The 49276-nt window shown below is 45.1% G+C and carries 38 protein-coding genes; 23 read left to right on the forward strand and 15 right to left on the reverse strand.

Going from position 1 to position 49276, the window contains the following annotated elements; genetic code table 11:
* From folP to Q0P34_RS04015, 4 genes are all read left to right on the forward strand, one after another.
* Positions 1-764: dihydropteroate synthase (folP, locus tag Q0P34_RS04000; RefSeq protein WP_294953220.1), on the forward strand; the 764-nt coding region annotated here is incomplete at its 5' end.
* A 3-nt stretch (positions 765-767) separates the two neighbouring features.
* Positions 768-1127, forward strand: a complete 360-nt coding sequence (gene folB, locus Q0P34_RS04005) for a dihydroneopterin aldolase (protein WP_294953223.1) — start codon at positions 768-770, stop codon at positions 1125-1127.
* The gene (gene folK, locus Q0P34_RS04010) at positions 1127-1618 is read left to right on the forward strand and encodes a 2-amino-4-hydroxy-6-hydroxymethyldihydropteridine diphosphokinase (protein ID WP_294953225.1); all 492 of its coding nucleotides are present in this window, start codon (positions 1127-1129) and stop codon (positions 1616-1618) included. Before folB ends, folK begins: the two co-directional genes overlap by 1 nt.
* Before the next feature lie 103 nt (positions 1619-1721).
* Positions 1722-1904, forward strand: a complete 183-nt coding sequence (locus tag Q0P34_RS04015) for a hypothetical protein (protein WP_294953228.1) — start codon at positions 1722-1724, stop codon at positions 1902-1904.
* A gap of 110 nt (positions 1905-2014) precedes the next feature.
* Here Q0P34_RS04015 and fba read toward each other — a convergent pair whose 3' ends face one another.
* From fba to Q0P34_RS04045, 6 genes are all read right to left on the reverse strand, one after another.
* Entirely contained in the window at positions 2015-2878 is an 864-nt protein-coding gene (gene fba, locus Q0P34_RS04020) for a class II fructose-1,6-bisphosphate aldolase (protein WP_294953231.1), read from the reverse strand.
* Between the two features lie 90 nt (positions 2879-2968).
* The gene (locus tag Q0P34_RS04025) at positions 2969-5389 is read right to left on the reverse strand and encodes a glycoside hydrolase family 3 C-terminal domain-containing protein (RefSeq protein WP_294953234.1); all 2421 of its coding nucleotides are present in this window, start codon (positions 5387-5389) and stop codon (positions 2969-2971) included.
* A gap of 17 nt (positions 5390-5406) precedes the next feature.
* A complete protein-coding gene (locus tag Q0P34_RS04030) occupies positions 5407-6987 on the reverse strand; it encodes a ClC family H(+)/Cl(-) exchange transporter (protein ID WP_294953236.1) in 1581 nt (526 codons plus the stop codon).
* A 292-nt stretch (positions 6988-7279) separates the two neighbouring features.
* Positions 7280-8554 carry an adenylosuccinate synthase gene (locus Q0P34_RS04035; protein WP_294953239.1) on the reverse strand — a complete coding sequence of 425 codons (1275 nt, stop codon included), beginning with the start codon at positions 8552-8554 and terminating at the stop codon, positions 7280-7282.
* A 47-nt stretch (positions 8555-8601) separates the two neighbouring features.
* Positions 8602-10197, reverse strand: a complete 1596-nt coding sequence (locus Q0P34_RS04040) for a right-handed parallel beta-helix repeat-containing protein (protein ID WP_294953241.1) — start codon at positions 10195-10197, stop codon at positions 8602-8604.
* A 34-nt stretch (positions 10198-10231) separates the two neighbouring features.
* Entirely contained in the window at positions 10232-11407 is a 1176-nt protein-coding gene (locus Q0P34_RS04045; protein WP_294953244.1) for a phosphoribosylaminoimidazolecarboxamide formyltransferase, read from the reverse strand.
* Between the two features lie 116 nt (positions 11408-11523).
* Between Q0P34_RS04045 and Q0P34_RS04050 the strand changes: the two genes are divergently transcribed.
* Together Q0P34_RS04050 and Q0P34_RS04055 are read left to right on the forward strand one after the other, a co-directional pair.
* Complete coding sequence (locus Q0P34_RS04050; protein ID WP_294953247.1) at positions 11524-12336, forward strand: RimK family alpha-L-glutamate ligase; 813 nt, start codon at positions 11524-11526, stop codon at positions 12334-12336.
* A complete protein-coding gene (locus Q0P34_RS04055; RefSeq protein ID WP_294953250.1) occupies positions 12333-13070 on the forward strand; it encodes an ATP-grasp domain-containing protein in 738 nt (245 codons plus the stop codon). Before Q0P34_RS04050 ends, Q0P34_RS04055 begins: the two co-directional genes overlap by 4 nt.
* A 92-nt stretch (positions 13071-13162) precedes the next feature.
* On the opposite strand, the gene Q0P34_RS04060 is transcribed toward Q0P34_RS04055, so the two are convergent.
* From Q0P34_RS04060 to Q0P34_RS04070, 3 genes are read right to left on the reverse strand one after another with little or no spacing between them, the layout of a single operon-like run.
* Positions 13163-13504: a hypothetical protein gene (locus Q0P34_RS04060; RefSeq protein ID WP_294953253.1), complete on the reverse strand. Its 342-nt coding sequence runs from the start codon at positions 13502-13504 to the stop codon at positions 13163-13165.
* 9 nt (positions 13505-13513) lie between these two features.
* Positions 13514-13810, reverse strand: a complete 297-nt coding sequence (locus tag Q0P34_RS04065) for a metal-sensing transcriptional repressor (protein ID WP_294953256.1) — start codon at positions 13808-13810, stop codon at positions 13514-13516.
* Positions 13811-13824: 14 nt separating this feature from the next.
* Positions 13825-17580 (reverse strand): phosphoribosylformylglycinamidine synthase, encoded by a 3756-nt coding sequence (locus tag Q0P34_RS04070; RefSeq protein ID WP_294953259.1) that lies wholly within the window; start codon positions 17578-17580, stop codon positions 13825-13827.
* A gap of 163 nt (positions 17581-17743) precedes the next feature.
* Here Q0P34_RS04070 and Q0P34_RS04075 point away from each other — a divergent pair, with 163 nt between their 5' ends.
* From Q0P34_RS04075 to Q0P34_RS04085, 3 genes are all read left to right on the forward strand, one after another.
* Positions 17744-18952, forward strand: a complete 1209-nt coding sequence (locus tag Q0P34_RS04075) for a PAS domain-containing protein (protein WP_294953262.1) — start codon at positions 17744-17746, stop codon at positions 18950-18952.
* Between the two features lie 240 nt (positions 18953-19192).
* The gene (locus Q0P34_RS04080) at positions 19193-25744 is read left to right on the forward strand and encodes an Ig-like domain-containing protein (RefSeq protein WP_294953265.1); all 6552 of its coding nucleotides are present in this window, start codon (positions 19193-19195) and stop codon (positions 25742-25744) included.
* A gap of 20 nt (positions 25745-25764) precedes the next feature.
* Positions 25765-27165, forward strand: a complete 1401-nt coding sequence (locus Q0P34_RS04085) for a hypothetical protein (RefSeq protein WP_294953268.1) — start codon at positions 25765-25767, stop codon at positions 27163-27165.
* A 209-nt stretch (positions 27166-27374) separates the two neighbouring features.
* On the opposite strand, the gene Q0P34_RS04090 is transcribed toward Q0P34_RS04085, so the two are convergent.
* The 4 genes from Q0P34_RS04090 to Q0P34_RS04105 form a co-directional block, all read right to left on the reverse strand.
* Positions 27375-28271, reverse strand: coding sequence for a PHP domain-containing protein (locus Q0P34_RS04090; protein WP_294953271.1), 897 nt, complete (start codon positions 28269-28271; stop codon positions 27375-27377).
* Between the two features lie 110 nt (positions 28272-28381).
* Complete coding sequence (locus Q0P34_RS04095; RefSeq protein ID WP_294953274.1) at positions 28382-28927, reverse strand: Maf family protein; 546 nt, start codon at positions 28925-28927, stop codon at positions 28382-28384.
* A 1-nt stretch (position 28928) separates the two neighbouring features.
* Positions 28929-30926, reverse strand: coding sequence for a U32 family peptidase (locus Q0P34_RS04100; RefSeq protein WP_294953276.1), 1998 nt, complete (start codon positions 30924-30926; stop codon positions 28929-28931).
* Between the two features lie 50 nt (positions 30927-30976).
* A complete protein-coding gene (locus tag Q0P34_RS04105) occupies positions 30977-31327 on the reverse strand; it encodes a cell division protein ZapA (protein ID WP_178668133.1) in 351 nt (116 codons plus the stop codon).
* Positions 31328-31640: 313 nt separating this feature from the next.
* Between Q0P34_RS04105 and Q0P34_RS04110 the strand changes: the two genes are divergently transcribed.
* From Q0P34_RS04110 to Q0P34_RS04170, 13 genes are all read left to right on the forward strand, one after another.
* Entirely contained in the window at positions 31641-32681 is a 1041-nt protein-coding gene (locus Q0P34_RS04110) for a 3-deoxy-7-phosphoheptulonate synthase (RefSeq protein ID WP_294953280.1), read from the forward strand.
* A gap of 233 nt (positions 32682-32914) precedes the next feature.
* On the forward strand, positions 32915-33868 hold the full coding sequence (locus Q0P34_RS04115) for an L-lactate dehydrogenase (protein ID WP_294953283.1): 954 nt from the start codon (positions 32915-32917) through the stop codon (positions 33866-33868).
* A 249-nt stretch (positions 33869-34117) separates the two neighbouring features.
* On the forward strand, positions 34118-35494 hold the full coding sequence (gene fumC, locus Q0P34_RS04120; RefSeq protein WP_294953286.1) for a class II fumarate hydratase: 1377 nt from the start codon (positions 34118-34120) through the stop codon (positions 35492-35494).
* Positions 35495-35525: 31 nt separating this feature from the next.
* Positions 35526-36314 carry a CoB--CoM heterodisulfide reductase iron-sulfur subunit B family protein gene (locus Q0P34_RS04125; protein ID WP_366783618.1) on the forward strand — a complete coding sequence of 263 codons (789 nt, stop codon included), beginning with the start codon at positions 35526-35528 and terminating at the stop codon, positions 36312-36314.
* A 13-nt stretch (positions 36315-36327) separates the two neighbouring features.
* A complete protein-coding gene (locus Q0P34_RS04130) occupies positions 36328-36714 on the forward strand; it encodes a 4Fe-4S dicluster domain-containing protein (protein WP_294953289.1) in 387 nt (128 codons plus the stop codon).
* A gap of 15 nt (positions 36715-36729) precedes the next feature.
* Positions 36730-38724, forward strand: a complete 1995-nt coding sequence (locus Q0P34_RS04135; protein WP_294953291.1) for a CoB--CoM heterodisulfide reductase iron-sulfur subunit A family protein — start codon at positions 36730-36732, stop codon at positions 38722-38724.
* Positions 38715-39158, forward strand: a complete 444-nt coding sequence (locus tag Q0P34_RS04140; protein ID WP_294953294.1) for a hydrogenase iron-sulfur subunit — start codon at positions 38715-38717, stop codon at positions 39156-39158. The genes Q0P34_RS04135 and Q0P34_RS04140 overlap by 10 nt, the downstream gene beginning before the upstream one ends.
* On the forward strand, positions 39143-40123 hold the full coding sequence (locus Q0P34_RS04145; protein ID WP_294953297.1) for a 4Fe-4S dicluster domain-containing protein: 981 nt from the start codon (positions 39143-39145) through the stop codon (positions 40121-40123). The genes Q0P34_RS04140 and Q0P34_RS04145 overlap by 16 nt, the downstream gene beginning before the upstream one ends.
* Entirely contained in the window at positions 40123-41142 is a 1020-nt protein-coding gene (locus Q0P34_RS04150; protein ID WP_294953300.1) for a 4Fe-4S dicluster domain-containing protein, read from the forward strand. Before Q0P34_RS04145 ends, Q0P34_RS04150 begins: the two co-directional genes overlap by 1 nt.
* Positions 41142-41969, forward strand: a complete 828-nt coding sequence (locus tag Q0P34_RS04155; RefSeq protein ID WP_294953303.1) for an FAD/NAD(P)-binding protein — start codon at positions 41142-41144, stop codon at positions 41967-41969. The genes Q0P34_RS04150 and Q0P34_RS04155 overlap by 1 nt, the downstream gene beginning before the upstream one ends.
* A 21-nt stretch (positions 41970-41990) precedes the next feature.
* A complete protein-coding gene (locus Q0P34_RS04160; protein WP_294953305.1) occupies positions 41991-42668 on the forward strand; it encodes a 4Fe-4S dicluster domain-containing protein in 678 nt (225 codons plus the stop codon).
* Positions 42669-42681: 13 nt separating this feature from the next.
* Positions 42682-44286 (forward strand): FAD-dependent oxidoreductase, encoded by a 1605-nt coding sequence (locus Q0P34_RS04165; protein WP_294953308.1) that lies wholly within the window; start codon positions 42682-42684, stop codon positions 44284-44286.
* A gap of 12 nt (positions 44287-44298) precedes the next feature.
* Positions 44299-45522 (forward strand): permease, encoded by a 1224-nt coding sequence (locus tag Q0P34_RS04170; protein ID WP_294953311.1) that lies wholly within the window; start codon positions 44299-44301, stop codon positions 45520-45522.
* Positions 45523-45617: 95 nt separating this feature from the next.
* Here the strand turns inward: Q0P34_RS04170 and Q0P34_RS04175 are convergent, their stop codons facing one another.
* Positions 45618-46535: a VanW family protein gene (locus tag Q0P34_RS04175; RefSeq protein WP_294953314.1), complete on the reverse strand. Its 918-nt coding sequence runs from the start codon at positions 46533-46535 to the stop codon at positions 45618-45620.
* Positions 46536-47924 (reverse strand): bifunctional UDP-N-acetylglucosamine diphosphorylase/glucosamine-1-phosphate N-acetyltransferase GlmU, encoded by a 1389-nt coding sequence (gene glmU, locus Q0P34_RS04180; RefSeq protein ID WP_294953317.1) that lies wholly within the window; start codon positions 47922-47924, stop codon positions 46536-46538.
* Positions 47925-48162: 238 nt separating this feature from the next.
* On the opposite strand from glmU, the gene Q0P34_RS04185 reads away from it, so the two are divergent.
* Positions 48163-49276 (forward strand): PEP/pyruvate-binding domain-containing protein (locus Q0P34_RS04185; protein ID WP_294953319.1); only part of this gene is annotated, 1114 nt, incomplete at its 3' end.

The following is a 49276-nucleotide window of genomic DNA, read 5'->3' on the forward strand; positions in this document are numbered from 1 at the left end:
AAAAACCGCTTATTATGGGAATAGTAAACGTAACACCCGACAGCTTTTCGGACGGAGGCGAGCATTTTGATCCGCAAGATGCGGTTGATTATGCGTTACAGCTTGTAAGCGACGGGGCGGATATTCTTGACTTTGGTGCGCAAAGCACTCGACCGGGCTACACACAGATTTCGCCTATCGAGGAAATGGATAGGCTTGAGCCTGTTATTTCAAGGGTTAGAGCGTTGACTGATGTTCCCATCAGCATCGACACGTTTTATCCCGTTGTAGCACTTAATACTATCGAATGGGGCGCAAACATCATCAACGATGTAAGCGGTGTTGTCAGTGAAAAAATGGCAAATGTTGTCAGGGATAACGGTGCCGGCTGGATAATAATGCACAATGGCACAGGCGGTGTAAATGAGGTGCGAGATTTCTTCATATCGTCTGCAAAAAGGTGCGAGGAGCTTGGGATAGATAAATCACAGCTTTGCTTTGATATGGGAATAGGCTTCGGCAAGGACAGAAAGCAGGATTTGTCGCTTATTTCGTCCGTAGGCGATTATAAGCTGCAGGGTTATCCGTTATTACTCGGAACAAGCAGAAAACGCGTTATAGGCGAATACGGCGGTGAAAGCGAGCCGAAAAACAGAGATTACGGCAATGTATCAGCCGATACGGTGGCTGTTTTGGGCGGAGCCGATATAATTCGTATGCACAACGTAAAAGCAGAAAAGCAGGGTGTATATTTTGCATATGCCGTAAAAAACGCAAGGGAATAGATTATGGATAAAATTTCAATTAAAGGATTAAGGCTTTTTGCATACCACGGTGTTAACCCCGAGGAAAAGGAAAACGGTCAAACCTTTGTTATAGATATGGATTATTATGTAAACATAGCAAGGGCATGCCAAATGGATAGTATTGACGATACCGTAAGCTATGCAAGGGTTGTAAAGGCAATACGCAATGCATTTTGCGAAAATAAATATGATTTGATAGAAAAGGCCGCACAGGTTGTTGCCGATGCCGTGCTTGAGGAGTTCCCTGATATTTTTAAGGTGGATATTACCCTCAAAAAGCCCGAGGCACCCATAAAGGCAGATTTTGATTACGTTGCAGTTACTATATCGAGGGAAAGATAATGGATTACATACTATCACTTGGCACTAATATCGGCGACAGAAAAAATAATATCGAAAAAGCGATTGAGGCAATAAATTCCATTCCGTATACGGATGTGAAGAAAATGTCGTCCGTATACGAAACAGAGCCTGTCGGATACGCAAAGCAGGATGATTTTTACAACTGCGTTGCCTATGTTTCAAGCAGGCTTGAGCCAAACGAAATGCTTGGCGTCTGCCTTGGTATCGAAGCAGGCTTCGGCCGTGAAAGAGGCATTAAAAACGGACCGAGGATTTTGGATATAGACCTGATTTTTGCAGAGGATTTGACTATTAATTCGCTAAACCTCATCTGTCCTCATCCGCGGTACAGCGAGCGCAGATTTGTTCTTGAGCCCTTGCTTGAGCTGTTGCCGAGCGGAGAATTTTACGGAATAAAATTTGCCGATTACATTAATGATATTGAAGGTCAGGCAGTGCGAATTGCACATACATCAATAAACATTAAATAAAAAATTTCATAAAAATAAAAAATTACCTGCGTTATTATCACCTGTTTTTCAAACAATAATATTGCTGAAAAGCATGATTTGTGATATTACGGAGGTATTTTTTATGAGTTCAAAATCTGCAAAGATAGTTATGAAATGTGTCGGCGCAACACTTGCACTTTGCTCTGCAATGGCAATAGCAGGCGGATGCACCGCATCGTCAGGCTCGGCATCAACCAAAAAATTTATAAAGAAAACGGTCAACAAAATGTCCGATATAGTTGATGCAGTCGCAACGTTTATGTAAATCCCTAAATTTCGGCTCTCCTTGTTGCAGGTGACAGAGGGGATAAACAACAAACAAAGCGGATTGAACCCGATGTTCAACCCGCTTTTGCGTTTTTAATATTTATGCTATTAAGCCTTGTTTACAGAACCGAAAAGCTCCATCTTTTCCTTAACGGTGTCGCAAATTGCCTTTGCACCGTCTGCAAGAAGCTTACGTGGGTCAAAGCCCTTGCCCTCAAGGTCCTTGCCTGCCTCGATGTACTTACGTGTTGCCTCCTGGAAAGCAAGCTGACATTCTGTGTTTACGTTAATCTTTGATACGCCGAGGTCGATTGCTTTTTTGATCATATCCTCAGGGATACCTGTACCGCCGTGAAGAACAAGCGGCATAGCGCCTGTCTTTTGCTGAACAGCGTCAAGTGTTTCAAATGAAAGGCCTGCCCAGTTTGCAGGATATTTGCCGTGGATGTTGCCGATACCTGCGGCAAGCATATCAACACCAAGGTCTGCAATCATCTTGCACTCGTTAGGGTCTGCACATTCGCCTGCACCTATAACGCCGTCTTCCTCGCCGCCGATTGAGCCAACCTCTGCCTCGATTGAAAGGCCGAGTGCGTGAGCAACGTTTACAAGCTCTGTTGTCTTTGCAACGTTCTCTTCAATAGGATAATGAGAGCCGTCAAACATAATTGATGTAAAGCCTGCCTTGATGCACTTGTAGCAGCCCTCGTATGTGCCGTGGTCAAGGTGAAGAGCAACAGGAACGGTAATGCCAAGCTCCTCGTCCATTGCCTTTACCATTTGTGCAACTGTTTTGAAGCCTGTCATATATTTGCCTGCACCCTCTGATACACCCAAAATAACAGGACTGTTAAGCTCTTGAGCTGTAAGAAGAATAGACTTTGTCCACTCAAGGTTATTGATATTGAATTGTCCTACTGCGTAGTGACCTTCCTTTGCTTTTTTAAGCATTTCTGTTGCGGAAACTAACATAATTTTACTCTCCTATATATTTGTTATTTTTGAGCTTTTGTGCTCGTTACAATATAGTATAATACAATTATACCTAAATATCAACTAAAATTATTCAATATCCATTACGGATTTGAGAATATATTTTGCACTCTGTTGGATTTCGCCGAGGGTTATGCCGTCGGGCTTGCCGAGTGTTGCAAGCAATGTTCCGTCAGGCTTGCCGTTTGTAACACGGTCTCCGCCCGGCATAAGCAGATTTACGCCCGACCTTATGCGGTAAGCCTGGTCACGCAAATTCGGGAACTCAATGCTCTTTGACGGCTTCATCCACCAGTCAGTCATTACGTTGCCCTCGTAGCCCCACTCGTTTCGCAGTACGGTTACGCAGGTGTCGTAGTTGTAATGGCACCATACATTGTTAATTTTGTTGTACGATGTCATAATGTTTTTGGGCTGACTGTCCTTTATGCAGATTTCAAATGCCTTTAGGTAAATTTCTCTTAATGCTCTTTCGCTTATCTGCGAATCGTTTGTGTTGCGGCAAAGCTCCTGATTGTTGCACGCAAAATGCTTTGGACACGCAGAGCCTCCCTGCGACTGAATACCCTTTACACAGGCGGCACCCATTTTACCGCTGACATACGGATCCTCTGAAAAATATTCAAAGTTTCTGCCGCACAGAGGATTGCGGTGAATGTTCATACCCGGTGCAAGCAATACATCGGTGCCTTTTTCTTTCATTTCCTTGGCGACTATTGTATAAAGCTGTTCAACAAGCCTTGTGTTGAACGAGCAAGCCAAAAGTGTGCCAATCGGCAAAAGCGAGCAGCAGGAAATAAGCCTGATTCCCGACGGCCCGTCGGTTGTGATTATAGGACGAATACCTTTGTTGCGCAGGCTTTCAAGCACACCGCCGTAAGCACCTGCGTTACCTTTCGGGCCCAAAGGACTGTCCATTTTGTAGTCGCCCCTTGTGATTGCCTCAAGCTCGGTGTTGTCAAGCTGTGCCACAAATTCGTCAAGGGTTGCCTTGCCGTTTTTAACGTCTGCAAGCTTTATACCCTTGTCACCTGTTTGCTCAATGGCTGCGGGCAGGTTGTTGAGTATTCTTGTTGCAAGGTCGTATTTTTCCTTGGCAACATGCTTTGAGCCGAGATATATCTTTCCCGATTTTTCCTCTGCTCTCCAAACGATAAAGTCATTTTTAGGTGAGCAAACCTGCTTTAGCTGTTGCCAAAGTTCTGTGCCCTCCTGAAAATATGTAAACACCTTTTCTGCCTGACGCACATTATTGCCGGCATAAAAGCTGTATTCGCCTTTTTCGATAACATATGACGACGCGTTGTTTGTTGAGCCGCAGTCGTCAAACGATGTCAGCTGATACATATCAACAAAAAGCGTAATGCTTTGGCTCTGCTTCGGCTCAAGAAGCTCTGTCTTTTCAAATGCCGCCAAGGCTCTGCTTGGATTGCCCAGCCTTCCGCAGGGCTTGCCGAGATAAAGCTGTACGGTTTCTTTGCCTGCGACGTCGCCTGTGTTGGTAACGGTAAAATTAAACTCAAAGCCGTTGTCATTTGCTTTTACATCGTTACACTTAATTTCAAAGCTTGTGTAGCTCAAGCCGTATCCAAACGGATAAAGCACCTTGTCCTGTGCAAAGCTTTCAAAGTAACGGTAGCCTACAAAAATATCCTCTGTGTATTCGTTTGCCTTTTTGTTGCCGAAGCTTGCTGATGACGGATAATCGTAATAGTTTCTTGCTATTGTGTCGGTCAGTCTGCCGCTTGGGTTTACCTTACCGCAAAGGAGGTCTGCAACGGCATTTCCGCTTTCCATACCTCCCTGCCAAACATACATAACGGCACCGATTTTATCTCCGTAATGCTTTACCCAGCTCATATCAATGATGTTGCCGACGTTCAGCAAAACAACAACCTTGTCAAAGTGAGCCGTTACGGTGTCGAGCATTTCAATTTCCTCATCGTGCAGGAAGTAGCTTCCGTTGTCCAAATCACAATCTCTGTCCTCGCCCGATGACCTGCCGATTGTTACAACAGCCACGTCGCTGTCTGCCTTTGCCTGTGCCACGATTTCGTCGGTCAGGGGCATTTCCCAATAACGCAGGGGCCAGTGTGCCCAATATCCGTGCGATACAGGATTTTTCTCTATCCACTCAAGGTAAATGCTGTGCAGGGTGGTGTTGAGCTTTAGCCTGTCGCAGTTTTCTATACCCTCGGCAATGTCTATGTTGTACGGCCTGATAACATCACCGCCGCTGCCGTAGCCTACAAAAAAGTAATCCTTGTATGTTCTGCCGAACAGCGACACGGTTGTGCCCGCGGCAAGAGGAAGCAAGCCCTTGTTTTCAAGCAATACAGCACCCTCGGCAGCCGCCTGCCTTGCAAGCTCCGGCATACCGTCCGATATTACGGTTTCTGTTTGTAATTTGCTGTTCTCCTCCTGTGACAGAGAATTAAAGCGCGATACAATATTACCTATTTTGTCATTGATTTTTTCTTTGATTGTCATATTGCTTCTCCCGAAAATTATGTTGTTGGCTTGTATTGCTCTTTGAACAATTCCTCAAGATGCTCGCTTGTTTTTGCAAGCCGTCTTTGCGATACAAAAAATACTATCTCGTCACCCACCTTGAGTTCAACATCTCCGTTTGGAGTAATGCTGTCCTCGCCTCGCTCTACGGTGATAATCAGTGCGTGCCTGCCCCAATCAACATCCTTGATTTTTTTGTTTGCAAGGTCGCTGCCGGTAGGTATTACAAATGATTTGATAATTTTTTCCATTCTCGGTGCGGTGTATCCGTCCGTGTCGGTAGAAATTCTTGCAAGCAAGGCTTCGTATATCGGCTCACTGCCGAGAAGGTTTGACACGGCATAGCTTGTAAGCGCAACCGTAACAAGAGGCAAAAAGTTGTTCATATTGCCTGTAAGCTCAAAGACCAGCACAACGCCGGTGATAGGGCTTTTGATTGTGGCAGAGAAAAATCCTGCCATACCGATAACTGCAAATTCCTCCCACAAGCCGTAGGGTAAGCCTGTAAAATGCAGAACAACCGTGCCTAATGATGCACCCAAATATGTACCCAAAATGCAAAGAGGATACAGCGTACCGCCCGGCGCACCGCAGGCAAAGCAAATTGCACCGAACAAGAACTTTGCAACGAGCAGACCGAACATTACGGGAAGAGCAGGCTTTTCGTTCATAAGGTATTCTACCATGGAATGACCGCCGCAAAGCACCTGCGGAACAAGCAAGCCTACAATTCCGCTGAACACAAACACGGCGGGAAGAACGAGCCTGTTCGGAATATTTTTCAGTTTTTTGAAGCTGTCAAGCGTTTTGAGCATAATTTTTGTGTAGCCCACGCCCGACAGACCGATAATGATACCGAGCAAAACAAGTATCCAATAATATTGAAGCGGAAAGTTAACCGTGTCGTAATTGAATATTGTGCTTTGGCCGAAAAACAGCTTGGAAACATAGTCGGCAACAACGGTTGCAACAATGCCCATACACAGAATGTTTTTGTCAAACGAATGATGAATTTCCTCAAGCACAAACATAATGCCTGCAAGCGGTGCGTTGAATGCCGCCGCCATACCCGCGCCTGCACCGCAGGAAATCATACGAAGCTCGGTGGTTTTGTCCGCCTTGGTGATTTTTGCAACACCCTTTGCCGCCATACCGCCGAGCTGAACGCTCGGACCCTCTCTGCCGAGCGACAAGCCTGCAAAAACCGATGCCGTTCCGCCGATAAGCTTGGCAAGGATAACCCTCCACCATATCGGAGCCTTGCGTCCTTTAATTTCGCCCGTAACCTGCGGAATACCCGAGCCCGCACAGTCCGGCTCCCACTTGACAATGTAGGACACAAACAGACCGATTACAGCAAGCGCCGCAAGCCAAAGAGCAATTTTCCACCAATTACCGCTGATGCCTGTTAAAACCTTGTTGAGTCCGTCCTCCGCAAATGACAGCATATATCGGTACAGCACGGCGATAAGTCCGGCGGCAACTCCAACCTCCAGACCTCTTATTACAAGAAAAAACGCCTCGCTTCTTTTTGATTGAATTTTTCTGATTGTGTTTATTTTCTTTGGTTCTTCCATACCTATATTATATATACAGTCACATAATTTTTCAAGACAATTATTACCAAATCAGGCTGTCGATAAATGGTCTGAACCACGCCAAAAGAAAATATATTTGGCGCCCCTTTTATGCAATAAAGGGGAGCTGTCACCGCAGGGGACTGAGGGGATAAAAAACAGATTGAACATCGAGTTCAATCTGCTTTTGGCGTTTTTCGCCTTTTGCTCGGTCGAGGTACCCTCGTACATCTTCCCTTGCAAAATGCAAAATTCAGTTCCATTTCTCAACAGTCTGCCAGCGTGATTTATATTAATCTCTGAAAATGATTGCTTCTCTTTCAGGGCCGTTTGATACCATATTTATTCTGTGGCCGAGCTCGTTTTCAATGAACTTAACATAATCCTGTGCCTCCTTTGGAAGCTTGTCAAATTCCTTAATGCCTCTGATGTCGCAATGCCAGCCCTTGAGGGTTTTGAGTACAGGCTTTGCTTTTTTGAGAAGTGAGGTTGTAGGGAAGTCCTTCGTGATTTCACCGTCGATTTCATAGCCAACGCAAACCTTAATTTCCTCAAGATATGAAAGGCAGTCGAGCGCAGTCATAACAACCTGTGTTGCACCCTGACATTCAATGCCGTAGCGAGATGCCACGCAGTCAAACCAGCCGACCCTTCTCGGTCTGCCTGTTGTTGCGCCGAATTCGCCCTTGTCGCCGCCGTGAATACGCAGGTCCTGAGCCTCGTCGCCGAAGATTTCGGATACAAATTCGCCTGCACCTACTGCCGATGAATAAGCCTTTGTTACAACAACGATGTCCTCTACCATATGCGGAGGAATGCCTGCTCCTACACAGCCGTAGCCTGCAAGAGTTGATGATGATGTAACCATTGGATAAATACCGAAGTCAGGGTCCTTAAGTGTACCGAGCTGACCTTCAAGCAAAATGTTTTTGCCGTCCTTTATGGCGTCTGCAATGTACTTGTGGGTGTCGCAAACATAAGGTGCAATCTTTTCTCTGTACTCAACGCAGGTTGCGTAAAGGTCGTCCTCGTTGAGCAGAGGCTTGTGGTATACGTGCTCAAGAGTAAGGTTCTTAAGAGTGCAGATGTTTTTAAGCTTTGCCTTTAATGTTTCGTCATCAAACAGCTCGTTAACCTGAATACCGATTTTTGAATACTTGTCGGAGAAGAAAGGAGCAATACCGCTTTTTGTTGAGCCAAATGCGTTTTTGCCGAGCCTTTCCTCCTCATAAGTATCAAGCAAAATATGATACGGCATAAGGATTTGCGCTCTGTCGCTTACGAGAAGCTTTGGATTAAGTCCTGCCTTTTTAACATCCTCAAGCTCGTTGATGAATTTGTTGATGTCAAGTGCAACACCGTTGCCGATGATACAGGTTGTGTGGTCGTAGCACACACCTGACGGCATAAGGTGAAGTGCAAATCTGCCATGCTCGTTTATGATGGTGTGGCCTGCGTTTGCGCCACCTTGAAAGCGGATGACAATGTCGCTTTTTTCAGCGAACATATCAGTGATTTTTCCCTTGCCCTCGTCGCCCCAATTGGCGCCTACTATTGCTCTTACCATAACAGAAAATCTCCTTTAGACTGTGTTATATTTATTTGATTGACGGTTTACTTCTTTTTGATGTTGCCGCCCTTGTTTCCTTTGCATTTTACGCTTTTGATTGTTACCTTTTTGGCTGTTTTGTGAACATAGATACCCTTTTTCTTGTTCGAGCTGATTTTTCCGCCGGAAATCTTGGCAGATGAAGAATTGCGAACAACAATTCCGTTTTCCTTACAGCTTGAAACGGTGTTGGATTTCAGCGTTGCACTTGATTTTGTATCAACACAAATTCCGTTTTTGCTGAACTTTGAAATCTTGTTTGATGAAGCGGTAATGCTCTTTGATTTTACAAGGTACAGTCCGTTACCCGAATATTTAACCGAGTTGCCGTAAAGCTTGTTGCTTTTTATGCTTGCCGTGTTGCAGCTTTCAAGCTTAACACCCTGGCTTTGATTAGACGATGTTCCGCCCTTTTTAACGGATACCGTGTTGCTTGTAATTTGAGATTTGCACGCACCTGTCAGCCAAATGCCGTAGCCGTAGCTGTTCATTGTGATTTTGTTGCCTGTAATCTTTAGGTTGTACACCTGATAATCTCCGGCAGGGATGCCTTTGTTTGATGAGCCGGTCTTTATGCCGTATGCCTTTATGCCGTATGGCACAACCTTAAACTGATTGTCGCTCGGTTTGTTCAGCGAGATTGTGTTGTTGCTGATGGTTGAGCCCGTGTCCTTAACGGTTTGTTTTGCCTTGTAATATGTGTTTGCAAAGCCTTGGTTAACCGTCCTGAACAAAATGCCCGCACCGCTGTTGCTTATCACGTTGTTGCTGATTGTAGCCCCGATGAAGTTTGCACAGGTGATTGCGTATCCGCCTATGCCCGTAAAGGTGTTGTTGAGGATTTTTACATTGCGCATATATGTGCCTGTTTGCACACTGTGTGCGCCAACACCACGGTTAACGTTGCTGAATTTGCAGTTTCTAACGGTAACGTTTTCAACACCGAGTCCGTCGTAGCTTACATCGTATGCTCTGCCGGTGTAGTGATTTTTAACCAAAACGTCAAATTGGATAGCCTCCATGTTAACGTTTTTGTTTTCCGTTCTGTAAAAACCTGAAAATGTGCAGTTATTTACGGTAACGTTTTTGCAGCCTGCAACGGTAAGGTGGTGGCTGTCGCGGCAGTTCTTAAAGGTTACGTTGTTAAACACAAGGTTGGTTGTGTGGTCAAAGTTTGCAATACCGCCCTTTTTTGATACGGTTGTTGCGTTTGCATCAAATGTACCGCCGGTAACAGATATGTTTTGATAATAGCCATAGCCTTTTGCGGGGTCTGTATTTCTGCCCACTCTGAGCATAGAGCCTGCGTAATCTCCCTTGATAAAGGTAACACCGTTAAGATTTAAGTGCTCGTTTGAATAAATGGTGATGTTATTCGTAAGGGTGTATGTGCCTGCAGGCACAACAAACTCGTACTGGTTTTCGGGAGTGGCAACGGTTTCGTAATCTGCAAGAGCTTTCCTTATTGATTGTGTAACGTCGCCCGAAACATTAATTCTAACTATCTGTCGTTCGGCAGCCTGCACACTGACAGGAGCCGAAGCAGCCACACCGGCTATCATCAGCATTGCCATAGCAAGTGATAACATTTTCTTTTTCATATTTCACAACTCCTTTGATGGTTGATAGTTGATATTAATGGTGGAAAAGCCTTATGCCTGTCATTGCCATTGCAATACCGTGGCTGTCGCAGCACTCGATAACATTTTCGTCTCTTACCGAGCCGCCGGGCTGTGCAATGTACTTAACACCGGATTTAACCGCTCTTTCTATGTTGTCTTCAAACGGGAAGAATGCGTCGGAGCCGAGAGCCACATTGTCCATTTTTTCGTGCCAAGCAGCCTTCTCCTCTGCGGTAAACGGCTGTGGTTTTTCGGTAAAGTATCTTTGCCATACGCCGTCCTTTAGCAATTCCTCGTAATCGTCCGAAATATAAAGGTCAATGGCATTGTCGGCATCACACTTTCTTATGCCGTCGATAAACGGAAGATTGAGCACCCTTTCGTTTCTTCTAAGCCACAGCATATCCGCCTTTGAGCCTGCCATTCTTGTGCAGAGAATTCTGCTTTGCTGGCCTGCGCCTACACCGAGGGTTTGTCCTCCCTTTGCGTATACAACCGAATTTGACTGTGTATACTTAAGTGTAATCATAGAAATCAACAGGTCGATTTTTGCAATCTCGGGAATGTCCTTAACCTTTGTAGGCATATCGTTAAAGAGGTCCATGGTGATTTTTGCATCGTTGCGCTTTTGCTCAAATTTGATGCCGAAAACCTGCTTTGTTTCCATAGGCTCCGGAGTGTAATCCTTATCAATTTGAATGATGAGGAAGTTGCCTCGTCTTTTGGATTTAAGAAGCTCAAGTGCCTTTTCGCTGTATGACGGAGCGATAATGCCGTCGGAAACCTCTTTCATAAGGAACTGTGCAACCGATTCATCACATTCGTCCGAAAGGGCAACAAAATCGCCGAATGATGACTGTCTGTCACAGCTTCTTGCTCTGACGTAAGCCTGTGCGATAGGAGAAAGCTCAAGTCCCTCAGGCACCATACAAACCTTTCTGTCGGTTTCGTCAAGCGGTTGTGCAACTGCCGCGCCGGCGGGAGAAACGTGCTTAAAGCTTGCCGCACTTGCAAGACCTGTTGCCTCCTTAAGCTCCTTAACAAGCTGCCAGGAATTAAACGCGTCAAGAAGATTGATGTAGCCTGCCGCACCGTTAAGCACGGTAAACGGAAGCTCCTTGCCGTCCATATGAATCCTTGCCGGATTTTGATTTGGGTTGCATCCGTATTTCAATTTGTACTCTGTCATATTCAAGCTCCTATATATACTCATTATATTACATTCTACATTGTACAATATTTTGTTGCAGTTTGCAAGTGAGTTTGGTACAATATTTAAGGTAATTTGTAAAAAGGGGCGGGGTAATGTACGGCTTTTTGGTAGTTAATCACTATTTACACGGAAAAAAATATGACGACCTGCACGGTCATCTGCTTTGCTGTGCAAAAAATATGGGCATTGATTTGCGTCTTGTGACAAATCAGGACGCTGTATTTGTTGACGAAAACCCCGATTTTGTGCTGTTTTGGGACAAGGATATTTTGCTTGCCGAAGCACTTGAAAAAAAGGGAATTCCCGTTTTCAACAGTGCAAGGGCAATAGAGCTTTGCGACAATAAGGCAAAAACGTTTGTTGCACTTGACGGCATTGTGCGTCAGCCTAAAACCGTGTTTGCACCTCTATCGTTTTTTGATGCGGATTATACCGAATTTGTGCAAAGGGCAGTAGGCGTGCTGGGCTTGCCTGTTGTTTTTAAGGAATGCTTCGGCTCGTTCGGTGAACAGGTGTTTTTGTGCAACAGCGTTGAGGATGTACTCTCTCACGTTAGCTCAAAGCCGTTTTTGCTTCAGGAATACATCGAGTGCGGCGGCACGGATGTAAGGCTTGAGGTTGTCGGGGGCAGGGTTGTTACAGCTATGCGCAGAAGCAATAAAAATGATTTTCGCTCAAACATAACAAACGGCGGTGTTGCCGAGGCATATACCCCTACCGAGCAGGAGGCAGGGCTTGCCGTTGATGCCTGCAAGGCTCTCGGCTTAACCTTTGGCGGAGTTGATATTATGCAGGGCAATACGGTGTGCGAGGTTAATTCAAACGCACATATTATCAACATTATGCAAACAACAGGTGTGGATGTTGCACCGCTGATTTTTGAGGAAATATTGGGAAGAATATGAAAATAATTTTGGTTTATTCGCCCGATGAGGCAAGGCGTAATTCCTATGTAGTCAGCCGATTTGAAAACGAACTCGGTGCCGTGCTTGTTGCACCCGATTACAGAGGAGATGCCGATGTTGTAATCAACAGAAGCAACAATTATGCCATTGCGAATTATTACGAAAGCAAGGGCGCAAGAGTGTTCAACGGTGCCGAATTTACTCGTTTGGCTAACGACAAACAGCTTTGCTACGATTTTATGCAGGAGCACGGCGTGGAGATTATGCCCACCCGATACAGCACACCGCCCTTTGTAAAAAAGCCTCGCGATTCTCACGGAGGCAATGGGGTTGTGATGTGCAGTGATTCTGCCGAATATGACGAAGGCTTTGTCTGCCAGAAGCCTGCCTCGGATTTGGGCAGGGATGTCAGGGTTTGGGTGCTCGGCGGAAAAATCGTTGCGTCGATTTTGCGTGTATCAACAACGGATTTTCGCTCCAATTACTGCCTCGGGGGCAGTGCACAGATGTACAGCCTGTCTGCCGAGGAGCAGGGCAGGGTGCAGAAAATAATCGATTTGGTAACGCCCCTCGGTGCCGATTATTACGGTGTGGACTTTGTTTTTGATAACGGCAGGGCAATTTTCAACGAGCTGGAGGACGCCGTAGGCGCCAGAATGATTTATGACCTCACGGATACAGATATAATTGAAATGTATATACAATATATAAAAGCCACAATCGGCTCCCCTTAATGTAAGGGGAGCTGTCGTCATTTATGACGACTGAGGGGATAAAAAAATACGGATTAAACTCAAGGGTTTAATCCGTATTTTGCTTTATTGTTTTATCCAAGCAGGAAGTAGCCCAATACTCCGTACACCGTGGACATCATTACAAATATGTTGGCAATTATGCTTGTTTTGCCCTTGCCGATTCTTATCACTATACCCACGGCAGAAACAATCAAACCGCACCAGGCGATAATTGCCTCTCGCATATAACCGTCGGGCAGTGATGTTGCGCTGATAAATGTTACAAGTACATTTAGTGCAACGGCAAGCCAAAAGAAGATTATATGCACGGTTTCGTTGCCCTTTGGCTTGAACATAAATATTGATGTGATTACAAACGAAAATGCGATTACTATCCCTAATAACAGCATAGGGCTCAAGGCTAATGTAGGCATAATTTCTCCTTATTTCATAAACTTGTCGATAGCTGTGTTCAGCTCGTCAATCATCTGTGTGTCGCCGTCCTCAACTGCGTGAACAATGCAATGCTCCATATGGTCCTTGAGTATTACCTTGCCCGTGTTGTTTATGGCGGATTTAACGGCCGCAAGCTGCACCAAAACATCGCTGCAGTCCTCGTCGTTTTCCACCATTTGCTTAACCTTTTGCAAATGCCCGATAGCACGGGCAAGACGGTTTGAAACCTCGCGCCTGTGCTCGTCGGAATGATGATGGCGGTGTGTATGTTCGGTATTGCTCATATTCCACCTGCCGATTACTTAAAGTAGCTTACACCGCTTTCAAATATCTTCATATCCTTTTCAAACGGTACGTTCTTGTATAGCTCGTCACCCTTACGCTCGCAGTGTCCCATCTTGCCGAGAACTCTGCCGTCAGGTGATGTGATACCCTCAACTGCACATACAGAGCCGTTAGGGTTAAACGGCATATCGTCACAAACCTCGCCGTCAAGGTTAACATACTGTGTTGCAACCTGACCGTTTGCGATAAGCTTTTTCATAACATCCTCGTTTGCAACAAATCTGCCTTCACCGTGGCTGATAGGCACAGCGAACACGTCGCCTGCGTTTACACTTGAGAACCAAGGCGATTTAACGCTTGTAACCCTTGTGTACGCCATTGACGAAATGTGTCTGCCGATTGTGTTGAAGGTAAGTGTTGGATCGTTTTCGTTGATGTCCTTAATCTCGCCGTACGGTACAAGGCCAAGCTTGATAAGAGCCTGGAAGCCGTTGCATATACCGAGCATCAAGCCGTCACGGCAGTTAAGAAGCTTTTGTACAGCCTCGCTGATTTTCGGGTTGCGGAATGTTGTGGCAATAAACTTGCCTGAGCCTTCAGGCTCGTCACCGCCGGAGAATCCGCCCGGAAGCATAATGATTTGGCTTGATTCAATTTCTTTAACCATTTTGTCAATTGTTTCGTTAATTGCAGACGGTGAAAGGTTGTTAACCACAAGAATTGAAGGCTCTGCACCTGCCTTTTCAAATGCACGTGCAGTATCAATTTCGCAGTTTGTACCCGGGAATGCAGGAATGAATACCTTTGGTCTTGCAACCTTGTTTTTTGCAACAAAGATAGAGCGCTCCTTGTACAAAGGTACATCTGCATACATTTTTGCCTTTTTGCCGGAGTCTGTCGGGAACACTCTTTCAAGCTTGCCTGTCCAAGCGTCAATAAGCTCGTCACAGGTGTAAACCGTACCGTCAATGATAAATACGGCATTGTCGTTTGTTGTACCCAAAACGGTACCGCCAAAGTCGTCGTTGCCGTCTGTTTCAATTACAAAGCTTGCCTGAAGCGGAGCAAACAAATCCTTTTGTGAAAGGTTTGATGCAAAGGTGAAGCCTGTTTTGTTACCGAATGCCATTTTGCAAACGGCAGCAGCAGCACCGCCCTCCTTAACAACACCGACAGCAAGAACCTTGCCCGATTTAACCGCATCGGCAATTTTCTTCATAAGTGCAAGAGCCTCGCTGTATGCGGGCAGACCTGTCTTTTCGTCAACAGGAAGCTTAACAAGCTTAACCGTTGAGCCTGCGTTTTTGAACTGTGCAGATACAACCTGCGATGCCTTTGTAATGCCAACGGCAAACGATACAAGCGTAGGCGGAACATCAAGGTCGTTAAAGCTGCCGCTCATTGAGTCCTTACCGCCGATTGACGGAACACCGAAGCCTATTTGTGCAGAAAGAGCACCAAGCAAAGCGGCGGTCGGCTTGCCCCAACGCTTAGGGTCGTTGCCGAGTCTTTCAAAATATTCCTGGAATGTCAGCCTTGCGTCTGTCGGGTCACAGCCTACTGCGGCAAGCTTTGCCATTGATTCTGCAACGGAAAATGCTGCCGAGTGGAACGGTGACCAACGTGAAACCTTTGGAATAAAGCCGTAGGACATTACGGTTGCCGTGTCTGTGTTGCCCTCAAGCAGAGGAATTTTTGCAACCATTGCCTCCTCCGGAGTAAGCTGATACCTGCCTGCGTACGGCATAAGTACAGTGCTTGCGCCGATTGATGCGTCAAATCTTTCAACAAGTCCCTTTTGGCTTGCAACCTCAAGGCGTGAAAGGTTTGCCTTTAGTGCCTGTGCGTTGCTCATACCCTTTAGCTCGGCAGGCACTTGCTCTCTGTATGACGTGTCGTCAACAGGGGCAATCTCTGCCTTTGCGTGCTGAACAACACCGTTTGTATTGAGGAAATCACGGCTGAGGTCAACGATTTTGTCGCCTCTCCATGTCATTTCCAATCTGTTGTTATCAGTAACTCTTGCAACAACCGTTGCCTCGAGGTTTTCCTCGTTTGAAAGGGCAATGAATCTTTCAACATTTGCCTTGTCAACAACAACAGCCATTCTCTCCTGTGATTCGGAAATAGCAAGCTCTGTGCCGTCAAGACCGTCGTATTTCTTAGGCACTGCGTCAAGGTCAATCTTTAAGCCGTCTGCAAGCTCGCCGATAGCAACGCAAACACCGCCTGCGCCGAAGTCGTTACAGCGCTTAATCATTTTTGATACCTCAGGGTTGCGGAACAGGCGCTGAATTTTTCTTTCTGTAGGCGGATTACCCTTTTGTACCTCTGCACCGCAGGTTTCAATAGATGAACTGTCGTGTGCCTTTGATGAGCCTGTTGCACCGCCGCAGCCGTCACGGCCTGTGCGACCGCCGAGAAGGATGATTACGTCCTCGTTTTGTGGCACCTCGCGGATAACGTTCTCCTTTGGCGAAGCACCGATAACAGCACCGATTTCCATCCTCTTTGCAACGTAGCCGTCGTCATAAAGCTCTGTAACCTGACCGGTTGCAAGACCTATTTGGTTGCCGTATGATGAATAACCAGCAGCCGCACCTGTGGTAATTTTTGCCTGCGGAAGCTTTGCGTCAAGAGTATCCTCAAACGGTGTGGTAGGGTCGCCCGAGCCGGTAACTCTCATTGCCTGATATACGTATGCTCTGCCTGAAAGCGGGTCGCGTATAGCACCGCCGAGGCAGGTTGCGGCACCACCGAACGGCTCAATTTCCGTTGGGTGGTTGTGTGTTTCGTTTTTGAACTGAACAAGCCACGGCTCTGTTTTGCCGTCTATCTCAACATCAACGTTAATGGAGCAAGCGTTGATTTCTTCGCTTTCGTCAAGATTTGTAACAATTCCTCTCTTTTTAAGCACCTTTGTGCCGAGGCAAGCCATATCCATAAGGCAAACAATCTTGTCCTTGCGCTCGCCGTAAACCTCACTGCGAAGCTCAAAGTATTGCTCAAGAGCCTCCTCGATAGCCTTTGAGTATTTGCTCTCGTCAACCTTAATTTCGTCAAGCTGTGTTGCAAAGGTGGTGTGACGGCAGTGGTCGGACCAATATGTATCAATAACCTTAAGCTCTGTCAATGACGGGTCACGGCCTTCGTCGTTCTTAAAGTAATCACGCACCCAGCAAAGATCCGCAACACTCATGGCAAAGCCCATAGATGCGTGGTACTGTGCAATTTCGTCATCACTTTTTTTGATAAAGTCTTCAATTCTTACGATGTCGGCAGGCACGTCGCTCTTGATGTCAAGAGTGTCGGGCTTGTCCATTGATGCAAGCCTTGATTCAACAGGGTTGATAACATACGCCTTGATTTTGTCAAACTCTGCGTCTGTGATGTCGCCCTTAACTGCGATAACCTTTGCAGATGCAACAACAGGTCTTTCACCTACCGTAAGAAGCTGAATACACTGTGCGGCAGAGTCGGCTCTTTGGTCGTACTGTCCGGGGAGATATTCTGTTGCAAAAACTCTCCATTCATCGTCAAAGCTCATCTCGTCATAATACACATCATCAAGATTTGCCTCGGAAAAAACACCTTTAACAGCCGCATTAAAGCTTTCCTCCGACAAGCCCTGTGCATCATATCGGTTGATGATGCGAACATCCTCCAAGCCGGTAATGCCGACATTGCTTTTGAGGTCCTCCAACATATGAACAGCCTCAATGTCGTTACCTTTTTTCTTTTCTGCGAATACTCGATAAACCTTGTTCATAAACTTGCTCCTATGTATACATTAATAATGATATAATATTTTATCATACTTTATTATGGATTACAACGAAAAAATTTCAAATACATACAATTTGTGTCCAATTGATAATTATCGGTAAAATTATTGTGAACATTGTTTCTTTTTTAACATAGCTGTGGTATAATTGGAATATACATTAAAAAGACTTTGTTACGGAGTGAATGTTTTGTTGCTTGACAATACTGATGAATTGGCATTTGAGGTAGAATTCCTCAGTTGCGTTGTTGATAAAAAGAAGGATTTTGTTGTTGTGGATGCCGACAGCCATTTTTGTGATTTTGTCGGTATGCATTACTCAAAAATTAAGCAGGGCAAGCTGTCACTGCTTGATTTGATGCAGCCTCGTGACAGGCAGGATGTAATGGAAAAAATCTGCAAGAAGGATTCTCCTTACGTTTATTTTAATATTTACCTGATGGATAATTCCTCTAAGTATAATTTTGTTCATGCTACTGCAAGGAATAATGAGGATAATTCGTTGTGCGAAATTACCTTTGCCGACGTCGGAAAATCGGAAAAAAAGAGCAAGGCCTTGCAGAAAAAAGCCAAAACAATGAACCATCTTATCGACCTTGTTACAGGCGGTGTCTGTCTTTTCAAGGTTAACTCGGATATGAGGATTAATGTGCTTTATGCCAACGAGGCGTGCTGCAGATTTTTCGGCACAACAAAGGATATGGTAACGCTTGACAGCTACCGCATTGACGACCTTGTGCACCCTGACGATAAGAGCAGGGCATTTACGGCAATCGGCTCTGCCATGGCGGCAAAGAAGCCTATTGATATGGAGCTTCGTATTTCGACGCATAACGGCGAATATATGTGGGTTAAGCTTAATTCGGATATTCAGCGCTATGAAAAGAAGGATAACTGTCCTGTCTTTCACGCAATGTTTACCGACATTTCGGCGGTAAAGGCGGCTGAAAGAGAGGCAGAGCATCAAAAGCAGGTGCTGCTGAAGGTGCTTAAAAATGTGCCCGGTCCAATGTTCTCTACCTCGTATGACGACCCGTTCAGGCTGACCGTTGCAAGCTCCGATTTTCTCAAGCTTTTGGGCTATACAAGGACAGAGCTTTTTGAGGATTTCGGCGGCGATTTGACACGGCTTATTGTTCCGCGGGAGGTTGAGGTTGCCCGTCACGCAATTGAGCAGGATATGCAAAACGAGAAGAAGGTTTTGCGCGCAACCTACTCAATTAAAACCAAATCCGGCAAGCAGCTGATTGTTTTGGACAGGCGAAAGATTGTTGAGCTTGACGAGGGTGAAAAATCGCTTATCGGTATGATCAGCGACATAACCTCAAAAAATTTGGATATGTATTTTGAAAGCTAAGGCTTCCCCCTTTTATTAACTTAAAGGGGGATATTTTTTGTCCTTTAATTATACAATTTGTAATATTGCTCCGCCGATATGCACAAACCGTACAAAAAAATTTTGTAATTTTTGCCGACTTGGTAAATATTGACGGAAAAATATAATAGGTTTATAATAAGTGTTGAACTGTATTTATTTATTTTTAATAGTATATAAGTATATACGGAGTAATTATTGTTCCTAACGGGAGGAAAAATTATGAAAAGGACATTTGTGAAAAAGGCTTTAAGCATTATGCTTGCCACAGTATTAGCGTTTACAACTGCATTGCCTGCATTTTCTGCATTTGCGGGTGACGGTGTATCCGGCTACTATGATTTGCAAATCTTTTACAGCGACACAGACACTATCGTGCCTACCTACGAGGAGGACGGCGAAACACCGTTCGTCGTTTATATGATAGAGGGCGACGAGCTTCAGCTCAAGTACAAGCTGATAGATTCCGTCTTTCCCGATAGTGGCTACATAAAGTGGTATTCGGAGGCTCCTGCCCTTGCCGATGTTGACCAAACAGGTAAGGTTAAGGCGTTTGACTCATCAAAGGGTGCCGTTATCCACCTTTGGATTGACAATGAGGTAAAGACTATTCCGATTATCGGTAAGCCTGTTGCTTCCCTCATTGAAAAGGCATTCTTTAACGAGTATGTTGACCTTGACTCTATGGACACCGACGAGATTGTTTCTCTGCTTGAGAAAACACTCGGCTCAAATTCAATCATCGCCGAGAAGATTGAATCATACCAGGGCGATTTGATTGACTCGCTCAGGACATATCTTGACAAGGTTAACTCAAACATCCACTGCGTTCTTTACAACAAGGAGGGCGAGGTTGTTGCCGACGACGTAATTAAGGTTGTTGTTAAGAAAAACGAGGAGTGGTATGCTGCGTTCCTGCCAAACGGCACACACATTACCAACAAATCACAGATACCTGATACCGTTGCAAAGGGAAGTCAGGTTCAGCTTTATGCAATTACAACTCCGCAAAGACTCAATTTTGGTACAGTTTACTCCGTAAAATCATCATCAATATTTACACAGGGCAAGGTTGTTGCCACAGTAGACGACAGCGGTTTGGTTAAGTTCAAGAACGTGGGCACTACAACAATTATGGCATCACCTGACTCAGAGGATGTTATCGAGGGCCTGCTAAAGTTCATCAACTATTTCCATGCCCTTGAAAACACAGGTACCATTGATTCAACCAAGGCTGCCGATATTCTTATAAAGTATATCGGAATTGATATAAACCGTACCGTGCTTGCCGGAATTTTGGATGCCTGCTTTGCCATTTCCGACATTGTGGGCGACACGGCAGACCCCGTTCAGCTTACGGCAACAGCGGTAGAGATTATTGCAAACCTCACCCTTCAGTTTGTGTACAACGACACTATTGATTTTGAGGTTGTTCCGTCAAAGCCCCTTGAAAGCTTCGAGATTGAGGGTGTTAATACCGTTAAGGAAGGTCGTCAGATTCAGCTTGTGCCAACCAAAATTGTTCCCGAGGTTGGTGACACTACGGATATTATTTGGGAATCATCCGATCCAAGCATTGCCTGTGTTGAAAAGGATACAGGTATCGTAACCGGTCTTGATGCGGGTGGCTCACTCGGTGAACTGTCATCGCAAACCTGTACAATCACCGCTATTTCAACCACAAACGACGTTAGAAGAACCTTTACCATTACCGTTACCGGTAAAACGGGTAAGTATCTTTCAAAGGTTGACATTAAGGGTGACGACATTGTAGGAATAGAGGACACCGAAAATTACACCTACACGGTTTATCCTGCCCGTGTTTCGGACAGCGAAAACCTTTACATAAAGTGGGGTATGGTAGGACCGGAGGACGATTCCGGCAACCCAACATACATTTGGGCAGACAGCGAAAATCCTGCTGTTGACCCCGACGGTGTGGGTCAAATTGACAGCAACGGACATTTTACTCCGCTAAACGGCGGTAAATGTACCATCGCCCTTGAGGCAAAAACGGGATATTTGCTTTCGGACGGAAGCTTTTATCAAATCAGTGCGTACACCGCAACCAAGCAGGTTGAAACCGGTATACCTGTTGAAAAAATCGAAATTGACGTTGCAGGTACAATCGGCGGCTCGCTCGGCCGCAAGGAAACCGTAACAATCAACGGCAAGGATTACTATTACTGCACAAACAAAATCGGCGTCGGCAATGCATATAACGGCAAGGGTGTAACCGTTAATGCAAATGTTTATCCCGAAAATGCAACCGATCAAAATCTTACTTGGGTTGTAAATAACAGTAACTTTAACCAAACTCTTTCAGCCGATACTCACACTATTGATGTAACCCTCAAGCCTGCAAATGAGTATACACAGAAATTTGATATTTATGCTGTGTCTGCCGACGGCGAGATTGCTTCAAATGTTGTTACCGTCTGCATAACAAGAAATTATGCAAGTGCCAACACAATTAACGAAGAGGCAATTGAGCTTATTAACGGCAAATCAACCGAGGCTCATCACACACTGACATTTGAGGGTACTTGGGACAGCAGCGCTTATGCCTGCTACGATGCAAACTGGTATTCCTCCGATGAGGAAATATTTACCGTAAGGAATATGGGCAATGACAATTCCGATGCCGTTATCGAAGCACACGATGTCGGCGTGGCAACACTTTATTGCGTATCTGCCGACGGAGGAATTGTTGATACAATTGATGTAACGGTTAAGCCAGACAAGCAGCAGCTTGCAGAAATTGTTGACCTTTGCGACAAGACCGTTGTTCTTCGCACAAAGTTTAACCAAAATTATTACAAAGACTATATGAAGAAGCTTGACCTTGCGTACATTGTTTTGTACGAGGAGGATATGGCGTCTCAAACAGTTGTTGACACAACGGCAGCAAATCTTCTTGCCGCATTTACAAAGGTTGGCGGATTTGTCGGTATTTCTTCATTGGAAATCAAAGCAACCGGCGGAACACCGCTTGCAAAGAAATACGTTACAGTCGGCGTTGGCTCAACAAAGAATTACAAGAATTACAGCTACGATTTTGATTACAAGGTTAACCCTGTTGGTGCAATGTTCTCAAGAGCGGAGTGGAGCTCATCAAATGACTCGATAAGGGTTGATGAAAACGGTGTTTGCACTCCTACATCAAACGATCCTTGCTCGGCAGACATCACCTGCACTGTTGTTGACTACAACGGCAACAGGGTGTCGGATGTTGTTCATGTTGCGTTTGCGCGTACAAAGGCAGAGGGCGTAGAGCTTGATACCTACGAAATAAACGAGGCAAAGATAGGTGAAACACATCAACTCACTCCAACGGTTTTGCCAAAGAACATTCTCGGCAACTCAACTGCTTCGGTAGGCGCTGTAACCTATCGTTCAACAAATACAAACGTTGCAACGGTTGACGAAAACGGATTAATCACCTTTGTATACGGCGGTACCGCAAAAATTATCGTTACCACCGCAGACGGCGGATATACCGCAGAGTGCGTTGTAACCGTAACAACAAACTATGACAGGCTTGAGCTTTTGTGCAAGCAGTATGACGACCTTAATTTGAAGGAGGTCAGCTATTATCCTGAAACATGGCAGCCTTACATTGAGGCAAAAACCGAGGCAGAGCAAATGATTGCCCAAAAGGGTTATACTCAGGAGGAGGTTGACGCACAGTACGACAAGCTTCACAATGCATATCTCAACCTTAAAAAGTTTGTAAACATTCAAAAGGTAGAGCTTTACCTTGATGGTGAGCAAACCTCTGAATTCTATCAGTACGACCTTCGTTTGCTCAGGGAGGGCTTAAGCTACAAGAATGCAAAGCTTGACCTTGAGGTTCGTTTGTATCCAAACAACGCAACCTACCAAAAGGCAGAATGGTTCTCATCAACCGATATGATTTCCGTATCGTCCGACGGTGTATGCTCACCGACATCAAACAAGCCCTGCTACGGTCAAATCGAATGTGTTGTAACAGATTCATTCGGCGAGGAGTTCAGAGATACTGTTTGGGTATCATTCTCATACAACCCTGTAACAGGTGTTCAGCTTTCAAAGGACAGCATTGTCGGTGCTATCGGTACAACGGAAAAGCTTACTGCAACAATTCTTCCTACCGGTACATCACTCGGTCATATCGCTGCAGCAGATATTAAGGACTACTTCTGGGAGTCGGATGACGAAAAGGTAGCAACAGTAGACCAGGACGGCACCGTACACTTTGTCGGCGCAGGCTCAACTATTGTTCGTTGCGTATCATACGACGGCGGTGTCAGCGGCGAATGTCAGGTATCCTCCGAGGGTGACAGAACAGCACTTAAAGCAACTATCGAAAAGTATAAGGATACCGATTTTACCGAATACGAATATATTTACGGCTCTGCATTTAAGGATGCATACGACGCGGCACTTTTGGTGCTTGATGACAGAACAAAAACTCAAAAGGAAATTGACGACGCAACAGGCTTGCTTGAGCTTGCAGGTCAAAATCTTGAAGGTCATCCGTACATTCACGTTGAAACCATCAATATTAATTACGAAGCCTTTAAGCGAAGCCTTACCAACTCTTCAACAAGCATAGCGCAAGGCCCTGTCGGTGCAAACAATGCAGTCAGCATTAATCTTTCAAACGGCTATTCAAATTATAACGATTATAACGATATTGTTCTTAAGCCAACCGCTTATCCGTCAAATGCCATGTACAAGACTGTTACATGGGAGATTATCGAAAATCAAAATATGAACACGGCAGGCGAGGCGTCCCACGGCTTCAAGCTAACTCCTGCAAAGCGCAGCGAGGGAACATGGGCAAGAGTAAAGGTTGTTTACACAGACCACTACGGCAAGACAGCAAGCCGTGAGGTATGGGTAACAATGTCAGACGTTGTATGTACAGGCATTACCGTAACTCCTGAGTCGTACACGCTGCTTGGCTCGGATGATCCTTATCAGCTTAGCGTATCCACAACCGGCTCGGGTGACGGATACAACAGCAAGGTATTCTATACCTCTGATAACGAGGAGGTTGCAACTGTATCATCAACCGGTGTTGTAACTCCTGTTGATGCAGGCACATGTACAATCACTGCAAAAACCCTTGACGGTGGCTACACCAAGACGGTAAGCATTACCGTTGTTACCGATTTCAGCAAGCTTGCCGCAAAGGTAACAGAGTACGAGGAGCTTATAAATAACGTTAAGGACAGCGACCAGTATACCGAGGAATCCCTGCGTAACCTAAGCGAGCAGGTAGAAAACGGCAAGGCAATCGTAAATGCAGGCAAGGCAAATCAGCGAGAAGTAAATGCCGCATTAAGAGCACTTGAGGCTGCATATGCACAGCTTGTCGGCTACATTCCGGCAACAGGCGTTAAGGTGTCGCTTAACGATACTCAAACATCAATAAGCGAGGTTAACCCGGGCTACATCAGATTACAGAACACCTCACTTAACGGGGCTGTTGTTCAGCTCAAGTCAACCACAAGTCCCGAGGACGGTATGTATGAATCTATCGAATGGTCATCAACCAACGAAAACATTACCGTTGATTCGGATGGCAAGGTAACAAACACAACCGCACTTCCGGGCTACGCAGTTATTACCGCAACAATCACAACTGCATACGGCGATAAGTATTACGACAGCGTGGTTGTTTCATTCGTAAGATACGGCGTAACAGGTGTAACATTTGGTTCAACCCTTGTTTACGGCGCACCTAACAAGCAAAAGCAAATTCCGGTTACCTTGACCTGTGATTCAAATCTTGAGCAAATCAGCCCATCCGTAACAGATTGTATGTACAAATCAATGGATGAAAGCATTGCAACAGTCAATGCCGATGGCTATGTTAAGTTCGTTTCACAGGGTGTAACAACAATTAGAGTAACTTCTCTTGACGGCGGCTATGTTGGCAACATATCCGTACAAACAACCTGGGATACCTCCGCACTTGAGGAGGCAATCGCTCAAGCATCCGCTCTTAATTATCAGGATTACGAAAAGGAATACGGCATTATGCTTCTTGATGATTTGGAGTCGGCAAGAACAGTTTACAACAATCCAAACGCTTCACAGGCAGAAATTGATGCTGCTTGCACAAAGCTTACGGAAACACTATCTGTTCTTGAGGAGCATAGGTTTGTTCTTCCTGTTGTAACAATGAAGGTTGGAGACGAAACCGTAGTTAACGGTGCAACCTTTGAGGCTGTTAACAATTCGGTTAGAATAGATGTTGATGTTGCCGGCAATATGTTCAAGACCTTTGAGCTTGCAACAGACAATTTGGTAAATTGTACATCTCAAATCAACGACAGAATTATTACAATTTCAAAGACAGAGCTTGGCGCAAATGCAACTCTTACCGTATCTGCAAGAGTAGTTGATGATTACGACAGAGAAACAACATATACCTATAATATTACTATCGTTGACGAGCTTGTTTACATCAGTTCAATTTACATTACCCTTGACGGTGAGCAGGTAACATCTGTTGCAAAGACCGGCTGCGGTATGTTCTACAAAGACTTCAAGTCGTTCCAGCTTGCATATGCAACCGACGAAATCGGCGTGGCAGACCCTGTAAGTGTTCAGTGGACATCAACAAATTCAGATCTCATTACAGTTGACAGTAACGGTACGGTAGACCTTACAACTCTTGGTAGGGGCAAGGCAGTTAATACAACGAACATTAGCTGTACCGTAACAAATGCCGATGGCTCAACCGTAACGGCAAAGATTCCTGTAACAATCCAAAGATAAAATAAGAGGTATATATAATTATGAAAAAAATAAATATAAAAAGAATTATAGCCTCCGGCTTATCATTGCTGACAATGGCCACCTGCCTCTCTGCAGGCAGCGTGGCATATGCCGAAGATTTGGTTGCTATTAACGAAACTAATTTTGCCGACAAGAATTTTCGTACCATTCTTTCCCAGGTGTACGACAAGGATTCAAACGGCTATCTCAGCACAGCCGAAATTGAAAGTGTTACGGTTATGTCGCTTTCAGGTTATCTTGGGGAATACTGCGGCGAGGGTGCAACCATCGAAAGCATGAGTGGTATTGAAAAATTCACTAACCTTGAAAAGCTTTACTGTGCGTCTGTCGGATTGCAAACACTTGATGTCAGCAGCAACACTGCACTTACACAGCTTACCTGTATGGGTAACGCAATGCAGTCGCTCACCCTTGGCTCACTGCCTAATCTTACAAGGCTTAACTGCTCTGATAATGAGCTTACAAGCCTTGATGTTACAGGCTGTACGGAGCTTCAGGTTTTGCAGGCAAATGTAAATAAGCTTACAAGCATTGATGTTTCAAAAAACACCAAGCTCACACTTCTTTATGTTTACCAAAACGAGCTGACATCTCTCAACACCGCATATAATTTATCGCTTAACGATTTGCGTTGCTCAAGCAATCATATTGCAGAGCTTGACCTTAGCACAAATACTTCTCTTGCCAATATTTCAACCGAGTTTATCGGCAACCAGTGGATTGACCTCAATGCAAGCGTTATCAGCAATCAAATCCGTATTTACAAAACCTTCCGTGATTTTACAAAGATTGTTTCCACCACTCTTGATAAGATTGTGGAAACCGAGGAGGGCGAGGAAAATGTCGTTGCCTATACCGGTGGCTACTTTGTTGCAGACGAGCTTAGTGCAATTTCGGGCAAGCTGATAACCTCTAACCAAGAGGTTAAGGACGGATTTGTTTATAAGTACAATGTAAACAATTCAAATTGCGACTTGATGACCGTTAATGCTGTTGTTGCAAGAAGTATGTATCAGGTTAATTTCTATCTTGATGAAAGCAAAACAACAAGGATTGATTATAAGCTTGTAGAATCGGGCAAGAGTGCCGCTTACCCAACCGTACCGGCTGCACCAACCTGCAAGCGCTTTGTTTCCTGGTCGGCTGATTGCTCGGCTGTAAACTCCGATATGGAGGTTTACATCATCTGGGCAGATGATCACGATATGATTAAAAATCTTGACAGCGTAACCGGCGAGATTGATGTTGAGTGTACAAAGTGCAACACAAGAACTTTGCATTTCAATTTTATGGATACATATAATTTGAAGCAGGGCGACGAAGGCTTTAACGCAGAGGCAGACCTCAACGGTGACGGCGTGGTAAACGCAAAGGATTACGCAATTATCCTTAAATATTAAACATATTTCTGTTTCCCCTTGCTTGCCTCCCCTTGTTGTAAGGGGTGCGGGTCTCCGGTGGAGACCTCTGCACGAAAGTGCAGAAGCACCGACCGAGCCGGGAGGCGAGACGCTGTTGTGCGAAGCACTCGGAGGGGATAAAAAACCAATACACACAAAACAAAAAAGATTGAACATCGCGTTCAATCTTTTTTTGTTTATCCTATTATTTATGCTTTATCTTGAGCCTGTGCCTGAGCCTCTGCCTTTTTTGCCGCTCTGCGAGCCGCGCTCTTTTTGCGGGATTTGTAGCTCATTAGTTTGTCGAGGTGCTCCTGCGGTGTGCAGTACGAGCCGACGGTAACGGATTGTCTGCCGTAAATTCCGTGGAAATCAGAGCCTCCTGTTTGCAAAAGCTTTTTCTTTTTGCAAAGTGCCGCAAGCTGCTCTGTCAGCTCATCGCTGTTTTCGGGCGACCAAACCTCAACACCGTCAAGTCCAAGCTCAACGTATTCTTCAATTTCCTCCTGATTGCCGAATTTACCCGGATGAGCAAGAATTGCTATACCTCCTGCACCGTGAATTTCGTCAATAACCTCTTTAACAGTTGGATATTTTGTAGGAGCAAGAACATTTTGTTCACTGCCTGTATCAAAAAGTCGGTAGTATAAATCACCAAAAATTTTGTCCGTATATCCTGCGTCCATAAGCGAATGCATAATGTGTTGCTTGTAAAGGTTTGTAGAGCCGCTTGCATGGTTGATGATAAACTCGCTTGTAATAGGAAATCTTGCCGCAACCTTAAGCATCATAATCTGTCCTGCGCGCTTGCGTGCAACAGATATTTTTTTGCAAATTCGCTCAAGTCTGTCAGGAGCGTCTGCAAGATAAGAAATGATATGAACCTTTTTGCCTGCAATTTCATCAAATGCACTAATCTCTACACCGGGCACAATGTTGATGCCGTATCTTTTGCCGATTACCTGACCTCTGACAACGCCTGCCAAGCAGTCGTGGTCGGTAATCGCCAAGGTGTCAATGCCGCTTTTCTGTGCTATAACGATAAGGTCTTCAATGCCTACCGAGCCATCGCTCAGCTTTGTGTGGCAATGTAAATCCGCCGCCATTTTACTATCCCCTTTCAATTTTTTTTGGAAAAAGTTTGCTATTAACCTATTTATACTATAACATAAAAATTCTCGGTTTTCAACAAAAAATCAGTAAAAATTTGTTATTATTAACTAAACTTTATCAGTTTTCTTGCAAGGGTGCTGACAGGCAGACCTACAACGTTAAAATAGTCGCCTGTTATGCTCTCAACAAGCAACGAGCCATAGCCCTGAATACCGTAAGCGCCTGCCTTGTCCATAGGCTCACCCGTTGCAATGTAACGCTCAATTTCGTCATCTGTCAGGTCGAAAAATTTAACCCTTGTTTCAACCGCGAAGGATGTCGATTTTTCTGCATTTGCAATGGTAACGCCGGTAAAAACGCTGTGCTCCCTGCCTGAAAGAAAGCGAAGCATCTGCCTTGCCTCCTCGGTGGTTTTCGGCTTGCCGAGGATTTTGCCGTCAAGTGCAACAACCGTGTCTGCACCTATAACAATATCATCACCGTTTGCAAACGGCTGTGCCTTGATGTTGGACAGATAAAGCACGGCGTCACTTGGTGATATTCCGTCGGGCAGAGCTTCGTCAACATCGCTCACCCTTATTTCAAATTCTGTTGTAATGTATTTCAAAAGCTCCTGTCGTCTGGGGCTTTGTGATGCAAGAATTATCATTTTATTCAACTCCCCTGTATGTCAGTCCTCTTGTGTATTTGCCCTCATAAGCACTGCCGGTTTTGAACATATCAATTATTTTTTCAACCTGTGCCTTGCTTTCGTCGGTAAAATACAGGTGAATAAAATCGGTGTGTATCTCATCCTGCCTGTCACCCATATAAATAGGCACGGGGTTAAGGATTTCTACACAAGGGTATTTGTTACATTTTACGGCAAATTCAAATCCCTTTCTGTCCGTTAGCCTTCCTGTACATTCGGCACAGCCAAGATGATTTTTAATCGGGCAGTTGCGCGTAAGCATTAACGGTAAATATCCGTATCCGACGACTCCCGTGTCGTCGGCTTTTATTTTGTTTGCCTGCTCAAGAGTCGCCTCAAATGATATAATAGGCGAGTTAAAAAGCACTGCGCTTTCACTGTTAAATATGTTCAATCCAAAGTCGCCGTATACACCAAATCCCAATTTTTCTGCGAGGGCATATGCTCCAAGGTTAGAGCAAAGAGCTTTTTTTACACCGATTTTCCTTAGATGCTCCAGCCTTTTTGTCAGCTCCTGCTCCATACCAAAAAGCCCTCTCGGTATTTCGACTCCTGCACGGTTGTCCACAAAATCCTCGTCACTGCTCCAAACAGGAATAAATATTCGCTTAAACGGGTGCCTGTCGGGTATAGCCTCGGGGTGCAAAAATCTTGCCGTTAGATACGGAGTACAGTCCTTTTGAACAATCCTTTTAGCCCTGTACGGCATTTGCACAAAAGGCTCAATATCTGTTTGATTTAACTTTTCGGCAACCTCTCTGCGCATTGCGTTTATTACACTTGCAGGCAAAATCAATCCGTCGTCAAGGTCAATTTTTATACTGTTTAGGTAAAACTGCGTGTTGCCGAATTTTGCAAGCCTTGCCCTGACCGAGTCCTCCGTCATAGCCTTGTTGATGGCTTTTTCGGGCACTTCACCTGTTGCGGTTGCGGTTTTGCCCAAGGCTCTTGCCGTCAGCACTGCCCTACACCCTGCCTTGCATACAAATTCAAGGTCAATCGGCACCAACGGATTTTCGTTGTCGTACAGATGTGACAGCTCCTTCAAAACATCCTTTGCCGCCACAACATCCTCTTTTTGACGGGTGCCAAACATATTTTCTCTTTTGCCGGTAAGGTAGCCGTCGGTAAATCCCGTTCGGCTGAACACAGACCTTAGAGTGCTTTCGTCGGCAGAGGAATATTCACCGCTGATTGCCTTTTTGCAGGAGGTGACCGCCGCCGCAACATATTCGGGGCGCTTCATTCTGCCTTCAATCTTTAGGCTGACAATGCCGTTGTCTGCAATCTCGTCAATGTGCCTGATAAGGCTTAAATCCTTTAGTGACAAATCACAGCTTCCACTTGCATCCGCGCTGAAGCCAAGACGGCACGGCTGCTTGCACAGTCCTCGGTTTCCGCTTTTTGAGCCGAGCATTGCCGACATATAGCATTGTCCGCTTACGCACATACAAAGCGCTCCGTGCACAAAAAGCTCAAGCTCCATATCGGTAGCATTGCGGATTTCCTTTATTTCTTCAAGGCTCATCTCTCGCGGAATAACTGCACGCACAAAGCCCATTTTTTCAAGCGCCTTAAAGCCCTCGGGAGAGTTGACACTGCATTGTGTTGACGCGTGCAATTTTGCAGTAGGAAAGTGAGTGCGTATGATTTTTGCAAGACCCAAATCCTGCACAATAAATGCGTCAACCCCAAGCGACAATGATGCCTGAACTGTTTTGTACGCAAGCTCAAGCTCGCTGTCCGCCACAAGAATGTTGAGCGCAAGGTACACCTTAACCCCTCTTGCGTGGCAGTACTGCACAGCCTGCTTTAATTCTTCAAATGTAAAGTTTGATGCACCTCTGCGGGCATTGATTCCCTTTGTGCCGAGATAAACTGCGTTTGCCCCGCATCTAACGGCGGCAACAAGGCTTTCCATACTGCCGGCAGGTGCCAAAATTTCTATGCTTTTCATACGTTACCTAAAAAAATAATGGGCACAAATTGCCTGTGCCCATTGAAATATTATTTGCCTGCAATTTGATTTCTTAAAGAGGAAAGCTCTCTGTTGAGCCTTTCAATTTCCCGTCTTGCAACGTCTACCTCAAGCTTTGCTCTTGCAGCGTCCTCAATGTAGTCCTTAATCTGTACGCGAAGATTAACCGCCTCGCTGTTTGCCTTTTTGCAGGCATCTGCTTGGTCAAGGGCAACAAGCACGGCACATTGTGTTTGCGAAAGATTTGGCGACTCGTTGGAGATATCGTGCATTTCCTTGTTAATGAGCTCACCGAGCTGTTCTACATATTCCGGGTCATCCTCAGTTAAGATAGTGTATGAGTTGCCGTAAATTTTAAGCGATACTCTGTTTTTTTCCATATCAGTTTTACAGTCCTTTCGGCTACATAATTGCCAAGCTCCCTAACACCGTTATCGTAGCCTGACAAGGCGTGTGGCAGGAGCTTTGATGTCAATACCGACTATATAGTACAGTATAACAACTTAATTTATTATTGTCAATTAATTGTCTTGTATAATTGTGTAAAATTATTTGTGATGTCGTAGAACAGCGACGGTTTTAAGTTAAAATTGGAAAAATAATACCGTCAAAAAGTTGACTATTCAAAAAAATGATGATAATATATAAAATTAGTGATGATTAATTTGACAACAAACTATGAGAGGTAAAATTATGGACAATATGAAAAACACAACCTTCATAAGAAAATTGCCTGTACCAAAGGAGATTAAGGCACAGTATCCTTTGTCCGAGCAGGCTGTCGCAAAGAAGGAAGCAAGAGATAAGGAAATAGAGGCGGTATTTAAGGGCGAAAGCAATAAGCTTGTTCTTGTAATCGGTCCCTGCTCTGCGGACAAGCCGGAGCCGGTGCTTGATTACATTCACAGACTTGCAGATGTTCAAAAAGAGGTGGACGACAAAATTCTCATTATTCCGAGAATTTATACAGGCAAGCCTCGTACAACAGGCGCAGGCTACAAGGGTATGCTCCATCAGCCAAACCCAGAAAAGAAGCCTGATATGCTTGAGGGCATTATCGAGGTAAGAAATTTGCACAAGGACGCTATTGAGCAAACCGGTCTTACCTGTGCGGACGAAATGCTTTATCCCGAAAATCACAGATATTTGTCTGACCTGCTGTCCTATGTTGCGGTAGGTGCAAGAAGCGTAGAAAATCAGGAGCACAGACTTGTGTCATCTGCTCTTAATATCCCTGTCGGCATGAAAAATCCTACATCGGGCGACATCTCCGTAATGCTTAATGCAATCAAGGCCGCACAGTCGGGACATATGTTCCTGTACAGAGGCTGGGAGGTTGAGTCAAAGGGTAACGATATGGCTCACGTTATTCTTCGTGGCAGCGTGGACAAGCACGGCATTAATCACGTTAACTATCATTATGAGGATTTGATGAACCTTTGCTCACAGTATTGCGAGGGCGGATTCAAAAATCCTTCCGTTATCATTGATACAAATCACTCTAATTCGGGCAAAAAATATCTTGAGCAAATTCGTATTGCCAACGAGGTTCTTCATTCTATGCGTCACAGCGACGACATCAAGAAGATGGTTAAAGGCTTTATGATTGAATCATACATAGAGGATGGCTGTCAGAGCGTTGAAGAGGGCGTTTACGGCAAGTCAATCACAGACCCTTGTCTCGGCTGGGAAAAGACAAAGAGCCTTATTTACACTATTGCAGAACAGCTTTAATGACAATATTTCGCAGGAGCACGGTGCTTTGTGCCCCTGCGTTTTATTTTTTGTTGAAAATGTTTATGTATGATTACCATTTTGATTTTGGTTTTCAGCGGGCTTTTTGGTATAAAAAGAGAATTTTTCCGCAAAAGTTGTTAAATTATTGACAATTAAACACCGATAATATAAAATAATTTCAAATTTGATTGTCTATTATTTAACAAACTTGTTGGAAGGTAGTGATATTTATGGCAAACAGACGAGTAGCACTTGTCGGTTGCGGTATGGTTGGTATGAGCTATGCGTATGCATTGCTTAATTCCGACCTTTGTAATGAGCTGATTCTTATTGACGTAAACGAGGATAAGGCAAAGGGCGAGGCAATGGACCTTAACCATGGATTGTGCTTTTCGAGTTCTCATATGAAAATTCGTGCAGGCTCATTTGAGGATTGTGCATATGCAGACCTTGTTGTAATCACAGCGTCTGCCGGCTCAAGAAAGCCGGGCGAAACCCGCTTTGACCAGCTTAACAAAAACGTTGCAATATTCAAGTCCTTTGTTTCAAAGATTGTTGCATCGGGCTTTAACGGAATTTTTCTTGTTGCGTCAAATCCCGTTGATGTTATGACAAGGGTTACCTATGAGCTTTCAGGCTTTCCTGCAAACCGCGTTATCGGCTCGGGCACAACTCTTGACACGGCAAGACTTCGTTATCTTGTGGGCGATTATTTTCAGGCAGATCCGCACTCTGTTCACGGCTATGTTATAGGTGAGCACGGCGACAGCGAATTTGTGCCGTTCAGCCAGCTTAATCTTTCTACAAAAAATGTTGAGGAATTTTTCAATGACGAAAGATTTGCAAACGATTACAAGCGCGAGGATATTGAAAGAATTATCGAAAAGGTTAAGGATTCGGGCGCAGAGGTTATCAAGCTTAAGGGCGCAACCTATTACGGCATCGGTATGAGCCTTGTAAGAATCACCAAGGCAATCTTCGGTGACGAAAACAGCGTTATTACCGTATCATCAAGGCTTAACGGCGAATACGGTATGCGTGATGTTTACCTCGGTCTTCCTGCCTATGTAAACCGTAACGGCGTAAGAAAAATACTTCCCCTTAATTTGACCGATGAGGAGATTGAAAAGCTTCGCAACAGCTACAATATTCTTAAAGGGTCATACGAGGGACTAAATATGTAATTATACAAGAGGGCATCTATCCGATAGGTGTCCTTTTGTTGTGCAAATTTTGAGCAATATTGTGCAAGTTTTTAACATACCCCGAGCAGATTTACAAAAAATAAAGTTTTATCAAGGATATTTTTGTTAAAGTAACTGAAAATGCAGAAATTGTTATTTTTTTAACAATTAACCCTTGATATTGATTTTTGACGAATATATAATATAAAAGAAAAAAATTAGACGGACGTATATAGGAGGAAAAGAATTATGAAATACCGTATTGAACACGATTCAATGGGCGAGGTAAAGGTTCCTGCCGACAAGTATTGGGCAGCACAAACCGAGCGTAGCCACGAAAATTTCAAAATCGGTGTGGGCATTGAGGTTATGCCAAGGGAGATTACTCACGCATTCGGCGTTCTCAAGAAGGCTGCCGCTATTGCAAACAATCAGCTTAAGCCTGAAAAAATGACCGATGAAAAGCTTGCGGCTATCTCGCAGGCGTGCGATGAGGTTATGAGCGGTGAGCTCAACGAGCATTTTCCGCTTGTTGTTTGGCAGACAGGCTCAGGCACACAGTCAAATATGAACGCAAACGAGGTTATTGCCAACCGCGGTAACGAAATTGCAAATAAGGTTATTCTTCACCCCAATGACGACATCAATATGTCACAGTCATCAAACGACACTTTCCCGACAGCTATGAGCATTGCGGCTGTGTTGGGAATTGAGGATAAGGTTTTCCCCGCACTCGATAAGCTTATTGCAACATTTAAGAGACTTGAGAAGGAAAACGAAGGCATCGTTAAGTCGGGCAGAACTCATTTGCAGGACGCAACGCCTATCACATTTTCACAGGAAATCAGCGGTTGGAGAAGCTCTCTTGAAAAGGACAGAAAATTGCTTGAGATTGCCCTTCCCGAGCTCAAGGAGCTTGCACTCGGCGGTACGGCAGTAGGCACGGGACTCAACGCACCAAAGGGCTTTGACGAAAAGGTGGCTCAGGCAGTAAGCGAAATCACAGGCAAAGCGTTTATCACTGCTCCTAATAAGTTCCACGCTCTCACATCAAAGGACGAGATTGTATTTGCACACGGTGCACTTAAGGCTCTTGCGGCAGACCTTATGAAGATAGCAAACGATGTTCGTTGGCTTGCATCGGGTCCACGTCTTGGCTTGGGCGAAATCACTATTCCCGAAAATGAGCCGGGCTCATCAATTATGCCGGGTAAGGTTAACCCAACACAGTGCGAGGCTGTAACAATGGTTGCAGTTCAGGTTATGGGTAACGATGCCGCTATCGGTATGGCGGCTTCGCAGGGTAACTTTGAGCTTAACGTGTTTATGCCTGTTATCATCTATAATTTTACACAGTCTGTAAGACTTCTGTCGGAGGTTATGGTTTCGTTTAACGACAACTGTGCAGTAGGCATTAAGGCAAACGAGATGAAGATGGCAAACAATCTTCACAATTCACTTATGCTTGTTACTGCTCTTAACCCATATATCGGATATGAAAAGGCTGCAAAGACAGCAAAGCTTGCATACAAGAACAATATTTCTCTCAAGGCTGCCTGTGTTGAGCTTGGATTCTTGACAGAGGAAAAGTTTGACGAGGTTTTCCATCCGGAAAATATGGTTTGATTATTACCGCTACATTACAAAGGAGAATAGAATGATGACCTTTAGTTATTATCCGGGATGCACCTTAAAAACAAAGGCGCAGGAATTGGATAAATACGCCAGAATGTCGGCAAAGGCTCTCGGCGTGGAGCTTGAGGAATTGCCTGATTGGCAATGCTGCGGCGGTGTTTATCCTATGGCAAAGGATGAAATTGCCACTAAGCTTTCCTCTGTGCGTGCCCTTAATAAATCAAAGGAATTAGGCAACGACCTTGTAACTATGTGCTCCGCCTGCCACAATGTTATTAAGCAGGTTAACAACGATATGAAGGACGAGGAAATTGCAGACAAGGTTGCAAGATATATGGGGCTTGGTGAAGCGTATCGCGGCGAAACAAATGTTATTCACTTTCTTGAGCTTTTACGCGACAGAATAGGCTTTGACAAAATCAAGTCAATGGTAACAAATCCGCTTAAGGACAAAAAAATTGCCGCATATTACGGCTGTTTGCTTTTGCGTCCAAGCAGTGTTATGCAAATGGATGACCCTGAAAATCCTACTATTATGGAGGATTTTATTAAGGCGTTGGGCGCAACACCTGTTGTATATTCAATGCGTAACGAATGCTGCGGCGGTTACACAACAATCGGCAATAAGCCTTTGGCGGCTTCAAAGGGCAATGCCGTGCTTGAAAACGCAGTAAACAACGGTGCCCAGATGATTATTACTGCCTGCCCGCTTTGTATGTATAACCTAAATAAGAATGCTACGGATTACGATGTGCCGGTGGTATATTTTACACAGCTTCTTGCACAGGCACTCGGCTTAATCGGCGAATAAGGAGGACTTGCAGATGGAAAATAAAAATCTTAAAGAGCAGGTTATCCGCAGTGCCGGTGTTAATCCGCTTAAATGTATGGGTTGCGGAAAATGCTCGGCAACCTGCCCTTCGTACGACAGTATGGAATATCATCCCCATCAGTTTGTTTCTATGGTGGCAAACGGTATGATAGAGCCTCTTATGGAGAGCGAATCGCTGTACACCTGCCTTTCCTGCCTTGCATGTATAGAAAGATGCCCGAGAGGTGTTGAGCCTGCAAGATTTGTTGAGGCTGTAAGGCTTGCAAAAATTCGTCAGCAGGGTGCCAAGCATATGAACGCACAGGATATTCCGTCACAGTGGGATGAGGATTTACCGCAGCAGGCTATCGTTTCTGCGTTAAGAAAGTATTGGAAGTAAGGAGGAGTAAAAGATATGCACAGAATAGGCGTATTCGTTTGTTGGTGCGGTAGCAATATCGCCGGCACGGTTGATGTTCATAGGGTTGCAGAGTCTCTCAAAAACGAGCCGGGCGTGGTTTACTCCACCGATTATCAATATATGTGCTCCGAGGCAGGGCAAAATCTTGTAAAGGACGCAATCAGGGATTATAACCTCACAGGTGTTGTAATTTGCTCCTGCTCACCGCGTATGCACGAAAATACCTTCCGCAAGGCGGCGGCTTCGGTTGGCCTTAATCCGTATATGGTAGAGATTGCCAACATTCGCGAGCAATGCTCCTGGATACATAAGGATATGCAAACAGCCACCGAAAAGGCAGTTATTTTGGGCAGAGCCGCTATTGCAAAGGTTCAGCTCAACACACCGCTTGTTGCAGGCGAAAGCCCTGTTACAAAGCGTGCCCTTGTTATCGGCGGAGGTATCGCAGGTATTCAAACCGCCCTTGATATTGCCGAGGCAGGCTTTGAGGTTGATATTGTTGAAAAGTCACCTACCATCGGCGGAAAAATGGCACAGATAGACAAAACATTCCCAACCCTCGACTGCGCGGCGTGTATCCTCACACCAAAGATGGTAGAGGCCGCACAGCAGGAAAAAATCAAGATTTATTCCTACAGCGAGGTTGAAGAGGTAAAGGGATTTGTAGGTAACTTTAATGTTAAGATTAAGCGCAAGGCAAGATTTGTAAACGAGGACATTTGCACGGGTTGCGGACTTTGCACCGAAAAATGCCCTATGAAAAAGGTGCCAAACGAATTTAATCTCGGTATGGATAACCGTAGTGCAATATATATTCCGTTTGCACAGGCCGTACCAAAGGTTGCAACCATTGACCCCAACTATTGTATTAAGATGAAAACCGGCAAGTGCGGTCTTTGTTCCACCGTTTGCGAGGCAAAGGCTATCAATTACGACGCCAAGGATGAATATATCGACGCACAGTATGGTGCTATTGTTGTTGCAACAGGCTTTGAGCCGATAAAGGTTGATAAGTTCGACGAGTTTGCGTACAATCAGTCACCTGATGTTGTTACATCTCTTGAGTACGAAAGATTGATGAATGCGGCAGGCCCTACAAGCGGAACCCTGCTCAGACCGTCGGACCACGAGCATCCGCACACCATCGTGTTTGTACAGTGCGTAGGCTCCCGTTGTGCCGAAACCGACCCAAAGGGCAAGCCGTATTGCTCAAAGGTATGCTGTATGTACACTGCAAAGCACGCAATGCTTACCAGAGAAAAATATCCTGACACGGATGTTTATGTGTTCTACATTGATGTTCGTACTCCGGGCAAGAATTTTGACGAATTTTACCGCAGAGCCGTAGAGGAATACGGAGTGCATTACGTAAAGGGTATGGTTGGCAAGGTTGTTCCCGACGGCAAAAAGCTAAGGGTTCAGGCATCCGATTTGCTTAATAACAGACAACTGCATATCGATGCGGATATGGTTGTGCTTGCGGCGGCTGTTGAGCCCGACAAGTCTGCAAGACCTCTTGCAACAATGCTCACCGCATCTATGGACACCAACGATTTCTTCACCGAGGCTCACCCAAAGCTTCGCCCTGTGGAATCACCTACTGCAGGCGTATTCCTGTCGGGTATGTGTCAGGGTCCAAAGGATATTCCTGAAACCGTATCACAGGCTTCGGCATGTGCGGCAAAGGTTATCGGTCTGCTCGTTAAGGATAAGCTTACCTGCAATCCGTGTGTTGCTCACAGCGATGAGATGATGTGTAACGGCTGCTCGTCGTGCGAAAAGGTTTGCCCTTACGGTGCAATAACCTATCAGGACAAGGAGTTCCGTATGCCGGACAGAACAATTCAAATCAGGCGTGTTGCAAGCGTAAACCCTGCCGTATGTCAGGGCTGCGGTGCCTGTACGGTTGCCTGTCCGTCAGGTGCTATGGATCTTAACGGATTTTCCAACAAGCAAATTATGGCGGAGGTAGATGCAATATGCAAGTAGAGAATAAAGAATTTAAGCCTAAAATTGTAGCATTCTGCTGTAATTGGTGCTCATATGCAGGTGCCGATTTGGCAGGCACAAACAGACTTAACTATCCTGCCGATGTAAAGATTATTCGTGTGCCATGCTCATGCAGAGTAAATCCTATGTTTGTTCTGCGTGCGTTTCAAAGAGGTGCCGACGGCGTAATTATGTGCGGATGCCATCCGGGCGACTGCCATTACACTACCGGCAACTATTATGCAAGAAGAAGAATGACTCTGCTTTTTTCCATGCTCGATTATCTCGGTATAGAAAAGGGCAGAACAAGGGTAGAATGGGTGTCTGCCGCAGAGGGACAAAAATTCGCCGAAACAATGAATAGCTTTGTGGAAACTATTTATCAGCTCGGCGAAAATAAAAGATTGGAGGACTTGAGATGCAAAAACAAATAATTGCAAAGGCAAAGGAACTCCTCCAAAACGGCACTGTTGACAGAGTGCTCGGCTGGAAAATCGGCGAATTTAAGTACGACTTAACTCCGGGTGTGTTCACCTCACCCGAGGAGGTTGACAGCGATTTTGTGTACAACACCTTCTCGTGCGCCAACCTTTCAAAGTATCTTGTTAAGCAAACAAGAAAGGACGCAGACAAAATTGCAATTTTTGTAAAGCCGTGCGATTCATATAGCCTTCAGCAGCTTATCAAGGAGCATAGGGTTGACAGAGAAAGGGTGTATATTATAGGTATTGAGTGCTTTGGCAAAACCGATATTAATAAGGTTAAGGCTTTAGGACTTAATGCTATCAGCGATATTAAGGAGGACGACACCTCCATTACCGTTGAAACCGTGTACGGTGACAAAAAGACCGTGCAAAAATATGAGGTTATGGCAGAGCGCTGTCTGTCGTGCAAGAGCAAAAAAATCGTAATTTATGACGAGCTTATCGGCGAAAACGGTGATGTAGTAGACTCTGACAGATTTGACGAGGTTGCAAGGCTTGAGGCTATGACACCCGATGAAAGATTTGCTTTTTGGCAAAACGAGCTTTCAAGGTGCATACGTTGCAACGCTTGCAGAAATGTATGCCCTGCCTGCACCTGTGAAAAATGCGTGTTTGACAATGATGAGTCGGGCGTTGCTCAAAAGGCAGCCCAAACAAGCTTTGAGGAAAGCAATTTTCACATTATCCGTGCGTTTCACGTTGCCGGACGTTGTACCGATTGCGGCGAATGTTCACGTGTTTGTCCTCAAAATATTCCGCTTCACCTGCTTAACAGAAAGTTCATCAAGGATGCTAACGAGCTTTACGGTGAATATCAGGCAGGCGCAGACGCAGACAGCAGATATCCGCTTGTTAATTTCGATTTTGACGATTGCGAGCCAAGTGTTGTTTATGAGAGAGGAGGACAGGAATAATGAAAAAGATTTCTATGTCGCAAATCGACTCTCTCTTTAAGGCTATTGCAGAGCATCAGGCACTGTACATTCCAACCGATAACGGTGATGTTGCAGAGTTTGCAAGATATAAGGACGGTATGAAGCTTACCGAAAGGTATAACACCAACCGCTCTGCAAAGGATTTCTTCTTCCCGCAGACAGAAAGCCTTTACGATATTCGTATGAACGGACCAAAGCTTGAGATTAAGGATACCAGACAGGAATGTGAGGACTTTGTTGTGTTCGGCGTTCGAGGCTGTGATGTCAGAGCATTTGAGATTTTAGACAGAGTTTTCCTCGTGGAGCCTGTTGATACATATTATAAAAACAGAAGAAGCCACGCAACAATAATTTCCTTTGCGTGCAACAGACCGGAGGAAACCTGCTTTTGTAACGCCTTTGGCATAGATGCCTCCGACCCGCAGGGTGATGTTACCGCTTGGCAAAACGGCGACACTCTTTACCTTGAAGCCAAAACAGAAAAGGGTGCAGACCTTATTGCAAGGCTTGGCGATGCTTTGCAGGACAGCGACAGCGCACCCGTAGAGCAGGTTAAAAGCGCAGTTAAAACCGTTATGGGCAAGCTTCCTCTCGGTAACACCTCGTTTGAGGGTATGAAGAACAGCGATTTGCTCAATCACTTTAATAACGAAAAATGGGGCGAGCTCAGCGAGTCGTGCATTGGCTGTGGCACCTGTACCTTTGTGTGCCCAACCTGTCAGTGCTACGACATCAGAGAGTTTGACACCGGCAACGGAGTTAAAAAGTTTAGGTGCTGGGACAGCTGTATGTACAGCGATTTTACCAAGATGGCTCACGGCAATCCCCGTGTATCACAGCTTGAGCGCTTCCGCCAAAGGTTTATGCACAAGCTTGTGTATTTTCCGGATAACAACGACGGCATATTCGGTTGCGTAGGCTGTGGCAGATGCCTTGCAAAATGCCCTATTTCAATGAATATCGTAAAGGTAGAAAAAGCATTGGAGGTTGAAGCATAATGAATAACGAAACCTTAATTCCTCAAATCGGTGTTGTTACGGATATTCGACAGGACACCCCCGATGTAAAAACCTTTAGGGTAAATGCTCTTGAGGGCGGCAAGGTGTTTGAGCATATTCCGGGACAGTGCGCAATGCTTTCTATTCCCGGTGCAGGCGAGGGTATGTTTTCTATCACCTCGTCACCTACCAATAAGGAATATATGGAGTTCAGCATCAAAAAGTGCGGCTGCCTTACATCGTGGCTTCATATGATGGATGTTGGACAGGAAATTGCAATCAGGGGTCCGTACGGCAACGGCTTTCCTGTTGATACCGATTTTGCAGGCAAGGATTTGCTTTTTATTGCCGGCGGTATCGGTCTTGCTCCGTTACGCTCGGTAATCAACTATTGCCGAGATAACCGAGACAAGTACGGCTCTATTGATATTGTGTACGGTTCTCGCAGTATGGATGACCTTGTTGATTATCAAGAGATTATTGACGAATGGTGCAGCGAGGACGGCATCAACGTTTATCTTACCATTGACCGCGAGCAGGAGGGCTGGGACGGTCACGTTGGCTTTGTTCCCGATTATGTTAAGGAGCTTGGCTTTGACACAAACAAAACCTGCGTTATCTGCGGTCCGCCTATTATGATTAAGTTTACCCTGCAGGGACTTATCGCTCTTGGCTTTGAAAAAACACAGGTCTACACTACTATGGAGCTTAGGATGAAATGCGGCGTCGGCAAGTGCGGTCGTTGTAATATCGGCAACAGGTATGTGTGCAAGGACGGTCCGGTTTTTCGTTGTGATGAGCTGGACGAATTGCCTGACGAATATTAAGATTGGGAGGATATTGGATTTATGGAAAATAATATGGTTAATGTTTATTTGTTCGGCAAAAGGTACAGCGTGCCGTCAAGCCTTACAATAATGAGCGCAATGGAATATGCCGGCTATCAGCTCAAAAGGGGCTGTGGTTGCCGCAACGGATTTTGCGGTGCGTGTGCAACCATTTACAGAATTGCCGGAGATAAGGAGTTAAAGGCTTGCCTCGCCTGTCAAACACAGGTTCAGGAGGGTATGTATATTGCAACTCTTCCTTTCTTCCCGCTTGTTAAAGAGCCTTATGATATAGAAAAAATCAGCACAAACGAAGCTGTTATGATGCAGCTTTATCCCGAGATTTATGCCTGTGTCGGCTGTAACGCCTGCACAAATGCCTGTACTCAGGAGCTTAACGTTATGCAGTATATTGCATATGCTCAAAGAGGTGAATTTGAAAAGTGCGCCGAGGAAAGCTTTGACTGCGTAATGTGCGGCGTATGCTCATCAAGGTGCCCGGCGGGTATCTCTCATCCGCAGGTTGCCCTGCTGGCAAGAAGAATTAACGGCAAGTATCTCGCTCCGGAGAGTAAGCACCTGACAAACAGAGTTCAGGAAATTAAGGACGGCACATTTGAGGAGCTCCTTCAAAATCTTATGCAAAAGCCGATTGAGGAAATGAAAGAGCTTTATAATAACAGAGAGATAGAAAAGTAAGGAGGCGGTTGAAATGTATAATAAAGAAATGCAGGAATCCATGCAAAGGGTTGCGGCAAACAGAGCAGAAAACGCAGTTTTTGAGCCTCGTCGTATGACAGCACAGGAAAAGGACACCCTCCTTGCAACATATCATCCCGACTACAAGCAGGACCAGTTTGCTACTCTTCAAATAGGACCGAACAAGGGTGAAAAGGTACCGCTTGAGCTTGCAGATTTGCTTCAGGCTCACAGCAGAATTAACCCTGCCGATATTGATTTGAGCAAGGTTGACTATGATGTTGACGTGCTTATCATCGGCGGCGGCGGTGCAGGTGCCTCTGCCGCTATCGAGGCAGATAACAACGGTGCATCCTGTATGATTGTTACCAAGCTCAGAATCGGCGATGCCAACACAATGATGGCAGAGGGCGGTATTCAGGCTGCGGACAAGGAAAATGATTCTCCTGCACAGCATTATATTGATGCATTCGGCGGAGGTCACTTTGCCGCAAAGCCGGAGCTTCTTTACAAGCTTGTAAATGACGCACCCGAGGCTATTCAGTGGCTTAACAATTTGGGTGTAGAGTTTGATAAGGATGCAGACGGAACAATGGTAACAACCCACGGCGGCGGTACATCACGCAAGAGAATGCACGCCGCAAAGGACTATTCCGGTGCAGAGATTATGCGAACCCTGCGTGACGAGGTACAAAACAGAAGAATACCTATCGTGGACTTTACAGCCGCTATTGAGCTTATTAAGGACACACAGGGCAAAATTGCCGGTGCCGTTCTTATGAATATGGAAACACAGGAAATCCTGATTGCCAGGGCAAAGACTGTTGTCATTGCAACAGGCGGTGCAGGCAGGCTTCATTATCAGGGCTTCCCAACCTCAAATCACTACGGTGCAACAGCCGACGGACTTATTCTCGGCTACCGTGCAGGAGCAAAGCTTTTGTACGCAGACACCTTGCAGTATCACCCGACAGGTGTTGCTTTTCCGGAGCAGATTTTCGGCGCCTTGGTTACGGAAAAGGTGCGCTCTCTCGGTGCAAAGCTTGTCAATGTAAACGGCGAGGTGTTTATGCATCCGCTTGAAACCCGTGATGTTTCAGCGGCATCAATTATCCGCGAATGTTCTACAAACGGCAACGGAGTACATACCGATGACGGTATAGGTGTATGGCTTGATACTCCTATGATTGAGCTTAAAAACGGTGAGGGTACTATCGAAAAGAGAATTCCGGCCATGATGAGAATGTTTGGCAAGTACGGAATAGATATTCGCAAGGAGCCTATCCTTGTATATCCTACCCTCCATTACCAAAACGGCGGACTTGACATTAGTGCAAACGGTATGACCGCTGTTGAAAATCTGTATGTTGCAGGTGAGGCCGTTGGCGGTATCCACGGCAGAAACAGGCTTATGGGCAACTCGCTTCTTGACATTATTGTTTTCGGCAGAAATGCAGGTAAAAACGCATCTGCCAAGGCAAAGGAAACCGAGCTTGCGGATTTGACGCTTGCCCACGTTAGCGATTTTGAAAACGAAATTAAGGATGCAGGATTGCAAAGCGATATTGTATCACCAAAGCTTTTGCCTGATTACACCCGAAAGGTAAATGAAAAATAAGGGGTGTAATTAATGGATTTAGGTATTTTATCCGTAAGCGGTGTAGCTTTTTTGACCTTTAGTGTGCTTGCAATATCTGCTCTCGGCTACATGCTTGGCAGAATAACCGTTAAGGGAGTAAATCTCGGCACGGCAGGCGTGTTCATTGTTGCATTGCTGTTTGGTGCATTTTTGTTCCCTGTTCTTGAAAAACAGCTTGTTGTCGGTGATGTCAACGCTGTATCCTTTACAAAAGAGGCACTTAAGATTGTAGAAAATCTCGGCTTGATTTTCTTTGTAACCTCTGTCGGCTTTATCGCAGGACCAAGGTTTTTCAGAAATATGAAAAAGAACTTTAAGTCCTATGTTTTGATCGGCTTGGTTATTATCGGTGCAGGCGCACTCGTTTGCGTGCTTTGCATTGTTTTGGGCGGTAGGGTGACCTCTGTTGACCACGACACCTTCAAGTCCACAATGGTTGGCCTGCTTGCAGGTGCTCTTACCTCAACACCGGCCTTCTCCGCTTCAAAGGAAGCAGTCAGCGAAATGGGGGCTCATTTTGAGGATGCCGTTTCGGCAGGCTACGCCATTGCGTATCTGTTCGGCGTTATCGGCGTTGTGCTTTTTGTGCAAATCGTTCCAAAGCTTGCAAAGGCAGATATGAGCGAGGAGCTGAAAAAAATCTCTGTACAGGCGGGTGACGAAAAGAAAAAGGCCGTCAGCGACCTTGTTAAAATTGATGATTTGGGGCTTGCCGCGTTTGCCCTGGCTGCAATTCTCGGTGTTATGGTTGGCTCAATTAAGGTTAAAGGCTTTTCTCTCACAACAACAGGTGGATGTATTTTGATTGCCCTCGTGTTCGGGCACTTTGGCAGAGTCGGCAAAATCAGCATTATGCCGGAGCAGTCTGTGCTTCGAACCCTGCGAGAGCTCGGCCTTATGATGTTCCTTATCGGCGCAGGTGTAACGGGCGGTGCAAAGTTTGTGCAGTATTTTGAGCCTGTTTATTTCCTTTACGGCGCAGTGTTAACCCTTTTGCCTATGATTATAGGATTTGTTTTTGCCAAGTATGTTTTGAAAATGCCGTTGCTTAATAACCTTGGCTCAATCACGGGCGGTATGACAAGTACCCCGGCACTCGGCACACTCATCAGTGTGGCAGGCACCGAGGATGTTGCGGCGGCATACGCGGCAACATATCCCATCGCGCTCATCAGCGTGGTAATCGCCTCAAAGCTAATAATTATGTTTTGTTAATACTGATTGCCCTCGTATTTAATATAGGAGGGCAATTTTAATTGTTGTATAAATAAAAACCGTAGTTCATAAAAACTACGGTTTTTGTTTTAGCCTTATGTTTTCTTTTTTGTTGTGTCGGCTTTGTCGGTGCTGTCCTTTTCGGATGCCTTCTTGTCATCCTTTTTGGTTGTTGTTGCCTTTGTTGTGGATGGCTTTGGCTTTTTGTATCGGCTGATTGTACGGTAGTTTTGCTTGCCGTTTACCGTACGGGTTAAGATGTATTCATCACCTTTTTTGGTTATGTCAATTTTTACACCGTCAACCCTCACATCCTCCTTGCCGTACAGCGAGCAGGTCAGCTTGCCGTTTTCGCAGGTCATCTTAATTCGCACGTCGCAGCCGAGGTTGTTTTTGAACTTAAAATCCTTGCTGTTCCATTGAACAGTTGCGTCACCGCCGAGAGGCACATAGCCTATTTCGAGTGAGTGGTATGTTCTGTAAACAATTTCAACATTAGCTCTCAATACACATTCAAACAGAGTGGAGCTTACCTGACAGACTCCGCCGCCGAGACCGTCAACAAATTCTCCGCCGTTGATAACCTTTGCAGTTTTGTAGCCTGCTGTTACCGTTCTCTTGCCGACCGTTTGGTTAAATGAAAACACAGCGTCATTTGGAATTTTGATGTTGTTGAGCTTGCTTACAGCAGCCTTTAGGTTGGCAGTTCTTGTTTCATCGCTCGAACGGTAGTATGATGTGTAGGTTGCAAGCTTGTATGGGTAATCACCCTCACTGTCCTTTGAAAGACCGGGGTAAACCTTTTGTGTTTTGTTTTCCTTAAAGGTGGTGTCCAAGTCCTCGGTTGTTGTGGGCTTGGTAGTGGTTTCGGTTGTCGTTTCGCTTGTTTGGGCTTGTTCGTCGCTGTTGCTTGCCGAGCATCCTGCGACTGTACATATTACCGCTGTAAACGCAAGCAAAACGGCAAGCAGCTTTTTACTTCTTTTCTCTTTCATCACAATACTTGCCTTCATTTATTTTTGATTTTTGTACGGCTTTTTTCTTGCAACCCATCCTTCCTTGTTAACCTGCTTTGCCCTTGCAACAGACAAAGCCTCGTCCGGTATGTCGTCTGTTATTGTTGAGCCTGCCGCAATATATGCAAGCTCGCCCACCTTAACGGGAGCAATAAGGTTTGTGTTGCATCCTATAAATGCACCGTCGCCGATTGTGCATCTTGATTTTTCTTTTCCGTCAAAGTTGGAGGTAACCGTTCCGCAGCCGAAGTTAACATTTTTTCCGACGTCGCTGTCACCGATGTATGTCAAGTGAGCACTCTTTGTACCCTCGCCGACAACGGAATTCTTAACCTCCACAAAGTTGCCGATGTGTACACCCTTTTTCAGCACACTGCCTGCCCTGACCTTAACAAACGGTCCGCAGTCGGCTCCGTCTTCAATTTTGCTGTCTGTTACCTTGCAGTTGTCAAGGATAACCTCGTTGCCTATTTCACTGTCCTTGATATATGTGTTGGGACCGATTACACAGCCGTCACCTATAACGGTGTTGCCCAAAATAATTGTGTTTGGCAAAATCCTTGTTGAACCGCCTATTTTGACATCCTTGCCTATCATAACACCGTCGGTGCATTGAATGTCAACACCGTCAAGCATAAGCGAATCATTGTTGTTTCTTCTCATAATGTTGTTAAGGATGTTGAGCTGCTTTCTGTCGTTTGCACCGAGGATAGCCTCGTTGTTTTCACATACATAGGCACCTGCGTTCATACCCTTCTTGATGAGGATTTCAAGGCTGTCGGTCAGGTAGTATTCGTTTTGTGCGTTGTTGTTTGTAATTCGGTCAAGCGCATAAAGTAGCTCACTGCCGTTAAACCAGTATGTTCCTGCGTTTGATTCGTTAATCTTTTTTTGCTCCTCGTTTGCGTCCTTGTGTTCGATGATACGCTCAAGCACACCGTTTTCGTCACGCTTGATGTGACCTATACCGTCTGTGTCCTCAACAATGGCAGAAATCAGGGTGATTGCGTTGTTGTTTTGCTTGTGGTAATCATATGCCTTGTTGATTGTGTCTGCATCCATAAGCGGACCGTCACCGTTGAGTATAAGAATATCATCGTCCCTGTGAGCGGAAATGAAATCCCTTGCCTGCATAACTGCGTGACCTGTTCCGAGCTGTGGCTCCTGCAGGGCAGTTTTGATTTTGCTGTCGTACGAGCTTAGGTATCCCTCAACAATTTCGTGTTTGTATCCGGTGATAACGCAGATGTCCTCGGCACCGGCATCCTTAACCGCATCTACAACATATTTTATCATAGGCTCAAAGATAACCTCGCACATAACCTTGGGTGCGTCTGTTTTCATTCTGGTACCTTTTCCGCCTGCAAGGATAATTGCACATTTCATATCGGGTTCCCTCTCTTAAAAAGCTAATCTGTACTTTGTTGTTAATTCGCTGATTTTATATAATTATGCACTATATTTGATAATTTTTCAACTGTTTTATAATATATTCGTTAAATAATGAAAAAAATGTTTGAAATTACCATTGTTGTATGGTATACTTTTATCGGATTATTCTGCATTGTCGTAAATCCCGCAGGATAAACATCAAATTCGTATAAATTTTTAGGAGGTAACTCAAATGTCAAACAAATGGGTATACATGTTTGAAGAAGGCGACATGACCATGCGTAACCTACTTGGCGGTAAGGGTGCAAACCTTGCAGAGATGACCAAGATCGGTCTTCCTGTACCGCAGGGCTTTACTGTAACAACAGAGGCTTGTACACAGTATTACGAGGATGGTCGTAAAATCAACGATGAGATTATGACTCAGGTCATGGAAGGCGTTGCAAAAATGGAGGAGATCAACGGCAAAAAGTTCGGTGATCTTAAGAATCCTCTTTTGGTATCTGTACGTTCAGGTGCAAGAGCATCAATGCCCGGTATGATGGATACAATCCTTAACCTCGGCCTTAACGACCAGGTAGTAGAAACTATGATCGCAGGTAACGATGATCCTGCCTTCGAGCGTTTCGTATATGACTCATACAGAAGATTCATCCAGATGTTCTCTGATGTAGTTATGGAGGTTGGTAAGAAGTATTTTGAGCAGCTTATCGACAAGATGAAGGAAGAAAAGGGTGTTCAGTTCGACGTAGATCTTACTGCTGCCGACCTTAAAGAACTTGCAAATCAGTTTAAGGCTGAGTACAAGAATCAGCTTGGCACAGATTTCCCTTCAGACCCTGTTGAGCAGCTCAAGCTTGCTATCGAGGCTGTATTCAGATCATGGGATAACCCTCGTGCAAATGTATATCGTAGAGATAACGATATCCCTTATTCATGGGGTACTGCTGTTAACGTAATGCCTATGGTATTCGGTAACCTTAACAATCAGTCAGGTACAGGTGTTGCATTTACCCGTGACCCTGCAACCGGTGAAAATAAGTTGATGGGTGAGTTCCTCATCAACGCACAGGGCGAGGACGTTGTAGCAGGCGTTCGTACTCCTATGCCTATTTCACAGATGGAGCAGGAGTTCCCTGAGGCTTATGCTGACTTTATTAAGGTTTGTGACACTCTTGAAAATCACTACCACGATATGCAGGATATGGAGTTCACCGTAGAAAACGGCAAGCTTTATATGCTTCAGTGCCGTAACGGTAAGAGAACAGCTCCTGCCGCTCTCAAGATTGCGTGCGACCTCGTTGACGAAGGCCACAAGACTCCTGCAGAAGCAGTTGCTATGATTG

The organism is uncultured Eubacterium sp., assembly GCF_945980375.1.
Lineage (GTDB): Bacteria > Bacillota > Clostridia > Oscillospirales > Acutalibacteraceae > Eubacterium_R.

What these genes read in the sequence shown, in the direction of transcription:
- folB (WP_294953223.1), top strand. Translation starts at nt 768, where the DNA reads ATGGATAAAATTTCAATTAAAGGATTAAGGCTTTTTGCATACCACGGT.
- folK (WP_294953225.1), top strand. Translation starts at nt 1,127, where the DNA reads ATGGATTACATACTATCACTTGGCACTAATATCGGCGACAGAAAAAAT.
- Q0P34_RS04015 (WP_294953228.1), top strand. Translation starts at nt 1,722, where the DNA reads ATGAGTTCAAAATCTGCAAAGATAGTTATGAAATGTGTCGGCGCAACA.
- fba (WP_294953231.1), bottom strand. Translation starts at nt 2,878, where the DNA reads ATGTTAGTTTCCGCAACAGAAATGCTTAAAAAAGCAAAGGAAGGTCAC.
- Q0P34_RS04025 (WP_294953234.1), bottom strand. Translation starts at nt 5,389, where the DNA reads ATGACAATCAAAGAAAAAATCAATGACAAAATAGGTAATATTGTATCG.
- Q0P34_RS04030 (WP_294953236.1), bottom strand. Translation starts at nt 6,987, where the DNA reads ATGGAAGAACCAAAGAAAATAAACACAATCAGAAAAATTCAATCAAAA.
- Q0P34_RS04035 (WP_294953239.1), bottom strand. Translation starts at nt 8,554, where the DNA reads ATGGTAAGAGCAATAGTAGGCGCCAATTGGGGCGACGAGGGCAAGGGA.
- Q0P34_RS04040 (WP_294953241.1), bottom strand. Translation starts at nt 10,197, where the DNA reads ATGAAAAAGAAAATGTTATCACTTGCTATGGCAATGCTGATGATAGCC.
- Q0P34_RS04045 (WP_294953244.1), bottom strand. Translation starts at nt 11,407, where the DNA reads ATGACAGAGTACAAATTGAAATACGGATGCAACCCAAATCAAAATCCG.
- Q0P34_RS04050 (WP_294953247.1), top strand. Translation starts at nt 11,524, where the DNA reads ATGTACGGCTTTTTGGTAGTTAATCACTATTTACACGGAAAAAAATAT.
- Q0P34_RS04055 (WP_294953250.1), top strand. Translation starts at nt 12,333, where the DNA reads ATGAAAATAATTTTGGTTTATTCGCCCGATGAGGCAAGGCGTAATTCC.
- Q0P34_RS04060 (WP_294953253.1), bottom strand. Translation starts at nt 13,504, where the DNA reads ATGCCTACATTAGCCTTGAGCCCTATGCTGTTATTAGGGATAGTAATC.
- Q0P34_RS04065 (WP_294953256.1), bottom strand. Translation starts at nt 13,810, where the DNA reads ATGAGCAATACCGAACATACACACCGCCATCATCATTCCGACGAGCAC.
- Q0P34_RS04070 (WP_294953259.1), bottom strand. Translation starts at nt 17,580, where the DNA reads ATGAACAAGGTTTATCGAGTATTCGCAGAAAAGAAAAAAGGTAACGAC.
- Q0P34_RS04080 (WP_294953265.1), top strand. Translation starts at nt 19,193, where the DNA reads ATGAAAAGGACATTTGTGAAAAAGGCTTTAAGCATTATGCTTGCCACA.
- Q0P34_RS04085 (WP_294953268.1), top strand. Translation starts at nt 25,765, where the DNA reads ATGAAAAAAATAAATATAAAAAGAATTATAGCCTCCGGCTTATCATTG.
- Q0P34_RS04090 (WP_294953271.1), bottom strand. Translation starts at nt 28,271, where the DNA reads ATGGCGGCGGATTTACATTGCCACACAAAGCTGAGCGATGGCTCGGTA.
- Q0P34_RS04095 (WP_294953274.1), bottom strand. Translation starts at nt 28,927, where the DNA reads ATGATAATTCTTGCATCACAAAGCCCCAGACGACAGGAGCTTTTGAAA.
- Q0P34_RS04100 (WP_294953276.1), bottom strand. Translation starts at nt 30,926, where the DNA reads ATGAAAAGCATAGAAATTTTGGCACCTGCCGGCAGTATGGAAAGCCTT.
- Q0P34_RS04105 (WP_178668133.1), bottom strand. Translation starts at nt 31,327, where the DNA reads ATGGAAAAAAACAGAGTATCGCTTAAAATTTACGGCAACTCATACACT.
- Q0P34_RS04110 (WP_294953280.1), top strand. Translation starts at nt 31,641, where the DNA reads ATGGACAATATGAAAAACACAACCTTCATAAGAAAATTGCCTGTACCA.
- Q0P34_RS04115 (WP_294953283.1), top strand. Translation starts at nt 32,915, where the DNA reads ATGGCAAACAGACGAGTAGCACTTGTCGGTTGCGGTATGGTTGGTATG.
- fumC (WP_294953286.1), top strand. Translation starts at nt 34,118, where the DNA reads ATGAAATACCGTATTGAACACGATTCAATGGGCGAGGTAAAGGTTCCT.
- Q0P34_RS04125 (WP_366783618.1), top strand. Translation starts at nt 35,526, where the DNA reads ATGATGACCTTTAGTTATTATCCGGGATGCACCTTAAAAACAAAGGCG.
- Q0P34_RS04130 (WP_294953289.1), top strand. Translation starts at nt 36,328, where the DNA reads ATGGAAAATAAAAATCTTAAAGAGCAGGTTATCCGCAGTGCCGGTGTT.
- Q0P34_RS04135 (WP_294953291.1), top strand. Translation starts at nt 36,730, where the DNA reads ATGCACAGAATAGGCGTATTCGTTTGTTGGTGCGGTAGCAATATCGCC.
- Q0P34_RS04140 (WP_294953294.1), top strand. Translation starts at nt 38,715, where the DNA reads ATGCAAGTAGAGAATAAAGAATTTAAGCCTAAAATTGTAGCATTCTGC.
- Q0P34_RS04145 (WP_294953297.1), top strand. Translation starts at nt 39,143, where the DNA reads ATGCAAAAACAAATAATTGCAAAGGCAAAGGAACTCCTCCAAAACGGC.
- Q0P34_RS04150 (WP_294953300.1), top strand. Translation starts at nt 40,123, where the DNA reads ATGAAAAAGATTTCTATGTCGCAAATCGACTCTCTCTTTAAGGCTATT.
- Q0P34_RS04155 (WP_294953303.1), top strand. Translation starts at nt 41,142, where the DNA reads ATGAATAACGAAACCTTAATTCCTCAAATCGGTGTTGTTACGGATATT.
- Q0P34_RS04160 (WP_294953305.1), top strand. Translation starts at nt 41,991, where the DNA reads ATGGAAAATAATATGGTTAATGTTTATTTGTTCGGCAAAAGGTACAGC.
- Q0P34_RS04165 (WP_294953308.1), top strand. Translation starts at nt 42,682, where the DNA reads ATGTATAATAAAGAAATGCAGGAATCCATGCAAAGGGTTGCGGCAAAC.
- Q0P34_RS04170 (WP_294953311.1), top strand. Translation starts at nt 44,299, where the DNA reads ATGGATTTAGGTATTTTATCCGTAAGCGGTGTAGCTTTTTTGACCTTT.
- Q0P34_RS04175 (WP_294953314.1), bottom strand. Translation starts at nt 46,535, where the DNA reads ATGAAGGCAAGTATTGTGATGAAAGAGAAAAGAAGTAAAAAGCTGCTT.
- glmU (WP_294953317.1), bottom strand. Translation starts at nt 47,924, where the DNA reads ATGAAATGTGCAATTATCCTTGCAGGCGGAAAAGGTACCAGAATGAAA.